This window comes from Nocardiopsis deserti, from assembly GCF_008638355.1.
Classification (GTDB): Bacteria; Actinomycetota; Actinomycetes; order Streptosporangiales; family Streptosporangiaceae; genus Nocardiopsis; species Nocardiopsis alborubida.
Map to the genome: position 1 here is coordinate 1 of NZ_VWVS01000017.1, position 57,126 is coordinate 57,126.

At 72.8% G+C, this 57,126-nt stretch carries 49 protein-coding genes and 1 pseudogene (1 of these 50 only partly in view); 27 read left to right on the plus strand and 23 right to left on the minus strand.

Translation table 11 applies throughout. The features are described from left to right. From FYW99_RS22825 to FYW99_RS22850, 6 genes are all read left to right on the plus strand, one after another. The coding region (locus FYW99_RS22825; protein WP_190394766.1) for a glycoside hydrolase family 6 protein at positions 1 to 897 on the plus strand (897 nt) is incomplete at its 5' end. A 434-nt stretch (positions 898 to 1,331) separates the two neighbouring features. Next, entirely contained in the window at positions 1,332 to 4,016 is a 2,685-nt protein-coding gene (locus FYW99_RS22830; protein WP_150254086.1) for a glycoside hydrolase family 48 protein, read from the plus strand. A gap of 74 nt (positions 4,017 to 4,090) precedes the next feature. Continuing rightward, the gene (locus tag FYW99_RS22835; RefSeq protein WP_150254087.1) at positions 4,091 to 5,524 is read left to right on the plus strand and encodes an endo-1,4-beta-xylanase; all 1,434 of its coding nucleotides are present in this window, start codon (positions 4,091 to 4,093) and stop codon (positions 5,522 to 5,524) included. Positions 5,525 to 5,724: 200 nt separating this feature from the next. Next, complete coding sequence (locus FYW99_RS22840; RefSeq protein WP_150254088.1) at positions 5,725 to 7,065, plus strand: cellulase family glycosylhydrolase; 1,341 nt, start codon at positions 5,725 to 5,727, stop codon at positions 7,063 to 7,065. A gap of 208 nt (positions 7,066 to 7,273) precedes the next feature. Continuing rightward, positions 7,274 to 8,338, plus strand: a complete 1,065-nt coding sequence (locus FYW99_RS22845; protein WP_150254089.1) for a lytic polysaccharide monooxygenase auxiliary activity family 9 protein — start codon at positions 7,274 to 7,276, stop codon at positions 8,336 to 8,338. 101 nt (positions 8,339 to 8,439) lie between these two features. Next, positions 8,440 to 9,108 (plus strand): maleylpyruvate isomerase family mycothiol-dependent enzyme, encoded by a 669-nt coding sequence (locus FYW99_RS22850; RefSeq protein WP_150254090.1) that lies wholly within the window; start codon positions 8,440 to 8,442, stop codon positions 9,106 to 9,108. Positions 9,109 to 9,255: 147 nt separating this feature from the next. On the opposite strand, the gene FYW99_RS22855 is transcribed toward FYW99_RS22850, so the two are convergent. The 4 genes from FYW99_RS22855 to FYW99_RS22870 form a co-directional block, all read right to left on the minus strand. Beyond that, the gene (locus FYW99_RS22855; RefSeq protein WP_150254091.1) at positions 9,256 to 9,849 is read right to left on the minus strand and encodes a flavin reductase family protein; all 594 of its coding nucleotides are present in this window, start codon (positions 9,847 to 9,849) and stop codon (positions 9,256 to 9,258) included. A 206-nt stretch (positions 9,850 to 10,055) separates the two neighbouring features. After that, the gene (locus tag FYW99_RS22860) at positions 10,056 to 11,078 is read right to left on the minus strand and encodes a pyridoxal-phosphate dependent enzyme (protein WP_150254092.1); all 1,023 of its coding nucleotides are present in this window, start codon (positions 11,076 to 11,078) and stop codon (positions 10,056 to 10,058) included. Between the two features lie 73 nt (positions 11,079 to 11,151). Next, complete coding sequence (locus FYW99_RS22865) at positions 11,152 to 11,943, minus strand: Rossmann-like domain-containing protein (RefSeq protein WP_150254093.1); 792 nt, start codon at positions 11,941 to 11,943, stop codon at positions 11,152 to 11,154. After that, positions 11,940 to 12,662 (minus strand): class I SAM-dependent methyltransferase, encoded by a 723-nt coding sequence (locus FYW99_RS22870; RefSeq protein ID WP_150254094.1) that lies wholly within the window; start codon positions 12,660 to 12,662, stop codon positions 11,940 to 11,942. Before FYW99_RS22870 ends, FYW99_RS22865 begins: the two co-directional genes overlap by 4 nt. Positions 12,663 to 12,919: 257 nt before the next feature. On the opposite strand from FYW99_RS22870, the gene FYW99_RS22875 reads away from it, so the two are divergent. Next, the gene (locus tag FYW99_RS22875) at positions 12,920 to 14,206 is read left to right on the plus strand and encodes an MFS transporter (RefSeq protein WP_150254095.1); all 1,287 of its coding nucleotides are present in this window, start codon (positions 12,920 to 12,922) and stop codon (positions 14,204 to 14,206) included. Between the two features lie 132 nt (positions 14,207 to 14,338). Here the strand turns inward: FYW99_RS22875 and FYW99_RS22880 are convergent, their stop codons facing one another. Next, positions 14,339 to 14,812 carry an RrF2 family transcriptional regulator gene (locus FYW99_RS22880; protein WP_150254096.1) on the minus strand — a complete coding sequence of 158 codons (474 nt, stop codon included), beginning with the start codon at positions 14,810 to 14,812 and terminating at the stop codon, positions 14,339 to 14,341. An 86-nt stretch (positions 14,813 to 14,898) separates the two neighbouring features. Between FYW99_RS22880 and FYW99_RS22885 the strand changes: the two genes are divergently transcribed. Continuing rightward, positions 14,899 to 15,642 (plus strand): SDR family oxidoreductase, encoded by a 744-nt coding sequence (locus tag FYW99_RS22885; RefSeq protein WP_150254097.1) that lies wholly within the window; start codon positions 14,899 to 14,901, stop codon positions 15,640 to 15,642. A 59-nt stretch (positions 15,643 to 15,701) separates the two neighbouring features. Next, positions 15,702 to 16,661 (plus strand): threonine ammonia-lyase, encoded by a 960-nt coding sequence (locus tag FYW99_RS22890; protein ID WP_150254098.1) that lies wholly within the window; start codon positions 15,702 to 15,704, stop codon positions 16,659 to 16,661. 102 nt (positions 16,662 to 16,763) lie between these two features. Here FYW99_RS22890 and FYW99_RS22895 read toward each other — a convergent pair whose 3' ends face one another. After that, the gene (locus FYW99_RS22895) at positions 16,764 to 16,991 is read right to left on the minus strand and encodes a histidine kinase (protein WP_150254099.1); all 228 of its coding nucleotides are present in this window, start codon (positions 16,989 to 16,991) and stop codon (positions 16,764 to 16,766) included. A gap of 198 nt (positions 16,992 to 17,189) precedes the next feature. Then, a complete protein-coding gene (gene purB, locus FYW99_RS22900; RefSeq protein WP_150254100.1) occupies positions 17,190 to 18,620 on the minus strand; it encodes an adenylosuccinate lyase in 1,431 nt (476 codons plus the stop codon). Positions 18,621 to 18,802: 182 nt separating this feature from the next. Here purB and FYW99_RS22905 point away from each other — a divergent pair, with 182 nt between their 5' ends. Both FYW99_RS22905 and FYW99_RS22910 read left to right on the plus strand, forming a co-directional pair. Further along, a complete protein-coding gene (locus FYW99_RS22905; RefSeq protein WP_150254101.1) occupies positions 18,803 to 20,191 on the plus strand; it encodes a sensor histidine kinase in 1,389 nt (462 codons plus the stop codon). After that, positions 20,158 to 20,859: a response regulator gene (locus FYW99_RS22910; RefSeq protein WP_150254102.1), complete on the plus strand. Its 702-nt coding sequence runs from the start codon at positions 20,158 to 20,160 to the stop codon at positions 20,857 to 20,859. Before FYW99_RS22905 ends, FYW99_RS22910 begins: the two co-directional genes overlap by 34 nt. 81 nt (positions 20,860 to 20,940) lie before the next feature. On the opposite strand, the gene FYW99_RS22915 is transcribed toward FYW99_RS22910, so the two are convergent. Next, the gene (locus tag FYW99_RS22915; protein WP_150254103.1) at positions 20,941 to 21,663 is read right to left on the minus strand and encodes a nuclear transport factor 2 family protein; all 723 of its coding nucleotides are present in this window, start codon (positions 21,661 to 21,663) and stop codon (positions 20,941 to 20,943) included. A gap of 208 nt (positions 21,664 to 21,871) precedes the next feature. Here FYW99_RS22915 and FYW99_RS22920 point away from each other — a divergent pair, with 208 nt between their 5' ends. From FYW99_RS22920 to FYW99_RS22950, 6 genes and pseudogenes are all read left to right on the plus strand, one after another. Continuing rightward, positions 21,872 to 22,798, plus strand: a complete 927-nt coding sequence (locus FYW99_RS22920; RefSeq protein ID WP_150254104.1) for an oxygenase MpaB family protein — start codon at positions 21,872 to 21,874, stop codon at positions 22,796 to 22,798. 698 nt (positions 22,799 to 23,496) lie between these two features. Further along, positions 23,497 to 24,813, plus strand: a complete 1,317-nt coding sequence (locus FYW99_RS22930; RefSeq protein ID WP_150254276.1) for an HNH endonuclease signature motif containing protein — start codon at positions 23,497 to 23,499, stop codon at positions 24,811 to 24,813. A gap of 487 nt (positions 24,814 to 25,300) precedes the next feature. After that, positions 25,301 to 25,525: pseudogene (locus FYW99_RS22935) on the plus strand (hypothetical protein); the annotation flags it as partial. A gap of 151 nt (positions 25,526 to 25,676) precedes the next feature. Continuing rightward, the gene (locus tag FYW99_RS22940; RefSeq protein WP_150254107.1) at positions 25,677 to 26,213 is read left to right on the plus strand and encodes a GNAT family N-acetyltransferase; all 537 of its coding nucleotides are present in this window, start codon (positions 25,677 to 25,679) and stop codon (positions 26,211 to 26,213) included. A 252-nt stretch (positions 26,214 to 26,465) separates the two neighbouring features. Beyond that, positions 26,466 to 27,956, plus strand: a complete 1,491-nt coding sequence (locus tag FYW99_RS22945) for an aminopeptidase P family protein (protein WP_150254108.1) — start codon at positions 26,466 to 26,468, stop codon at positions 27,954 to 27,956. A gap of 225 nt (positions 27,957 to 28,181) precedes the next feature. After that, positions 28,182 to 29,339, plus strand: a complete 1,158-nt coding sequence (locus FYW99_RS22950) for a glycerol dehydrogenase (RefSeq protein ID WP_150254109.1) — start codon at positions 28,182 to 28,184, stop codon at positions 29,337 to 29,339. A gap of 17 nt (positions 29,340 to 29,356) precedes the next feature. Here the strand turns inward: FYW99_RS22950 and FYW99_RS22955 are convergent, their stop codons facing one another. Beyond that, a complete protein-coding gene (locus FYW99_RS22955) occupies positions 29,357 to 30,382 on the minus strand; it encodes a phosphotransferase family protein (RefSeq protein ID WP_150254110.1) in 1,026 nt (341 codons plus the stop codon). 481 nt (positions 30,383 to 30,863) lie between these two features. Between FYW99_RS22955 and FYW99_RS22960 the strand changes: the two genes are divergently transcribed. Further along, positions 30,864 to 31,313 (plus strand): hypothetical protein, encoded by a 450-nt coding sequence (locus FYW99_RS22960; RefSeq protein ID WP_150254111.1) that lies wholly within the window; start codon positions 30,864 to 30,866, stop codon positions 31,311 to 31,313. Between the two features lie 337 nt (positions 31,314 to 31,650). After that, positions 31,651 to 33,138, plus strand: a complete 1,488-nt coding sequence (locus FYW99_RS22965; protein WP_150254112.1) for an MDR family MFS transporter — start codon at positions 31,651 to 31,653, stop codon at positions 33,136 to 33,138. A gap of 122 nt (positions 33,139 to 33,260) precedes the next feature. On the opposite strand, the gene FYW99_RS22970 is transcribed toward FYW99_RS22965, so the two are convergent. Then, a complete protein-coding gene (locus FYW99_RS22970) occupies positions 33,261 to 34,097 on the minus strand; it encodes a helix-turn-helix transcriptional regulator (protein ID WP_150254113.1) in 837 nt (278 codons plus the stop codon). A gap of 130 nt (positions 34,098 to 34,227) precedes the next feature. Here FYW99_RS22970 and FYW99_RS22975 point away from each other — a divergent pair, with 130 nt between their 5' ends. Further along, the gene (locus tag FYW99_RS22975; RefSeq protein WP_150254114.1) at positions 34,228 to 34,995 is read left to right on the plus strand and encodes an SDR family oxidoreductase; all 768 of its coding nucleotides are present in this window, start codon (positions 34,228 to 34,230) and stop codon (positions 34,993 to 34,995) included. 27 nt (positions 34,996 to 35,022) lie between these two features. Here FYW99_RS22975 and FYW99_RS22980 read toward each other — a convergent pair whose 3' ends face one another. Beyond that, positions 35,023 to 35,454 (minus strand): winged helix-turn-helix transcriptional regulator, encoded by a 432-nt coding sequence (locus FYW99_RS22980; RefSeq protein WP_150254115.1) that lies wholly within the window; start codon positions 35,452 to 35,454, stop codon positions 35,023 to 35,025. Positions 35,455 to 35,565: 111 nt separating this feature from the next. On the opposite strand from FYW99_RS22980, the gene FYW99_RS22985 reads away from it, so the two are divergent. After that, positions 35,566 to 36,423 (plus strand): SDR family oxidoreductase, encoded by an 858-nt coding sequence (locus tag FYW99_RS22985; RefSeq protein ID WP_150254116.1) that lies wholly within the window; start codon positions 35,566 to 35,568, stop codon positions 36,421 to 36,423. 40 nt (positions 36,424 to 36,463) lie between these two features. On the opposite strand, the gene FYW99_RS22990 is transcribed toward FYW99_RS22985, so the two are convergent. From FYW99_RS22990 to FYW99_RS23020, 7 genes are all read right to left on the minus strand, one after another. Next, complete coding sequence (locus FYW99_RS22990) at positions 36,464 to 37,996, minus strand: AfsR/SARP family transcriptional regulator (RefSeq protein ID WP_150254117.1); 1,533 nt, start codon at positions 37,994 to 37,996, stop codon at positions 36,464 to 36,466. A 285-nt stretch (positions 37,997 to 38,281) separates the two neighbouring features. Further along, positions 38,282 to 38,698: a spore-associated protein A gene (locus FYW99_RS22995; protein WP_150254277.1), complete on the minus strand. Its 417-nt coding sequence runs from the start codon at positions 38,696 to 38,698 to the stop codon at positions 38,282 to 38,284. Between the two features lie 65 nt (positions 38,699 to 38,763). Beyond that, positions 38,764 to 39,177 (minus strand): hypothetical protein, encoded by a 414-nt coding sequence (locus FYW99_RS23000; protein ID WP_061081085.1) that lies wholly within the window; start codon positions 39,175 to 39,177, stop codon positions 38,764 to 38,766. Positions 39,178 to 39,227: 50 nt separating this feature from the next. Beyond that, positions 39,228 to 39,647 carry a spore-associated protein A gene (locus FYW99_RS23005; protein ID WP_150254118.1) on the minus strand — a complete coding sequence of 140 codons (420 nt, stop codon included), beginning with the start codon at positions 39,645 to 39,647 and terminating at the stop codon, positions 39,228 to 39,230. 133 nt (positions 39,648 to 39,780) lie between these two features. Beyond that, complete coding sequence (locus FYW99_RS23010; RefSeq protein WP_150254119.1) at positions 39,781 to 41,220, minus strand: FG-GAP repeat domain-containing protein; 1,440 nt, start codon at positions 41,218 to 41,220, stop codon at positions 39,781 to 39,783. Between the two features lie 114 nt (positions 41,221 to 41,334). Then, positions 41,335 to 42,255 carry a ketopantoate reductase family protein gene (locus FYW99_RS23015; protein WP_150254120.1) on the minus strand — a complete coding sequence of 307 codons (921 nt, stop codon included), beginning with the start codon at positions 42,253 to 42,255 and terminating at the stop codon, positions 41,335 to 41,337. 247 nt (positions 42,256 to 42,502) lie between these two features. Then, on the minus strand, positions 42,503 to 43,033 hold the full coding sequence (locus FYW99_RS23020; protein WP_263364087.1) for a transposase: 531 nt from the start codon (positions 43,031 to 43,033) through the stop codon (positions 42,503 to 42,505). Positions 43,034 to 43,493: 460 nt separating this feature from the next. On the opposite strand from FYW99_RS23020, the gene FYW99_RS23025 reads away from it, so the two are divergent. Beyond that, a complete protein-coding gene (locus FYW99_RS23025) occupies positions 43,494 to 45,023 on the plus strand; it encodes an acyl-CoA synthetase (protein ID WP_150254121.1) in 1,530 nt (509 codons plus the stop codon). 224 nt (positions 45,024 to 45,247) lie between these two features. Here FYW99_RS23025 and FYW99_RS23030 read toward each other — a convergent pair whose 3' ends face one another. After that, positions 45,248 to 47,152 (minus strand): CPBP family glutamic-type intramembrane protease, encoded by a 1,905-nt coding sequence (locus FYW99_RS23030; protein WP_150254122.1) that lies wholly within the window; start codon positions 47,150 to 47,152, stop codon positions 45,248 to 45,250. Positions 47,153 to 47,233: 81 nt separating this feature from the next. Between FYW99_RS23030 and FYW99_RS23035 the strand changes: the two genes are divergently transcribed. The 4 genes from FYW99_RS23035 (at position 47,234) to FYW99_RS23050 (ending at position 51,386) form a co-directional block, all read left to right on the plus strand. After that, positions 47,234 to 47,977, plus strand: coding sequence for a TetR/AcrR family transcriptional regulator (locus FYW99_RS23035; RefSeq protein ID WP_150254123.1), 744 nt, complete (start codon positions 47,234 to 47,236; stop codon positions 47,975 to 47,977). A 187-nt stretch (positions 47,978 to 48,164) separates the two neighbouring features. Then, a complete protein-coding gene (locus FYW99_RS23040; RefSeq protein WP_150254124.1) occupies positions 48,165 to 49,091 on the plus strand; it encodes a cation diffusion facilitator family transporter in 927 nt (308 codons plus the stop codon). Positions 49,092 to 49,718: 627 nt separating this feature from the next. Continuing rightward, positions 49,719 to 50,576, plus strand: a complete 858-nt coding sequence (locus tag FYW99_RS23045; RefSeq protein WP_150254125.1) for a SigB/SigF/SigG family RNA polymerase sigma factor — start codon at positions 49,719 to 49,721, stop codon at positions 50,574 to 50,576. Between the two features lie 90 nt (positions 50,577 to 50,666). Then, positions 50,667 to 51,386, plus strand: a complete 720-nt coding sequence (locus tag FYW99_RS23050; protein WP_150254126.1) for a DNA alkylation repair protein — start codon at positions 50,667 to 50,669, stop codon at positions 51,384 to 51,386. Positions 51,387 to 51,546: 160 nt separating this feature from the next. Here the strand turns inward: FYW99_RS23050 and FYW99_RS23055 are convergent, their stop codons facing one another. The 3 genes from FYW99_RS23055 to FYW99_RS23065 all read right to left on the minus strand — a co-directional run bounded on the left by FYW99_RS23055 (position 51,547) and on the right by FYW99_RS23065 (position 53,842). Further along, positions 51,547 to 51,756 carry a hypothetical protein gene (locus tag FYW99_RS23055; protein ID WP_017567061.1) on the minus strand — a complete coding sequence of 70 codons (210 nt, stop codon included), beginning with the start codon at positions 51,754 to 51,756 and terminating at the stop codon, positions 51,547 to 51,549. Positions 51,757 to 51,896: 140 nt separating this feature from the next. Next, positions 51,897 to 52,409, minus strand: coding sequence for a pyridoxamine 5'-phosphate oxidase family protein (locus tag FYW99_RS23060; RefSeq protein WP_150254127.1), 513 nt, complete (start codon positions 52,407 to 52,409; stop codon positions 51,897 to 51,899). A gap of 59 nt (positions 52,410 to 52,468) precedes the next feature. After that, on the minus strand, positions 52,469 to 53,842 hold the full coding sequence (locus FYW99_RS23065; RefSeq protein ID WP_150254128.1) for a multidrug effflux MFS transporter: 1,374 nt from the start codon (positions 53,840 to 53,842) through the stop codon (positions 52,469 to 52,471). Positions 53,843 to 54,674: 832 nt separating this feature from the next. Here FYW99_RS23065 and FYW99_RS23070 point away from each other — a divergent pair. Further along, complete coding sequence (locus FYW99_RS23070; RefSeq protein ID WP_150254129.1) at positions 54,675 to 55,292, plus strand: YHS domain protein; 618 nt, start codon at positions 54,675 to 54,677, stop codon at positions 55,290 to 55,292. Positions 55,293 to 55,353: 61 nt separating this feature from the next. Here FYW99_RS23070 and FYW99_RS23075 read toward each other — a convergent pair whose 3' ends face one another. Then, a protein-coding gene (locus tag FYW99_RS23075; protein WP_150254130.1) for an AfsR/SARP family transcriptional regulator crosses the window boundary here: on the minus strand, positions 55,354 to 57,126 show its 3' portion. Its footprint extends 1,488 nt past the window's final position; only the last 1,773 of its 3,261 coding nucleotides appear in the window; its start codon lies off the right edge, out of view; it ends in the stop codon at positions 55,354 to 55,356.

Sequence of the window (57,126 nt, forward strand, 5' to 3'; positions counted from 1 at the left end):
ACCGAGCTCAGGATCGTGACCACGGTCGAGATCGACTCGCTGCCCAACCTGGTCACCAACGTCTCCCCCCGTGAGACCGCCACCCCCGAGTGCGACGAGATGCTGGCCAACGGCAACTATGTCGAGGGTGTGGGCTACGCCCTGGCCACCCTGGGCGACATCGACAACGTCTACAACTACGTGGACGCCGGTCACCACGGATGGATCGGTTGGGAGGACAACTTCACCGCCTCGGCCGCGCTGTTCTACGAGGCGGCCAACGCCGCCGGTGCCACCCCGGCCGACGTGCACGGGTTCATCGCCAACACCGCGAACTACTCGGCGCTGGTGGAGGACAACTTCGCCATCGGCGAGACCGTCGCGGGCACGCCGGTGCGCCAGTCGGAGTGGGTGGACTGGAACCAGTTCACCGACGAGCTCTCCTATGCCCAGGCGCTGCGCGAGGAGCTGGTGGGCCAGGGCTTCGACTCCGGTATCGGCATGCTCATCGACACCTCCCGTAACGGGTGGGGCGGGCCGGACCGCCCGGACGGGCCGGGGCCGTCCACGGACGTGAACGCCTACGTGGACGGGGGCCGCTACGACCGCCGCCTGCAGGCCGGGAACTGGTGCAACCAGTCCGGTGCGGGTCTGGGTGAGCGTCCCCAGACCGAGCCGGAGCCGGGTATCGACGCCTATGTGTGGATGAAGCCGCCGGGTGAGTCCGACGGGTCGAGCGAGTTCATCCCCAACGACGAGGGCAAGGGCTTGGACGGGATGTGCGACCCGACCTATGAGGGCAACCCGCGCAACAACTACAACATGAGCGGCGCGCTGCCCGACGCTCCGCTGTCGGGGCACTGGTTCTCCGCGCAGTTCCAGGAGCTGCTGGCCAACGCCCACCCGCCCATCCAGTAGGACCGACCACCGCCAGGCGGTGCGGTGGGTACGAGGGGTGCCCGTCCGACACGGGCGGGTACCTCCGCTCCGCACTGCGCCCCAGAATCCCCCGGGGCGGTCCGGCCCGCCCCGGGCCCCGGGAACTTAACGAGTAGTCACCACGGTTGCACCCGTTGTCTGCGTGTGTCATGGGTGTTAACTTCGCCCCACGATGCCTGGGAGCGCTCCCGCAAGGCGTGCGCAAATCAGGCGTCCGAATTCCGGAAAACCACCGGACGCGCACCGGCCCGACCCCGGGCAACGAGCCGCAGGTCACAGCGTCGTACCCGGCTCCCTCCCCCCACACCCGCACTCCGGCCCGCCGCCTCCCCCTCGGAGAGCTCCGCCCCGACGCCGTCCTCCGGCGCGCGGCGCCCGCGGTGGGGAACGGAGAACCTGTCCGAGGAGGACACGTGACCACCCCCCGCCCCGGCCCGCGCCGCACGGCGCGCTGGCGCAGACCCGCGCCCGCGCTCCTCGGTGCGGTGCTCCTAGCCGCCCTCCTTCCGGCCTCGCCCGCGCAGGCCGCACCGATTTGCTCCGTCGACTACCAGCTCAACGACTGGGGCTCGGGCTTCACCGCCGAGGTCTCGGTCACCAACGAGGCCGAGTCCGTCTCCAACTGGACGCTGGGCTGGGAGTTCTCCGGCAACCAGAGCATCAGCAACAGCTGGAACGCGCAGGTCTCCCAGAACGGCAGCTCCGTGACGGCCAGCGGCCCCTCCTGGGCGCCCGGCCTCGCCTCCGGACAGACCGCGACGTTCGGCTTCCAGGCCACCTACAGCGGCGCCAACGAGGTACCCACGGAGTTCACCCTCAACGGCCTGGACTGCGCGGGTGAGGACGAGGAGCCCGAGCCGGAGGACCCGACCCTGGTCGTGGACCCCGACTCGGTCACCCTGGAGCCCGGCGGCGAGGCCGCCTTCGACGTGGCCCTGTCCGAGGCGCCCGCCGAGGACGTCGCCGTCAGCGTGGAGCGCACCTCCGGCAGCGAGACCCTGTCGGTGGCCTCGGGAGCCTCGCTGACCTTCGGCGACGCCGACTGGAGCACCGCCCAGGAGGTGACGGTCGCCTCCTCCGGCGACGGCTCGGGCGAGCCCGCCCAGGCCGAGTTCACCGTCTCCGCCGAGGGCTACGACCCCGTGGTGGTCACCGCGCGTGAGCTCTCCGGCGCCGCCAACGCCTACGAGGAGGAGTTCCTCACCCAGTACGACAAGATCAAGGACCCCGACAGCGGCTACTTCCGCGAGTTCGACGGCCTCCTCGTGCCGTACCACTCGGTGGAGACCCTGATCGTGGAGGCGCCCGACCACGGCCACGCCACCACCTCCGAGGCCTACAGCTACTACCTGTGGCTGGAGGCGACCTACGGCAGGATCACCGGTGACTGGGAGCCCTTCAACTCCGCGTGGGAGTCCATGGAGGCCTTCATCATCCCGGGCACGGCCGACCAGCCCACCAACGGCTCCTACGACCCGTCGGCCCCGGCGACCTACATCCCCGAGTCGCTCGACCCGAGTGACTACCCGATGGCGCTGGACGACTCGGTCGAGGCGGGGCAGGACCCGCTCGCCCAGGAGCTGAGCAGCACCTACGGCACCGACGAGGTCTACGGCATGCACTGGCTGCTGGACGTGGACAACACCTACGGCTACGGGTTCTGCGGCGACGGCACCGACGACGCCCCCGCCTACATCAACACCTTCCAGCGCGGCTCCAACGAGTCGGTCTGGGAGACCGTGCCGCACCCGTCCTGCGAGACCTTCGAGCACGGCGGCGAGAACGGGTTCCTCGACCTGTTCACCGACGACGACAACTACTCCGAGCAGTGGCGCTACACCAACGCCCCCGACGCTGACGCGCGAGCCGTGCAGGTGGCCTACCTGGCGCACCAGTGGGCCTCGGAGCAGGGCAACGAGGGCGCGATCGCCGAGAACGTCTCCAACGCGGCGATGATGGGCGACTACCTGCGCTACGCCATGTTCGACAAGTACTTCAAGGAGATCGGCGACTGCGTCGACCCCCAGTCCTGCCCGCCCGGATCGGGCAAGGACTCCGCGCACTACCTCATGGCCTGGTACTACTCCTGGGGCGGCGCGCTGGAGAGCGCCGAGTACCCCTGGGCCTGGCGCATCGGCGGATCCTCCGCCCACCAGGGCTACCAGAACGTGATGGCGGCCTACGCGCTCTCGGAGGTGTCCGCGCTCCAGCCGGAGTCGGCCACCGGAACCGAGGACTGGGGCACCAGCCTCGACCGTCAGCTGGAGTTCCTGGAGTGGCTCCAGTCCTCCGACGGCGGCATCGCGGGCGGCGCGACCAACAGCTGGGAGGGCACCTACGCCCAGCCGCCCTCGGGCACGCCCACCTTCCACGGCATGTTCTACGACGAGAAGCCCGTCTGGCACGACCCGCCGTCCAACCGCTGGTTCGGCTTCCAGGTCTGGGACATGGAGCGGGTGGCCGAGTACTACCGCATCACCGGCGACGAGCGCGCCGGGGGCATCCTGGACGACTGGATCCCCTGGGCGATCGCCAACACCACCGTCGGCGAGAACGGCGAGTTCGCCATCCCCGCCGACATGGAGTGGAGCGGCCAGCCCGACACCTGGACGGGCGAGTCCACGGGCAACCCCGACCTGAGCGTCGAGGTCGTCTCGCACGGACAGGACGTCGGCATCGCCGCGGGCCTGGCCAAGACCCTCATGCACTACGCCGCCGCCACCGGTGACGCCGAGTCCCGCGCGACGGCCGAGGGCCTGCTCGACGCCCTCCTGGCCAACCAGGACGACCTGGGCGTCGCCGTTCCCGAGACGCGGGCCGACTACGCCCGCTTCGACGACGAGTTCGGCGCCCCCGACGGCGGCCTCTACATCCCCGAGGGATGGACCGGCCAGATGCCCAACGGGGACACGGTCGACTCCGACTCCACGTTCCTGTCCATCCGGTCCTTCTACGAGGACGACCCGAACTGGCCCCAGGTCGAGGAGTACCTCAACGGGGGGCCGGTGCCCGAGTTCACCTACCACCGCTTCTGGGCGCAGGTGGACGTGGCCACAGCCCTCGCCACCCACGGCGAGTTGTTCGGCGACGGCGCCTGACCGGCCGTAGCCGCACGGGGGCGGGCGCCGACGGCGCCCGCCCCCACCCCACCCCCACCGAAGAAAGGAACACCATGTCGGTCACCAAGGGGCGAAGACGGCTCCGGGGAGGGGCCGCGGCCGCGGCCGCCCTCGCCCTCAGCCTCGTCACGGGCGGCCTGGCCGCCGCCGCGCACGCCGAGAACACCCCGCTCCCGGCGGAGGAGGCGGCCCGGGCGCAGCAGGCCACCCTGCGCGAACTCGCCGACCAGCGCGGGCTGCGCATGGGCACCGCGGTCGGTTCGCAGTACCTGAACCAGGCGGACTACGCGCGGACCGCCGCGAGCGAGTTCAACTCCGTCACCCACGAGAACGACCTCAAGTGGGAGACGGTCCAGCCCCAGCCGGGGCAGTTCAACTGGACCAACGCCGACCGCATCGTGGACTTCGCCCAGCAGAACGACCAGCTGGTCCACGGCCACACGCTGGTGTGGCACAGCCAGCTGCCCCCATGGGTGAGGGACGGCAGCTTCAGCGAGGACCAGCTGCTGGACGTCATGGACACCCACATCAGCACCACCGTGGGGCGCTACCGCGACGACATCGCCACCTGGGACGTGGTCAACGAGCCCATCGGGGACGACGCCCGGTTCCGCGACTCGGTCTTCTACCGGACGCTGGGGGAGGACTTCATCGCGGAGGCCTTCCGGATGGCCGACCGGGCTGACCCCGACGCCCGCCTGTTCATCAACGACTACAACATCGACGGGATCAACGCCAAGAGCGACGCCTACTACGACCTGGTCCGGGACCTGCTGGCGCAGGGCGTGCCGATCGACGGCATCGGCTTCCAGGGCCACCTCATCGCGGGACAGGTCCCCTCCAGCATCCAGCAGAACATCCAGCGCTTCGTGGACCTGGGCCTGGAGGTGATGATCACCGAGCTGGACATCCGCATCCAGATGCCCGCCACCCAGCAGAAGCTGGAGCAGCAGGCCAGGGACTACGACCAGGTGGTCAACGCCTGCTACGCGGTCGACGGGTGCTCCGGCGTGATCGTGTGGGGCGTCACCGACGCCTACTCCTGGGTCCCCGACACCTTCGAGGGCCAGGGCGCGGCGCTGCCCATCGACGGGAACTACCAGCCCAAACCCTCCTACTGGTCGATCCACGAGGCGCTCGGCGGCGACTCCGGCCCCGGTCCCGACCCGGATCCGACCGATCCGCCGTCGGGTGAGTGTGAGGCGGTGTACTCGGTGACCAACCAGTGGCAGGGGGGTTTCCAGGCGCAGGTGACGGTGACGGCGGGTGCTGCTCTGTCGGGGTGGACCGTGGAGTGGACCTTCGGTAGCGGTGAGAGTGTCTCGCACGCCTGGAACGCGTCGGTGTCCGGTAGCGGTGGGAGTGTGGTCGCGACGGACGCGGGTTACAACGGCACGCTTGCGGCGGGGCAGTCGACCTCCTTCGGGTTCGTCGGCAATTCCAGCGGCGGTGTCTCCACGCCCGAGCTGACATGCAGCGGCTCCTGACCGGCGGCTGACCCCGTCCGCGGGGAGGACCGGAACCGAACGACGCTGACGCGACCGCCCCGGAACAGGCCGCGCCTGTGTCAGGACCGGGCGCCGGGGGACCGCAGCCGCCAACCCCCGGCGCCCACCCGGTCCCCGCCCGCGAAGGCGGGAGCCCCGCAACACGACAACGTTGTCCGCCCCTCTACCTGGAGCCCCCCATGGTCAAACGCCTGCTGATCGCCCTCGGGTCGGTCATCACCCTGGTGGCCGCACTGCTCGTGCACTCGCTGCCCGCGCACGCCGACACCGGCTTCCGCGTCAGTGACGGCCGCCTCGTCGACGCCGCCGGAAACGACTTCGTCATCCGCGGCGTCAGCCACGCCCACACCTGGTACACCCAGGAGACCCAGTCGTTCGCCGACATCAAGTCCCTGGGCGCCAACGCCGTCCGCGTCGTGCTCAGCAGCGGCCAGCGCTGGACGGAGAACACCGCCGCCGACGTGGCCAACGTCGTCGACGAGTGCAAGACCAACCGGCTGATCTGCGTCCTGGAGGTGCACGACACCACCGGCTACGGTGACCAGGCCGGGGCCGCCACGCTCGACCAGGCCGTCGACTACTGGCTGCGCGTCCAGGAGGCCGTCGAGGGCGAGGAGGACCACATCCTCGTCAACATCGGCAACGAGCCCTACGGCAACGACGCCGCGATCAACCAGAACTGGGCCGCCGACACCAGCGACGCCATCAACCGCCTGCGCGACGCGGGCTTCGACCACACCCTGGTCGTGGACGCGCCGAACTGGGGCCAGGACTGGGCGGGCGTCATGCGCGACAACGCCCAGTCGGTCTTCGACTCCGACCCCGACGCCAACACGGTCTTCTCCGTGCACATGTACGGCGTCTACCAGCAGGAGTCGACGATCGTCTCCTACCTGGAGCACTTCGTCGACGCGGGCCTGCCGCTGATCGTCGGCGAGTTCGGCCACGACCACTCCGACGGCAACCCCGACGAGGACGCCATCATGTCCCACGCCGAGCGCCTGGGGCTGGGGTACATCGGCTGGTCCTGGAGCGGCAACGGCAGCCCCGTGGAGTACCTGGACATGGTGGAGGGCTTCGACGTCAACAGCCTGACCCCCTGGGGCGAGCGCATCTTCACCGGCCCCGACGGCATCGCCGCCACCGCCGAGGAGGCCCCGGTCTACGGCGGCGCCCCCGAACCGACCGACCCGCCCACCGAGGAGCCCACGGACCCTCCGTCGGGTGAGTGTGAGGCGGTGTACTCGGTGACCAACCAGTGGCAGGGGGGTTTCCAGGCGCAGGTGACGGTGACGGCGGGTGCTGCTCTGTCGGGGTGGACCGTGGAGTGGACCTTCGGTAGCGGTGAGAGTGTCTCGCACGCCTGGAACGCGTCGGTGTCCGGTAGCGGTGGGAGTGTGGTCGCGACGGACGCGGGTTACAACGGCACGCTTGCGGCGGGGCAGTCGACCTCCTTCGGGTTCGTCGGCAATTCCAGCGGCGGTGTCTCCACGCCCGAGCTCACGTGCAGCGGCTCCTGACCTGTCCGCGTCCTCCGTAACCCGATGACCCTGCGACCCAGTACCCCCGTAACCCAGTACCCCCGTAACCCAGTGATCCCGCAACCCGGTGACCCCGTAACCCGGTGACCCACCGCACCCGCTGATCCCGCTGAGGGAACAGACGACCCACCCCCGGCCGCACCGCCCCGGTGCGGCCGGGCACCCCCCACAGAGATTGGAGTGGCCCATGCGGTCACGCAGCACCCTCGCCATGGCCGTGGCGCTCGGCGGCCTCGCCGTCGGCACCACCGTCGTCGCGCTGCCCGACGCGGCCCAGGCCCACGGCGCGTTCACCTACCCGGCCAGCCGCACCTACGCCTGCTTCCAGGACGCCACCGGCGGCAGCAGCGGCGGCGCGCTCCAGCCGACCAACGACGCCTGCGCCGACGCGCTGGCCGAGGGCGGCAACTACCCGTTCTGGAACTGGTTCGGCAACCTCATCAGCAACTCCGACGGACGCCACCAGGAGTTCGTGGCCGACGGCGAGCTGTGCGGCCCCACCGACAGCTTCTCGTCCTTCAACGCGGTCCGCGCCGACTGGCCGACCACCGAGCTGCCCGCCAACACGACGGTGGAGTTCCACCACAACGCCTGGGCCGCGCACCCGGGCACCTTCTACACCTACGTCACCGAGGACGGGTTCGACCCCGCGACCGACGCGCTGACCTGGGACTCCCTGGAGCTCATCGACGAGGTCACCGACCCGCCGCTGCGCAGCGGCGGCGTCGCCGGAGCCGAGTACTACTGGGACGTGGACCTGCCCGACAAGGAGGGCCAGCACATCATCTACGTGGTGTGGGAGCGCTCCGACAGCCCCGAGGCGTTCTACAACTGCTCCGACGTGGTCTTCGAGGGGGGTTCGGGCGGCAACCCGGACCCGGACCCCGAGCCCGAGCCGGAACCCGAGCCGGAGCCGGAGCCGGAGCCCGAGCCCACGGACCCGCCGCAGGGCGAGTACTGCACGGCCGAGTACACCGTCCTCAACGAGTGGCAGGGCGGCTTCCAGGCCGAGGTCGAGGTCACCGCGGGAGAGAACGGGACCGACGGCTGGATGGTGGACTGGGTGTACGCCAACGGCCAGGCGGTCAGCAGCGCCTGGAACGCCTCGCTCGTCAACCACGGCGCCCACTTCGAGGCCACGAACGCCGCGCACAACGGCGCGCTCGCGGCCGGGGAGAGCGCCAGCTTCGGGTTCACCGCCACCTCGGGGAACGTGAACATCGAGCCCCAGGTGTCCTGCCAGGAGCCGTGACCTGACCATCCCGGAGGGACCGTTGCCCCCCACGTGAGGGCCGCAGAGGCCCGCGCGGTCCCGGCGCCACGGTACCGAACGCTGTTCGGTACCGTGGCGCCATGAACACCGCGAAGATCTACACCTCCTGCCAGGAGCGCATGCTCGCGCTCGCCGACGACCTGACCGCGGAACAGCTCGCCACCCCCGTGCCCGCCCTGCCCGCGTGGACCGTCCAGCAGACCTACGCCCACCTGGCGGGACTCTGCGCCGACGTGCCCGCGGAACGGGTCACGCCCCCGGCCGACGACGCCGTCACTGCCCGCCAGGTGGTCGAGCGCGAGCACCTGGACATCGCCGGGCTCTGCGCGGCCTGGCGCGAGGACACCCCGGCGCTGCTGGAGGTCTTCGCCACCCGGACCAGGGCCCGCTACTCCCTGCCCGCGGTCGACGTGTGGCACCACGAGAACGACGTCCGGGGCGCCCTGGGGATGCCCGCCCAGCCCGAACACGCCGACGAACTGGCCGCCTTCGTCCTGGGCGCGACGGCCCGCGCGTGGTCCCCGGACCTGCCCGGGGTGCGCGTGACGGCGACGGACACCGGCCAGGAGTGGGCCTTCGGCGAGCGGGCCGACCTGGAGTGGTCGGCCACGGCCTTCGAGTTGCTGCGCGCCGTCACCGGCCGCCGCAGCGCCGCCCAGACGCGCGCCATGGACTGGAGCGGCGACCCCTCGGGCGTCCTGTACCGCTTGTCGGCCTTCCCCTTCCCGAAGGTGGACCTGCGGGTCTGACGGGGGAGGGGCGGGTCCGGTCCCCGCCGGGCGGGGGAGCGGTCCGCAGCCGGCCGGGGAGGTTCCGTGCCGGTCAGGGCGGGATTTCCCGCTGCGCTCGGCCCCGCCGCTCAGGAGCGGCCCCCACCGGCCGGATCCGTCGGTCGGTCAGGGCCGGTACGGGATCCGGTCGACGGCCCGTACCTCGCCCAGCGTGGACCACTCGTTGCGGCCCAGCCGCGCCAGCGGGCGCAGCAGGGTCGCCTCGGGGTGCCCGTCCACCAGCACCGACTCGTCCACGGCCGCCCGCACCACCCGGCCGAACACCACCGTCGAGTCGCCCAGGCCCACCGTCGAGTGCAGCACGCACTCCAGCGCCACCGGGGAGCCCGCCACCCGGGGCGGGCGCACCGACGCGCTGGGCTCGCGCCCGATCCCCAGCGCGTCGAACTCGCTCACCTCCGGCGGGTAGGAGGTGCCGCTGGCGTTGACCTGTTCCTGCATCGGCTCCGGGGCCAGGTTGACCACGAACTCGCCGGTCTCCTCCGCGTTGCGCAGCGAGTCCTTGCGCCGCACCGAGGTGAACTGCACGATCGGCGGCTGGGTGCACGCGACGGTGAAGAAGGAGTGCGGCGCCAGGTTGTCCACGCCCGCCGCGGACGTGGTGGAGACCCACGCGATCGGGCGTGGCAGGATCACGGCCGTCATCAGCTGGTAGAACGCTCGTCCGGGCAGATCATCCGGTGTCCATTCGGTACGCATCGGCATCGATTATCCCGCCCCGCGCCGAGCGGGGCGCACCATCCGGACCGCGCGGCGGGGCGGACCGCGCTCCGGGGGCGAACCCGACGCGGCGCCCCCGCCGCGCGGGCGCGGACTCCCGGGCCGGGCCCGCTTCCCCAAGTCCGGGGATCGGTGCCCCGCCGCGCGGTCGCGGCCCGCCACCGGTCCGCGCCCGCGCGTCCGGCTCACGCCGTGCGGTCGAACTCCGCCTGTCGCGGCGCCCCGGCCCGGCGCCACTCCATGCGCGCCCAGGGCAGGCGCAGCTCGGAGGTGCCGGTGACGTCCAGCGGCTTGAGGTCCTCCACCGCCTCGGCCTCCCTGTGGCGGGAGAACACCGACTCGGTGTAGCGGTGGCCGGTGTCGGCCGCGACGAACACCACCGTCCGGCCGGGGGAGAGGCCCAGCTCCCACCGGGCGGCCAGGTAGGCGGCGCCGCTGGAGAGCCCCGCGAACACGGCGTGCCGCCGGAGCAGGTCGACCGTCCCGGCCAGGGCCGCCGTGAAACCCGTCCAGTGCACGGTGTCGTAGAGGGTGTGGTCGACGTTGCCGAAGGGGATGGCGCTGCCGATCCCCGCGATGATGATGTCCCGGTCGGGCACGCCGTCGCTGGCGAAGGTGACGCTTCCGAACGGCTGCACCCCCACCAGGCGGGTTTCCGGGTCGGCCTCGCGCAGGTAGGTGACCAGCGCGCCGGTGGACACGCCGGTTCCCACACCCCCCACGAGCGTGAGGTCCGCGCCCGCCGTCTCCCGGCGGATCATCTCGGCGACCTCGCGGTAGCCCAGGTAGTGGACGGGGTCGTGGTACTGGCGCATCCAGTGGTGGTCCGGGTGGGCGGCCAGGACCTCCCGGACGCGGCGTACCCGGCGGCTCTGGTCCAGGCGAAGGTCGTCGCTGGGCTCCATCTGCTCCAGGCGCACGCCCAGGACCTCCAGCTGTACGCGCAGCGTGCGGTCCACGGTGGTGGAACCGATGATGTGACAGCGCAGTCCGTACCGGTGGCAGGCCAGCGCCAGCGCGTGCGCGTAGACGCCGCTGGAGCTGTCCACCACGGTGTCGCCGGGGCGGACGGCGCCGGTCTCGACGAGGTGGCGGACCGCGGCCACGGCCGAGAGGGCCTTGAGGGTCTCGAACCGCAGGCACAGCAGTCCGCCGCCCAGGTCGATGAGGTCGGGGCGGCCGATCGCGTCGGAGGCGTGCTCGTCCACGGTCGTTCTCCTTACTGGTGGCTGGGGGGGGGGGGGGGCCCCCCCCCGCCCGGGGAGGAGGTGTCGTGGGTGTTCAGGCCGCCGGGGTCGCCCGGTAGCGGTAGAGCCTCGTGGGGTCGGCGCTGAACTGGGAGAAGGGGAAGGGCTCGGCGGAGACTCCGTCGACTCCGCGGCCGAGGAAGGCGCGTGCCACCGCGCTCGCGCTCTGGGCGTAGACGTACAGGGGGACGCCGCGCTCCCGGCACCGTGCCAGGAGCGGGTCGAAGGTGCCGTTGCCGAGGGTCATGCCGGTGGCCACGACGGCGTCGGCCGCGTCGACCACCTCCTCCATGGACTCCGAGACGGGGTCGCCCCACCGGGTGGTACGCAGGTTGAGGTCGCAGGGCAGGCATTCGCCGCCGCGTTCGCGGATGGCGGCCACGAGGGGGTTGACGACGCCGATCAGCGCGATCCGCGCGCCCTCGGCGATGGGGACGAGGGAGGCGACGGCGGCGTCCCGTGCCTCCGCGCGCTGTTCGGGCGTCCCGGCCGGCAGGGTGACCGGCTCGGCCCGGGGGTCCTCGCGGTGCGGCGCGGTGTGGGCGAGGTGGGCGTCCAGGGCGGCCACCCGCAGGGGGAGGGGGCCCCGCGTGAGCAGTTCGGCCAGGGGGGCTCCCGAGGCCTCGCGGCACAGGTCCGGCGCGATCTGCCCGTCCTCGAAGGCGCAGGCCCCGAAGGCCCCGCCGACGCGGACGGCGACGTAGTGGTTGAGGTAGGTGGTGTCGCCCCCGGCCAGGCGGGTGCCGTGGTGGAGCCAGAAGACGCTGGTGGCCACGGTGTCGCCGACCCGGTCGGCGGCGTCGCGGAGGAGGTCGTCGAGGGTCATCTCCCGGTCTCCTCCCGGAAGCGGAACAGGTAGGTCAGGACCCCGTCGCCCCAGTCGTGCCGGTGGTGCACCTCTGCCCGGAAGCCGGTGGCCTCCGCGTGCCCGACGATGCGGCGCAGGTCGGCGGTGTTGGAGGCGATGAGGAAGACCTCCGCGCCGGGGGCCAGGAGCGGGCGCTCGGCCAGCTGCGTGAAGAACTTCTCCGTGACCGGCGCGCCCACGCACACGTTGCGCACGACGTCGGGGTCGGTGCTGACCGCCTGGCTGACCGCGGGCGGGTTGAAGGTGACCACGTCGACCGTGGTCCCGTCCGGGAAGCCCTCGAACATGTCACCGGTCACCGGGACGAGTTCGGTGGCGGTGCGCCCCTGGAGCAGACGGGCGAAGTTGCGGGCGGCGGCCCCGACGCTGGGGCCGTGGACGTCGGCGGCGTGGACCCGGCTGGCACCGCGGGCTCCGGCGGCGACGGCCTCCACGCCCAGGCCCACGCCCATGGCGGCGTAGCGCCGTCCGCGCACGTCGATGTCGTCCGCCAGGATGCGCTGGTGGACCATCCTGCTGGTGCCGCCGGGGAGGAAGACGCCGGGCGGTACCTCGAACTCCCATCCGTTCCACGTGTAGGAGCGGGTGGTGTGCAGGTCCTTTCTTGGCGGGTTGACGGCGAGGATCTGTTCGGCGGGCAGCGGTGGGGGCAGTTGGTCCACGAGGGAGCGGTCCACGGTCGTCCTTCCAAGGGGGTCGGGAGTAACACGGGACACCAACGGGGAGCGCCGGACGTTCTGAGTACCGGAGTCCGCGCGCTATTGTAGATAAAACGATAACCATTGTCATTAGCGGGGTCGGAGTTCGCGCCCCGGGGTGTGTCCGGTGGACACCGCCCGCCGCGAGAGGGGCGGGCCCTCCGGCGGACGCGCCCGGGCGGGGGCGGCGTCAGCGCCCCGCCGGTGACCACCTGTGGAGAGGACGTGGAGAGACCGTGGCCCACACCCAGCAGACCGGCGCCGGGCCCACGGCCCCACCGCGCGCGCACGTGCTCTCGGACCCCGCCTTCCTGCGCCTGTGGTCGGGAAGCACCGCCTCGGGGCTGGCCACGTGGGCCATGCCGTTCATCCTCGGCCTGGCCGTCCTGGACGGATCGCTCACCGCCATGGGGCTCGGCCTCCTCCTGGCCACCCGTACCGGCGGGTTCCTCCTCGCGCTGCCGCTCGGCGGCCTGCTGGCCGACCGGCTCTCCCGCCGCGCGGTGGTGCTGTGGGCCGGGATCCTCGCGGCGGCGGCCACGCCGCTGGTCGCCGCGGGGGTGGCGACCGGCGCCCTCGCGCTCGCGGCCGTCGCCGCGGCGGCCGTGGGCGCGGGCCAGGGAGCCTGTAGACCCGCCTTCCAGGCGCTGACGGCCGAGGTCGTGGACGAGCCGCGGCGCCAGCGCGCCAACGCGGCGCTCACCATCTCCGTGCGGGTCACCACCCTGGTCGCCCCGGGGGCGACGGCGCTGCTCTCCACGGTCCTGGGCGTGGACGCCCTCCTCCTGGTCACCGCCGCGCTGTGGGCGGTCGCCGCCCTGGCGCCGCCCAGGGGCCGGGCCGCGCCTGCGCCGCACGGAGGCGACGCCGCGCGCACCGCGCCCGCCCGCGGCCCCTCACTGGTCGCCGACTTCCGCGAGGGGCTGCGCGAGGCCCGGCGCCACACGTGGTTCCTCGCGGGGCTGGGCGCCCTGACGGCGGTGATCGCCACCGGGTACTCCGCCACGGGCGTCCTGCTCCCCGTGGTCAGCCGCGACACGTACGGCACCGAGGCGGTGCTGGCGGGCGCGCTGACCGCCTACACCGGCGGCGCGCTGGCCGGGGCGCTGCTGATCGGGCGCTGGCGCCCCGCCTCCCAGGGGTGGGTCGCGCTGGCGGGCCTGGCCCTGTACGGCCTCGCGCCGCTGAGCCTGCTCCTCCCCGTGGGCCCGTGGACGGTGTTCGCCGCCTACGCCCTGGCGGGGGTCGGGATCGAACTGTTCAACGTTCCCTGGTTCACCGCCGCCCAGCGCGAGGTCGCGCCCGACAAGCTCGCCCGCGTCTCCTCCCTGGACTTCCTCTTCTCCTACGGCCTGGCCCCGGTCGGGCTCGCGCTGATCGCCCCGGCGACCCAGGCCTTCGGCGCGGAGGCGGTCCTCACCGTGTGCGCCGCCCTCTGCTTCCTGGCCCCGGGAGCCGCGGCGCTCGCCCCCGGCGCGCGCCACTTCGCCATGGGAGACCGGAGGGTTCCGCGGGCGGCCTGACCGGAAGGGGCCCGGGGGCGGGACCGGTCCCCTGGGGTTCTGGCGTGCGACGGACAGGGCGCGGTGTCCGACCGGTGCGCGCGGTGGCGGACGCGGTCCGCGGACGGCGGCGAGTCGCGGCCCTCACCGAGGTCAACGGACGTCGGCCATGAGGGCACGGGTGCGGGCCGGAGCGGAGGCGGGCAGAGTCGCGACGAGGTCGGCGAGGGAGACCGCGTCGAGGCTGCTTCGCCACGCCTCGTGGGCCTCGGCCATCTTCGCGGCGAGCACACAGGTGTGCCGGCAGTCCTCTGGCGGCAGCGCGCCCCGGCCCCGGCGACGGATCTCGCGGCACTCGTAGGGCGAGGACGCGCCGTCGACCGCCTCGACGATCTGGAGCATCGTCGTCTCGGCCGCCGGACGGGCGAGCCGGAACCCTCCCCGAGGCCCGGTCGTCGCGGTGAGCACGCCCGCCTTGACCAGCGGTTGCAACTGCTTGGCGAGATAGGGCGCCGGGAGGTCGAAGTAGGCCGCGAACTGGGCGGCCGAGGCGGTGGCCCCCGGTTCGAGCTGTGCCAGCGTCGTGGCGCAGTGCAGGATCCATTCGGTGCTCACGGGCAACTTCATGGGTCGATCCTATCGAAGCTATTGCGGACCCGTGAAGTCCGAGATAGTGTCCGTCGTCATCGGAACAGCGGACAGAGGAGAGCACCATGCGCATCGCCGTCGCCGGAGCGACCGGGAACATCGGTTCCCTGACCGCCGCGGCCCTGGAACGGGACGGGCACGAGGTCGTCCGCGTCAGCCGCTCGCTCGGCACGGACCTGGAGAGCGGCCGGGGGCTCGACGAGGCCCTCAGCGGGGTGGAGGCGGTCGTCGACGCCGTCAACCACGCCGGCACCGACCGGTCCGAGGCGGTGGCCTTCTTCGGCACCACCACGCGCAACCTGCTGAGCGCGGAGGAAAGAGCCGGCGTCCGCCACCACGTCCTGTTGTCGATCGTCGGAATCGACAGGGTCCAGGGCAACCCCCACTACGCGGGCAAACGCGAACAGGAGCGCCTGGTCGCGGAGGGGCCCGTGCCGTGGACCATCGTGCGGGCCACGCAGTTCCACGACTTCGCCGCCATGGTGGCCGGCTGGACCGAACGGGACGGTGCCGCCGCCATCGCTCCGCTGCTCGTCCAGCCGATCGCCCCGGCCGACGTCGCCGACGTCCTGGCCGAGACGGCGGTGGGCCGGCCCCGGGGGCGCTACCCCGATGTCGCCGGGCCCGAGACGCAGGACCTCGTCGACATGGCCCGGCGCACCCATGAGGCACGCGGCCGGAAGGTGCGGCTCGTCCCGACCTGGTCGGGGCCGTTCGGCCCGGAGATGGCCGGCGACGTGCTGCTGCCGGGTGAGGGCGCGCGCCTCACAGCGACCACCTTCGACGAGTGGCTCGCCCGACAGGGATAGGCGGCGTGCGCGCTCCGGCCCGGACGAGTGGCCGGACCGGAACCGGGCATAGAGGGCGCATGGAACTGATCACGGTGGAGGACGTCCGTGCCGCGCGGGAGCGCCTACACGGGGAGGTGGTGCTCACCCCGCTGACGGCGGGCCCCGCCGGAGGGCCGCCGTTCCTGCTCAAGCCCGAGAGCCTCCAGCCCACCGGGGCCTTCAAGCTCCGCGGCGCCACCAACGCCGTCGCCCTGCTCGACCCCGCCCAGCGCCGGAGCGGCGTGGTGACCCACTCCTCGGGCAACCACGGCCAGGCGCTCGCCCACGCCGCCGCCCGGCACGGGGTGCCCTGCACCGTCGTCGTCCCCGAGGGCGCGCCCGGGGTGAAGGTCGACCGCATGCGCGCCCTCGGCGCCCGCATCGTCATGGTCGCCCCCCAGCGGCGGGAGGCCACCGCCCGGCGGCTCCGGGACGAGGAGGCGCTCGCCCTCGTCCCGCCCTTCGACGACCCGCACGTCATCGCGGGACAGGGCACCGTCGGCTTGGAGATCCTGGAGCAGTCGCCCGAGGTCGCGACCGTCGTCGTGCCCGTCGGCGGAGGTGGACTGGCCTCGGGGGTGGCCACCGCCGCGCTGGCCGCCGGAGGTTCGCGCCGCGTCCGCGTCGTGGGGGTGGAGCCCGAACTGGCCGCCGACGCCGCCGAGAGCCTGCGCGCCGGGAGCCTGGTCACCTGGTCGCCCGAGCGCACCCACCGCACCATGGCCGACGGGGTGCGCGTGTGCCTGTCCGAGCTGACCTTCGCCCACCTGCGCGCCCGCCTGGACGAGGTCGTCACCGTGACGGAGGAGGAGATCGCCCGCGCCGTCGCGGCCCTCGCCCACGGGGCGCGCCTGGTCGCCGAGCCCAGTGGGGCCCTGGCCGCGGCCGCGGTCCTGGCGGGCCGTGTGCCCACCGCGCCCGGCTGCCCGCAGGAGACGGTCGCGGTCGTCTCGGGGGGCAACGCCGACCCGGAGCTCTTCGCTCGCCTGGTCGCGTGAGCGGCGTGAGTGGCGTGAGCGGACCGGGTGGACCGGGCGGACGTCGTCACCGGAGGCCGGGCGGGGCCGGGGGCACCGCCCTCCGCGCGAGCGGAGCCGGTCTCAGGCGCGGGAGCCCCCGCCTCCGGCGGGCCCGCTCCCGTTCACCCGGTCCCGCTCGCCCGTGCGCGCCGTGACGGGGGTGCCGCGCACGGCGGCGGAGCGCGCGGCACGGTCCTCGCGGCGGCGCATGGCCATGTCCGACAGGGCGGCCAACCCGAAGGCGATGACGACCGCGGCGACGATCAGCACGGTCCACAGCGCGGTACCGAAGGATTCGGGGTCGATCATGGGTGCTCCGAGGGGATCGGGGGTTGGGCGTGCCGACAGCACAACCGTAATAGGGGTTAACTTTCAGGCCGATTGCCAGCGGCAGTGAACTGCGTCATACACGCGTCGCCGCACGTCCGCACGCACGCGCACACGACGAGGGGCTCGGAACGGCGCCGCGGCACCGTCCCGAGCCCCTGCCGCACAGGCCCGAAGCCCCTACAGGATCGAACCGGGGGAGTAGGCGGCCGCCTCCGGGTGCGCGGCCACGATCTGGTCGATCCGCCCCACCACGGCGGCCACCTGGTCGGCGGCGGCGCCGGTGAAGGTGATCCGGTCGGCCAGCAGCGCGTCCAGCTCCGCGCGGTCCAGCGGGAAGCGCCCGTCCCCGGCCAGGCGGTCCAGCAGCCGGTTGCCCACGCCCTCCTGGCGCATGGCCAGGGCCGAGCCCACGGCGTGCTCCTTGATCAGCTCGTGGGCGGTCTCGCGGCCCACCCCGGCGCGCACCGCGGCCATGAGCATCTTGGTCGTGGCCAGGAACGGCAGGTAGCGGTCGAGCTCGGCGGAGACCACCGCGGGGAAGGCGCCGAACTCGTCCAGCACCGTCAGCATCGTCTCGACCAGCCCGTCGAAGGCGAAGAACGCGTCCGGCAGGGCCACCCGGCGCACCACCGAGCAGGACACGTCGCCCTCGTTCCACTGGTCCCCGGCCAGCTCACCGGCCATGGACGCGTATCCGCGCAGGACCACGGTCAGCCCGTTGACCCGCTCGCAGGAGCGCGTGTTCATCTTGTGCGGCATGGCCGAGGAACCCACCTGGCCCTCGGCGAACCCCTCGGTGACCAGCTCGTGCCCGGCCATCAGGCGGATGGTCTTGGCCAGCGACGAGGGACCGGCGGCCAGCTGCACCAGCGCGGTCAGCACCTCGAAGTCCAGCGAACGCGGGTAGACCTGGCCCACGCTGGTGAACCGCTGCTCGAACCCGAGGTGGGAGGCCACCTCGTCCTCCAGCGCGGTGAGCGCGGCGCGGTCCCCGCCCAGCAGGTCCAGCATGTCCTGCGCGGTGCCCACCGGGCCCTTGATCCCGCGCAGCGGGTAGCGGGAGATGAGCTCCTCCAGCCGCCCGTGGGCGACCAGCACCTCGTCGGCGATCGACGCGAACCGCTTGCCGAGCGTCGTGGCCTGCGCCGCCACGTTGTGGGAGCGGCCCGCCATCACCGTCCCGCCGTACTCGGCCGACAGCCTCCCCAGCCGGGCCAGCAGCGCCACCACCCGGTCGCGCGCCAGCAGCAGGCTGTCGCGCACCTGGAGCTGCTCGACGTTCTCGGTCAGGTCGCGCGAGGTCATGCCCTTGTGCACGTGCTCGTGCCCGGCGAGGGCGTTGAACTCCTCGATACGGGCCTTCACGTCGTGGCGGGTGACCCGCTCGCGCTCGGCGATGGAGGCCAGGTCCACCTGCTCCAGGACCTTCTCGTAGTCCTCGACCACACCGGCGGGGACGTCCACGCCCAGACGCGCCTGGGCGCGCAGCACGGCCAGCCACAGCCGCCGCTCGGCGACCACCTTGTACTCGGGGGACCACAGCCGGGTCAGCTCCGCGGACGCGTAGCGGGCAGCCAGGACATCAGGGATCAGCGGTTTCGCACTCACGTCGTCCGACCCTATCGTCCTGAGCTGCGGCGCACGCGCGGCCACTCCCCCCGAAGGCCCGGGCCCCCTCCCAGGACCCTCCGCGCCGGGGCCCCGGTTGCCCGGGGGGTAGGGCCAGCCCCACCCCCGACCCGGTGGCACAGCTGATTCCCGCCTGGGCCGGGTCTGCCTAACGTTGGGCCATGACCACTTCCGTGGAGTCCCCAAGCGCGCCGCGCACCCTGTTCCAGGCACTCGGGACACGGCGTTTCCTGCTCACCTCCTGGCCCTGGCGGGGCCTCGCCTACAGCGGCAGCACCGCCCTGGTGGCCTTCGCCCTGTTCTTCGCCGCCTCTCCCGTCCTGGCCCCCTGGGTGGCGCTGTTCATGGCGTGGACCGGAGGGATCCAGGTCTCCGCCGACTACGCCGGGATCGTGCTGGTGCTGGCCCTGGGCCTGGTGTTCACGTTCCTGTTCGGCCCGCTGGTCGCCATCCCCCTGGGCACGCTGGAGCGCTGGCGCCTGGGCCTGGTCGGGGACGGCCCCCGGGGGAGCGGACACCGCGAGCCGGTCCCCGGGCTGTGGGGGTGGGCGCGCACCCGCTACACCGAGGCCGCCACCTGGCGGGAGGTGGTCTACGCGGGGCTGATGCTCCCCCTGGCCGGGGTCACCGGCATGCTCACGGGCTTCCTCCTGATGCTCGTGATCATCCTGGTGTCCGGACCGTTCCTCCTCGACGACGTCCCCGGCTCCGTCGTCGACCTCGGCCCCGTGACGCTCACCTCCAGCGCCGAGGCGGCGCCCTACACCCTCCTGGCCCCGCCGCTGCTGGTCGCCCTGCTCTACGTGTCCGCGGCACTGGCGTGCCTGCACTCCCTGCTGGCCCGCACCCTGCTGGTCGGCCCGCCCAAGGGGGTCCTGCACGCCGAACTCAACCAGGTCACCGAATCGCGGGCCCGCCTGGTCAACGCCTTCGAGTACGAGCGCCGCCGCATCGAGCGCGACCTGCACGACGGCGCCCAGCAGCGGCTCGTCGCCCTGTCCATGGACCTGGGCGTGGCCCGCCTGGACCTGGAGGAGGGCAGCGAGGCCGACCAGCGCGTGGTCGCCGCCCAGACCAAGGCCGACGAACTCATCACCGAGCTGCGCGAGCTGGTGCGCGGCATCCACCCCCGGGTCCTCACCGACCGGGGCCTGTCCGCCGCCCTGGAGGAGCTGGCCGACCGCTGCCCCGTGCCCGTGACGGTGCACGCGCGGCTCGGCGGACGCCTGCCCGCCCACGTGGAGGGCACCGCCTACTTCGTGGTCGCTGAGGCCCTCACCAACGTCTGCAAGCACACCGAGGCCAACGCCGCCACCGTGCACGCCAGCACGGCCCCCGGTGCACCGGGCCGCGCCGACACCCTGGTGGTCGAGGTCACGGACTACGGCGCGGGCGGCGCCGACCCCGCCCGCGGGTCCGGGCTCACCGGCCTCAAGGACCGCGTCGCCGTCATGGGCGGCACAATGGAGCTGTCCAGCCCCGAGGGTGGACCTACCCGAATCCGAGTGGAGCTTCCGTGCGGCCCCGTTCCCCCGACACCGCTGGTGTGATCCCCGACACGCCCCCGGTCCCCACCGTCCTGGCCGAGGACGGCGTCCTGCTCAGAGAGGGCCTGCTCGGAATCCTGGAGCGCTTCGGCTTCCCCGTCGTGGCCTCGGTCGGTGACGCCGAGGCGCTGGTGTCGGCCGTCGCCGAGCACGAGCCCGGCCTCGTGGTCACCGACATCCGCATGCCGCCCGACTTCACCGACGAGGGGCTGCGGGCCGCCGTCCGGCTGCGCCGCGAGCGCCCCGGTCTGGCGGTGGTCGCGCTGAGCCAGTACGTGGAGCTGAGTTACGCCACCGACCTGCTCGACTCCGGGAACGGCCAGGGCGTGGGCTACCTGCTCAAGCAGAGGGTGGGCGACGTCCGCGAGTTCGCCTCCGTGCTGCGCCGGGTGGTGGACGGTGCGACCTTCGTCGACCCCGAGGTGGTCCGCCAGCTGCTGCGCCGCCGCGCCGACCCGCTGGAGCGCCTGACCCCGCGCGAGCGCGAGGTCCTCGCCCTGATGGCCGAGGGCCGCTCCAACGGGGCGATCGCCCGCCAGCTGGTGGTCAGCGACGCCGCCGTAGGCAAGCACGTGGGCAACATCCTGGCCAAGCTCGACCTGCCCCAGGACGACGGGGTGCACCGCCGCGTCCAGGCGGTCCTGGCCTACCTGCGCGGCCGCCCCGCCTGAGCCGGGGCCGTTCCCCGCACGGCGGGGACGGCACCGCCGGTGACCGCTCCGACCGGCACGGTCACCGACGGTGCTGGGTGCTCAGTCGGACTCGGCCGCGCACCAGTCGATCATGACGGCGGTCTCCTCGCCCACGACCCAGCCGTCGTGCCCGGGAGGGATGAAGACGACGTCGCCCCGCCCGAACTCGCGCTCGGTTCCGTCGTCCATGCGGCAGGCCAGGGTGCCCGAGACCACGTAGCCGCAGTGGGTCCTCATGCAGCTGTCCGTGCCCTGGAGGGGCCGCAGGTGCTCGGACCAGCGCCAGCCGGGCCTCAGGGTCAGGCGCGTGACCGCCCGTCCGCCGACGCGGACGACGTCCATACGCCCCCGCTCGAACTCCTGGGTCTGCTCGGCCCCGTCGAACCGGGCCCCCTGGAGGGTGTCCACGGACCCCTCGTCCCAGGCCTGGACCACGGACTCGTGCACGATGCGCCCGTCCCGCAGGTCCAGCATGGCCATGCTCATGACCTTGCCGCCGTCGGGGTAGGTGCACCGCTCGGTGACGGCGACGTGCTCGCCGTCGGACACGCACCGGAGCACCTCATGGGTCATCTCGCTCGAACAGACGTCCCGCAGGGCCTGCCCGATCTCCTCCCTGCCGCGCAGGACCGTCGGGGCGCTGGGAGGGGTCCGCCGGTCGATCATCTCCATCCGGGCGTCGTCGCTGTACTGGGCCGCCATCGCCTCGGCGTCGGCCGACTCCACGGCACGGACGTACCGGTCGGTGTCGAAGGACGGGTGGGCCTGGGGTGGGGCGGACATGGCTCGCCTCCTCGGCTCCCGGTGACCGCCCGCGGATCGGGCGGTCCCACCACCCAGACTGCTCCTGGGTCGTCCCCCGGTTCGCCCAAGGCCCGGTCACGAGTCGGCCGAGTCGCGGACCCGCCGGGAGGCGGGGGAGCACCGGACCTATCGTGGAGGTGCAGAACCGTCACGGTGCGAACTCCCCCCGCAGCCCGCAGGAGACCGGATGCAGCCGACCGTCGCCGCCCCCGAGAGCGTCACCTGGAAGATCCACCTGGACCGGTCGATGTGGGTGGCGGGCGTGCGCGCCCTCATGCTCCAGGCCCTGCACCCCGTGGCCATGCAGGGGGTGTGGCAGCGCTCGGACTTTCGCTCCGACCCCACCGGCCGCCTGATGCGCACCGCCCACTTCGTGGCCGTCACCACCTACGGCAGCCCCGCCGAGGCGGACGCGCTCGGCGAGCGAATCCGCCGGGTGCACCGCGCGCTGTCCTTCACCGACCCGGCCAGCGGCCGCCTCCACCGGGTCGACCAGCACGACCTGCTGGTGTGGGTGCACTGCGCGGAGGTCTCCTCCTACCTGGAGAACGCCGTGCGCGCGGGCGTCGCGCTGACCGCCCGCGACGCGGACCGCTACCTCGACGAGCAGTCGCACACCGCCGCCTACGTGGGCCTGTCGCGCGAGGACGTGCCGCGCTCGGTCGCCGACCTGCGCCGCTACCTGGCCTCGGTCCGGCCCGTTCTGCGCGCCACCCCCGAGGCCCGGCAGGCGGTGCGCTTCCTGCTGTGGCCCAAGGTGCCCGAGCGCCTGTCCTGGCTGGCCCCGCTCAAGCCCCTGTGGTTCCCGGTCGGAGCCCTGTCCTACGCCACCCTGCCCGCGTGGGCGCGCCGCGCCTACGGGGTCCTGCCCGAGATGCCCGGCGGGGACGCGGCGGCCACCGCGTCGCTGCGGGCCCTGCGCGCGGTACTCAACCGGGTGCCCGAGCGCTACTACAACCTCGTCTTCGACGAGTCCACCGTGCGCAGCGCTGAGGAGGCCAGGCAGCGGCTGCTGGAGGCCGGGTACGAGGTCGAGAACGGGTTCCGGGCGATGCGCGCCCGCACCCTCTTCCGGGCGCCCGCATCCGCTTCCGTGCAACCTGTAGACCGTTGATGGGATGACATGTCCTGAGTCAGTGGTCGTAGGCGTTGTTTGCTGCGGGCGGCCACGTTTTCCACAGGTGGTGGTTGGGGGTGTTCCGGGATGGGGCGGGGGTGGTTTCCTGGAAATAGGGGGGATCCCACCCACGTGCGTTTCGGCATGCCCTCAACCGGCCGACAACAGGAAAAGAATCCCTCAACCGGCCAACGGCGGAAAAGAACAAGGAATTGAGGGGTAGGGAGGGGCCGCCAACAGGGCCCCTCCCTACGCCATTCCTGCCAGGGGTTGTTGGCGGCAACGAAAGCGCGCCTGCTGCCGCGCAAGGGCGCGGGGATGCGGAGAAACGGTCAGCGTCCGGCGGGGGCGGGGGTGTCCGACGAACAGCGGCACCAACGGCGGGAGCCACTGACGGAGGGCGACCAACGCCCAGCGTTCGGGGGGTTGGGCTCTGCTGCGTCGGCACCAACGACAGGCGAACCCTCCAGCCTCGGATAGCGCTCTTGGCTCCTGTGGTCGAGGCGGGCGACGGTGGCACCAGCGGCGAGCGATCGTTTCGGCCGCGCATTTTTGGGTGCCTTTTGGTCCTCCCTAATTGTGGATTTCCAGTCAGGGGCGGACCTCGGGAAAGAAAGACGAAAAGGCGGGGAATTCGAGGCTGTGAATAGTGGAACAATGGCGGGCACTGGCTTATAATAAGAGGTATGGAGATGATGCTTGCAGCGCCCGACGTGGCCCCCGGGGAGTGCTCCCCGGTCGTGGCCGCGCTGGCCGGTGCGCGCGAGATCATCGACCAGGCGTGGAGCGGGGAACTGCCGCCGGGGGCGGACGAGAGTGCGGCTGAGGAAGTCGCCGCCCTGTGGGCGCAGCTGGACCAGCTCCGCTACCAGGCGCTGGCGCGGATGGCGGGTTTGTACGCGCGGGGTGAGGTGGCCCGCTACAGCGGTTACTCCACGTTGGACAAGTGGCTGGTTCACCACGGCAAGATGCCTACCGGTCAGGCGAAGGATTTGGCGCGTTTGGCCCAGCACGTGCATGAGGAGACGCTGCCTGCCACCACTCAAGCGGTGGCTGAGGGCACGGTGGCGTTGGGTGAGGCGGTGGCGATTGCCAAGGCCACCGACACAGCCGTCCAGACCCGCGACGCCCAGCATTTCCCCGACGAGGCGGAATACCGCCAAGGATTTGAGTCCGCTCTGGTGGCCGCCAAGAGGGAGCGGCCTGCGTTGTCGGTGAACCAGCTTCGGTCGGTGGCCCGTCAGGTCGCCTACCGTATGGACCCGCACCGCCTGGACCGCGACCACGAGGCCGCTCACGCTGGGCGTGGCCTGAGCGTGCACGACACGTTTCAGGGCAGCTACCAGTTGCAGGCCTGGGGCGGGGTCGGGGACGCGTTGATCGTGCGCGCGGCCATCGACACCTTCACCACCCCACCGAGTGAGGACGACACCCGTACCCGGTCCCAGCGTGAGCATGACGCGCTCATCGCGGCACTGCGCTTTGCCACCACCCACACCGGATGCGACAACGCCCCTGCCCCGTTGGTACAGATCCGCATCGTCGTACCGGTGCAGACCTACCTGGACGCTCAGGGCCAGGAGAGGCCCGCTCTGGACGAGCGCGGCCGGGTGGTTCCGGCCGGGGTGGTGCACGAACTCGCGGGGGACGCTGAGGTGGTGCGGATGCTCACCGCACCGCCCACCGGCCAGGTGCTGGATGTGGGTCACAGCCGACGGTTGGCCTCAGCCCGACAGCGCACGGCGGCCTTCCACGGGCATGCCACGTGTGCGCACCCGGGCGGGTGCGAGGTGCCGGTCTCGTTCTGCCAGGCCGACCACGTCACCTCGTTCTCCCGGGGCGGGCGCACGGTGGTGGCGAACCTGCAACCGTTGTGCGGGCCGCACAACCGGGCCAAGTACCAACGCGAACTGCGCACACACCAGCAACACCACCAAGCCCGTGCCGGAACGCGAGGACGGGAGCGAGGGCACCCGCCCGACGGGGACCCGGACCCACCGCCCCGGGAATGACCCCCGGCCGTGCCGAGCCCTGGCATGCCCGCGCCCGACACGCAGCCCGCGCCCCACACCCACCGTCGTCGCTGCCACCGTCGCCCACCCCCACCACCGGGGGTCGGCACCGCTGCCCGAGGCCGGAGGGACCGCTCGCCTTTGGTGCCAACGCAGCAAAGCCCCACCACCCCCGAACGCCAAGCGTTGACCGCCCTCCCGCACCACCACGCGGCAGCTGGTGCCGCTGCCTCGGCCATCATCAGCGGGTGGGGCGTTGGGCGGAGTCCCCAGATACCCGCTGCCTTCGCTGCCACCGCAGCACACCTCCACCACCCCCGAACCCCGGGCGTTGATCGCGCGCTCCGGTACCGCACACTCTGGTACCGCGCACTCCGGTACCGCAGACCTCGGCACTGGGCACTTGGGTGACCGCGTTGGGTCCCCTGGGCCCATACGAGAACACCGCGCCTGAGTAACGTGGAGGCAGTTCCCGAAGGGAAGGGAGCCAGCCGTGAAGCGCCGCGTACGCCAGTACAGCCTCGTCATGGGAGTGTGTCTGCTCCTGTTCGCCGGAGCGCTGCCCGTCTACTACCTGTTCGGCACCGGGTGGGCGGTGGCCATGTGCGCGGTGGCGTCGGTCCTGCCGCCGGTGGCCGCGGCCCTGGGCAGCATCGCCGACCCCGACGACCCGGCGGACCGCGACAACAGGTACGGGCCCAACGCCGACTGACCGCCCGCGCCGACCTGGCAGGGCGCACGGCCCGTGTCACGGGTCCGGTGATCCCGCACGTAGTATTTCGGCGAAACCGGGTATTCCGGCGAAACCGGGCACCGTACGCCGCTACGGCGTCGGGAGGCCCCGTCCGCCACGGGAGGAACGCGTGACCCACACCAGTGCCGAAGGCGTCGCGGCGGATTCGCGGACCAGTGCGGTCCGCATGCTGCGCGTGCGCCACGACGACCCGCGGGTGCGGGGACTGCTCGCCGGGCTGCTGGAGGAGTACACCGAGCGCTACGGCGCCGAGGGCGCGGCCAGTGAGCTCGCGCGCTATCCGGTGACCGAGTTCGCCGCTCCCCACGGCCGCCTGGTGCTGGCCGAGCTGGACGGGGAGATCGTCGCCGGAGGGGCCGTGCGCCCCTACAAGAAGGACCGGGCGGCCATGGCCGACACCGCCGAGTTCAAGCGCGTCTGGACCTCGGGGCGCCACCGCCGCCTCGGACTGGCCAGCCGGGTGATGACCGCCCTGGAGGAGGCCGCCCGCGACCTCGGCTACACCCGGGTCCTGTTGTTCACCGGTCCCGCCCAGCCCGAGGCGGTCGCCTTCTACACGCGGATCGGCTACCGGCCGGTGGACCCGGCCGACATCGACGAGCTGCCCCACCGCACGGCCATCCCCTTCGCCCAGGACCTCGTCTGAGGCGGCGGACGCCCGGCCCTCGGAAGGGGCTCCCCTCGGGGGGCTCCCCTCGGGAGTGACTCCCACGGCCGGTGCACGGCCGTGCCCGGCGGGCGCCGGTGCGGCCCGCCGTGCCGCCGTCGGAACGGCCGGGCGCGTTATGGCTTCCGGTATGTCCGCGCAACGGCCGCGCCTCGGAGCCTCCCCGTACGATGGGTGGCCAGGGCCGCCACAGGCGGCCGCTACGCCGAATCCGACGAGGAGACGCACGACGTGAGCGAGCAGCAGCGCCCCCAGGACGAGACGAACGCCCCCGTGTTCAGTCCCCGCAAGAACGGGCAGGCGCAGTCGGTCTCCGACGAGCTCGCCGCGTGGATGAGCACCGGGTGGGCCGACACCGAGCGGCGCGACCTGGAGCCGGTGGAGCAGGCCGGGCACACCGCCCGCCGTCGCGCCGCGCTCAGCGCGGCCTTCCCCGGTGACCGCCTGGTCGTCCCGGCCGGGCAGCTGCTCACCCGCTCCAACGACACCGAGTACCCGTTCCGGGCGGCCACCGACTACGCCTACCTCACCGGCGACACCTCCGACGGCGGCTGCCTGGTGTTCACGCCCCGCGCCGAGGGCGGGCACGACGTGGTCCTCTACCTCAAGCCCCGTTCCAACCGTGACAACGGCGAGTTCTGGCTGGGCGGCTACGGCGAGCTGTGGACCGGCCGCCGCAACAGCCTCTCCGAGGCCGCCGACCTGCTGGGCGTGGCCACCGCCGACGTGACCACGCTGTCCGGCGTGCTGCGCGCGGGCGGTGCGACCACCCGCATCGTGCGCGGCCACGACGCCGAGCTCGACGCGATCGTCGACGGGCTGCGCGCCGACGCCGACGAGGAGGCCCGCGCCAAGTACGCCCAGCTCGACGAGGACCTCTCCGTCACGCTGGCCGACCACCGCCTGGTCAAGGACGAGTGGGAGGTCGCCCAGCTCCAGCTGGCCGTGGACGCCACGGTGCGCGGCTTCGGCGACGTCGTCAAGGCGCTGCCGCAGGCCAAGGACACCTCCGAGCGCTTCATCGAGGGCACGTTCTTCCTCCGCGCCCGGGTGGAGGGCAACGACGTCGGCTACGGCACCATCGCGGCCTCCGGCGCCAACGCCACCACCCTGCACTGGACCCGCAACGACGGCCCGGTGCGCGAGGGCGACCTGCTGCTGCTGGACGCGGGCGTGGAGACCACCACGCTGTACACCGCCGACGTCACCCGCACCATGCCGGTGTCGGGCACCTTCACCGACGTGCAGCGCCGCGTCTACGACCTGGTGTACGCCGCCCAGGAGGCCGGGATCGCCGCCGTCGCCCCGGGCAGGCCGTTCGTGGCCTTCCACGAGGCGTCCCAGCGGGTGCTGGCCGAGGGCCTCGTCGAGTGGGGCCTGCTGGAGGGCCCGGTCGAGCGCGTCCTGGAGCTGGGCCTGCAGCGCCGGTACACCCTGCACGGCACCGGCCACATGCTGGGCATGGACGTGCACGACTGCGCGGTCTCGCGCCAGGAGGTCCACCTGTACGGGGACCTGGAGCCGGGCATGGTGCTCACCGTCGAGCCGGGCCTGTACTTCCAGCCCGACGACCTGACCGTCCCCGAGGAGCTGCGCGGCATCGGCGTGCGCATCGAGGACGACGTGCTGGTCACCGAGGAGGGCCGCACGGTCATGTCGGCCGGTCTGCCGCGCTCCTCCGCCGAGGTGGAGGCCTGGCTGGCCGAGCGCCTGCCGCGCTGACCCTCCCCGAACACACGACGGGACCGCCTCCTCGGAGACGGTCCCGTTCCTGCTGTGCCGGGCAACGGGGGAGGGCGTCCACGCGTTGCGCGCGCCTGTGAGGGCGGAGCCCGCCCCTTCCCGCGCCCAAGAGTGGCCCATGCCTCGCCACAGCACGTTTGGGCAGGTCGGTGCACGGCCAGCGGGAAGGGGAAGGGAAATCCACCAACCAGGAGGTTCCACCCCATGGCAGAGCACACCCACGGGACCCGGCCGCGCGTCTTCGCCTCGCCGGGGCGCTACGTCCAGGGTCGGGGCGCCCTGGCCCGGCTGGGCCCGCTCGTCTCCGACCACGGCTCCCGCCCGCTCGTCCTGGTCGACGAGGTCGTCCGCGGACTGACCGAGGACGTCCTCACCGCCTCCTTCCGCGAGGCGGACCTGCCCCTGGTCTTCGAGAGCTTCGGCGGCGTTCCGACCAGGGCCGAGGCCGAACGCGTCTCCGGGACGATCCGGGACGGGGGCCACGACGTGGTCATCGGCCTGGGCGGCGGGGCCGCGATCGACACCGCCAAGGCCGCGGGGGACAACACGGGGGTCCCGTGGGTCAGCGCGGCCACGGTGGCCTCCACGGACGCGCCCACGTCGGCGCTGTCGGTGGTCTACACCGAGTCCGGGGCGTTCGAGTCCTACCGCTTCTACGACCGCAACCCGGCGCTGGTGGTGGTCGACACGCAGTTCGTGGCCGAGGCGCCCACCCGGTTCCTGGCCGCCGGGGTCGGCGACGCCCTCGCCACCTGGATCGAGGCGCGCGCGGTGGAGCGGGCGCACAGCACGAACATGGTGGAGGGTCTGCCGACCCGTGCGGGCACGACCCTGGCGCGCCTGTCCTGGGACATCCTGTGGGAGTCGTCCCTGCCCGCGCTGGAGGCGGTGGACCGCGGCCTGGTGACCCCGGATGTGGAGGCCGTCGTGGAGGCCACCACGCTGCTGTCCGGCCTGGGCTTCGAGTCCGGCGGGCTGGCCGCCGCGCACGCGGTGCACGACGGGCTGACGGCGGTGGACGAGACGCACCACCTCGCCCACGGGGAGAAGGTCAACATCGGCTCGCTCACCCAGCTGCTGCTGGAGGGCGCCCCGGCCTCGGAGGTGGACGAGTTCGCGCGGTTCACGGCCCGCGTGGGCCTGCCGACCACCCTGACCGAGGCGGGATTGGGCGACGCGGACGACGAGGTGCTCGACCGGGTCGTGGCCGCGGCGACCGCGCCGGAGGAGACCATCCACAACCTGGCGTTCACGCCCTCGGCCCGGGACGTGCGCGACGCTCTGCGCGCGGTGGAGGCGGTGGGCCGTCGCGCCCGCCGCGAGGCCGGGCTCGGGGAGCCGCAGGCGCCCGGGGCCCACTGACCGCCCCGGAGGCCGTTTCAGTCCACCGGCTCTGCCAGCCGGGCCAGGTCGGCCTCCAGGTGCCCGGTCAGGAACGCGCGGGTCCGGGACGCCGCCTCAGGGGCGTGCCCGCGTGGGGTGAGCTCGGTGAACATGACCAGGTACAGGTAGACCCGGTACAGGGCGAGCCTGCGCAGCAGGCCGGGGGTGAGGTCGACGCGGCCCCCGGCCTCGCGGTAGCCCGCCAGGAGCGCGGTGTCCTCGCGGACGTCTCCGAAGAGCGCCAGGGACACCAACTCGGCCGCCGGGTCGCCCCAGAAGGCGCGCTCGGCGTCGATGATCCCGCTGAGGCGGGGCGCGCCCCCGTCGTCGCCGGTCCCGGTGAGCAGGACGTTGCCGTCCCACAGGTCGAAGTGGACGAGCACCGGCGTGCGCACCGGGGCCAGGTGCGCGAGGTTGGCCGAGACCAGCCGCAGGATCCGCTCGCCGCCGCCGGGCAGCGCGACCGCGAACCGGTCGGCGTCGGCCACCACCGCCTCCACCATCGCCCCGAAGGCCTCCGGCCAGGTGGGTGCGCGCAGTCCGTCCCGCCCCGGGTAGCCGAACCCGCTCCCGGTGACGGTGTGCAGCGCCGCCACGGCCCGTCCCAGCTCCCGGCGGACACGGGCGGTCCGCTCCGGCGCCAGGCTGGAGCGGACCCCGTCCAGGGGGACTCCGGGCAGGTGGCTGAGGAACAGGTACGCGCGGTGCGGGTCCCCGGGAACGGTGCCCAGGTGCAGCACCTCGGGCACGAGCGGGCCGCACACGGGCCGGGTCCGCGCGTAGGCCATGGCCTCGGTGGCCGTGATGCCGTGTTCATAGGTGAGCCGGGGCCGGTCGGAGGGGGGTGCGAGCTTGAGCACCGACCGGCGGCCGTCGGCCAGGACCACGCGGTGTACGGAGTTGTAGGTGCCGCCGGTGAGCACCGCGCGTTCGCGCACGCGGGCGCCGTCGCCGAACGCCGCGCGCACGAGCGCGTCCAGGAGGGCGTCGTCGGGGTCGGTCGATGGGGAGGGGAGGGGCATGCCCACACCCTAGGTCCCCTCGGCCTGAAGCCGTCGGCTGACGACTGTCGGCAGACGGACGCGGACAGTCGTCAGCGGTCAGCGGCCAGCGGGCGGCGAACCGTGGGACTGCTCGGGGACGGCCGCCGTGGGAGGTGGCCGCGAGGCCCACCGGGCGCGCGCCCACCGGGACGGTCCGGCTGACCTGGGCGCCGCCCCGCGCCGAAACCACCGCCGAGGACCGGAAGACCACCGGAGCGGGAACCCCGCACGTCACACCGTCAACGTTTCCGGTCAGCTTTCCCGGAGGGGTTCCAGGAGAAGGCGCACGCGTCCGCGCGGCCGTCGTCCGAGGTCACCCCGGAGACCCGGCCGGTCCGACGGTCCCGGAAGCCGTGAGCGCCCGCTGGCCCCGCCTCCGCGAGGTTTCGCGGGGGCCGAACGGGATAGCCGGGATAGCACCCGGCCGCGTGCGGCGGCCGACGTACGAAGGGACACGGACATGGGCGCATCGTCGGGCGCGGCCCGCGCGCTGCTGCTGGGGCTGGCCGCGGGGTCGCGGAGCACGCTCGGGGGCGCACCGCTGTGGCACTCCGCGGGGAAGGGCCGGCGCGCGCTCATGGCGCTGGCCGCGCTCGGGGAGTTCTCCGGGGACAAGATCCCCGGCATCCCCAGCCGCACCGCCGCGCCGAGCCTGACGGCCAGGGTGGTGAGCGCGGGAACCGGCGGCGCCCTGCTGGCCCGGGGAGCGGGCACGTCGCCCGTGCTCGCCGTCGTCCTCGCCGCCGCGGCCGCGCCGGTCGGCACCCTGGCGGGGGTGGGGTGGCGGCAGTACTGGAGCGGTACGGGCCGCCCGGCCTGGATCGGCGGTGTCGTGGAGGACGCCTGCGCGCTCGCGCTCGCGCGCACCGCCTGCCGGGGCCTGTCCGCGGACGGCTCCGCGCGAGACTGAGGGGCGGCCCGTTCCGGTCACAGCCCTCCTGAGGCCGGACAGGGCCCGGCGCCCGCTCCAGTCACACCCCGTTTCCGATCACATTCTGTTTTCGGTCACACTCTGTTTCCGGTCGGGTTGAATCCGTCGTTCGCACCGGTCACACCCCGCCTGCCGCGAACCCGGAACCGGCACGGGGGCGCCCGCACCGGGTTTGCTGCGCGGATGTCGCGGTTATGGTCCAGAACACACCGCTGTTCCGGGAACGGGCGCATGGTCTGGAGCGTTGGGGTAGCTCTGGGGAGGTTCCGTGAACCCCCGGACGAACCCTGTCGAACACCACAACCTGAGGACATCTGTGACCGGGCAGCCCACTCCATCCACGGCCGAGACCGCTTCGGCCCCACCGCAGGACGACAAGAGCGCGCGGGCGGGGCGCCTCATCATCCCCTTGCTCCTGGTCTCGGCGTTCGTGGTGATCCTGAACGAGACGATCATGGGCGTGGCGCTGCCCGCGCTCAACCGTGACCTCGGCATCTCCGTCTCCACCGGACAGTGGCTGACCTCGGCCTTCATGCTCGTGATGGCCGTGGTGATCCCTGCGACCGGGTTCCTGCTCCAGCGCTTCCACGTGCGCCAGGTGTTCATCACCGCGATGACGCTGTTCAGCGTCGGCACGCTGCTGTGCTTCCTCGCCCCCGGCTTCGGCTTCCTGCTCGTGGGCCGCGTGGTCCAGGCGGCGGGAACGGCGATCATGATGCCGCTGCTCATGACCACCGTGCTGAACCTGGTCCCGTCGGACCGCCGCGGCCGCACCATGGGCAACATCTCCATCGTCATGTCGGTCGCGCCCGCCGTCGGCCCGACCCTGGCGGGCCTCATCCTCAGCGTGCTCGACTGGCGGTGGATGTTCGGGCTCGTCCTGCCCATCGCGGTCCTGGGCCTGATCCTGGGCGCCCTCTTCATCCGCAACGTCACCGAGCCGCGCCCCGCCAGCATCGACGTCCTCTCGCTCCTGGTGTCGGCGGTGGCCTTCGGCGGGCTCGTCTACGGCTTCTCCGGCCTGGGTGAGGGAGAGGCCACCGCCGTGGTCCCGCCCGTCGCCTCGATCGGGGTCGGCGCCGTCGCGCTGGTGCTGTTCGTGTGGCGCCAGCTGCGCCTCCAGCGCCACGACCGCGCCCTGCTGGACCTGCGGGTGTTCCGCTCCAGGCAGTTCTGCGTCTCGATCGGCCTGGTGCTGATCAGCTTCATGGCCCTGTTCGGCACCCTCATCCTGCTGCCGGTCTACATGCAGAACGTCCTGGGCCACGACACGCTCGTCACCGGCCTGGCCCTGCTGCCCGGCGGTCTGGTCATGGGTCTGCTCGCCCCGGTGGTCGGCCGCCTCTACGACCGCGTCGGTCCGCGCCCCCTGGTCATCCCGGGCTCGGCGCTGGTGTCCCTGGTGCTGTGGGGCATGACCCTGCTCGACGCCCAGACGCCGGTCGGCTTCGTCATCGCCGCCCACGTGACGCTCAGCATCGGCCTCGGCTTCATGTTCACCCCGCTGCTCACCGGCGCGCTGGGTTCTCTGCGGCCCGAGCTGTACTCGCACGGCAGCGCCGTGGTCGGCACCGTGCAGCAGGTCGCGGGCGCGGCCGGTACGGCGATCTTCATCGCGATCATGTCCGCCACGTCGGCGGGCCTGCTCAGCGACGGGCTCACCGGGGTCAACGCCCAGGCGGGCGGCGTCCACGCGGCCTTCCTGGTCGGCGCGGTGGTCTCCGTCGTGGCCTTCGCGCTGACCTTCCTGGTGCGGCGCTCGCAGGCCGCCGCTCCGCAGGACGCGCCCGCCGCCGTCCACTAGGACGTCGCGGGGCGCGGACACGGGAGAGGGGCGTCGGGGACCGGTCTTCACGGACCGGCGCCCCGGCGCCCCTCTCGGCGTGGCGCCTCCCCGCGCGATCGGCTGCCCGTCCCGGCCCCCGACTACGACGTGCGGGGCCGTACCGCGTCGGCCGCCAGCGTGCCCAGCAGGGACAGCGACTGCGCGCTGGGCGAGCCCGGTTCGGCGTGGTAGACCACCAGCTCCTGACCCGGCGCCGACCTCACGTCGAAGGCGTGCAGGCTCAGCTCCAGCGGGCCCACCTCCGGGTGGGCGAAGCGCTTGGTCTCCAGCCTCTTGCCGCGCACGCCGTTGCGCCGCCACAGCCGGGCGAAGTCGGGGCTCTGCGCCTCCAGTTCCCCGACGACCTCGCGGACGCGGGGGTGGTCGGGCCAGGCGCCCTCGGCCAGGCGCAGGCCCTCCACCGTGTTCGCGGCGACGGCCGGCCAGTCGGGGTAGAACGCGCGGGACCCGGGGTCCAGGAACACCGCCCTCGCCAGGTTCCGGGAGAAGGGGAAGCCCCGGAGGAGCCGCTCGGCCAGGGGGTTGCAGGCCAGCACGTCGTAGGCGCGGCCCAGGACCAGCGCCGGGGTGTCGTGCCAGGAGTCCATGAGGCCGAGGAGCGAGGGGTCGGCGCGCTCCGCGGGGGCGGGCGCCTCCGGCCGCGGGACCAGCCCGGCGAGCCGGTACAGGTGCAGGCGGCCGTCGCCGTCCAGGTGCAGGGCCTGTCCGAGCGCGTCCAGGATCTGCGGTGAGGGCCGGGTCTCGCGGCCCTGTTCCAGCCGTGTGTAGTAGTCGGCGCTCATTCCGGCCAGCAGGGCCACCTCCTCGCGCCGCAGCCCGGCGACGCGGCGGTGTCCGTGGACGGGCAGGCCCACCGCACGCGGCGTGAGCCGCGCGCGTGCGCTCCGGAGGTAGTCGCCCAGTGATGGGGAGTCCATGACGACCAGGGTAGGGCTTCGCGGCCCGGTGTTCCTGGGTGCGCTCCACCCAGGAACACCGCGGTCTTCCTGGCCTGCGGCGGCCCGCCCAGACTGGGGTGAGTCCAGTCGACCCAGGAGGAGGACGGCCATGAACGACCAGATGACGGCCACGAGCGACCAGGAGCGGGAGACGGCCCGCAAGGTGATCGTCGTGACGGGGGCCAGCAGCGGGATCGGCGAGGCCGCGGCGCTGCGCCTCTCCGCCGAGGGGCACCACGTGGTGCTCGGGGCGAGGCGGGAGGAGCGCCTGCGCTCACTCGTCCGGGACATCCGCGACTCCGGTGGCAGCGCCGAGCACCGGAGCCTCGACGTCACGGACCCCGACAGCGTCCGGGAGGCGCTCGACGCCACCGTGCGCGAACAGGGGCGCGTGGACGCCCTCGTCAACAACGCCGGGGTCATGCCGCTGTCCCGGATGGACGCGCTGCTGGTGGACGAGTGGGACCGCATGGTCGACGTCAACGTCAAGGGGCTGCTGCACGGTGTGGCCGCGGCGCTCCCGCACTTCCAGCGCCAGGGCTCGGGGCACTTCGTGACCGTCGCCTCGATCGGCGCGCACGAGGTCGTGCCCACGTCGGCGGTGTACTCGGGGACCAAGTTCGCCGCGTGGGCGATCACCGAGGGGCTGCGGCTCGAACTCGACCCGGGCATCAGGGTGACCACGGTCTCCCCGGGCGTGGTCGAGAGCGAACTGGCGGACCACATCACCGACCCGGGCGCGCGGGAGGCGATGCGCACCTACCGCAGGAACGCGCTGTCCGCCGACGCGATCGCCCGGGCGATCGCGTTCGCCCTCGGCCAGCCCGCGGACGTGGACGTCAACGAGATCATCGTGCGGCCCGCCGCCCAGCGCTGAGCGGGGCCCGAACGCGGGCGGACCTGACTACGGGCGCGGCTTCGCGGGGTCCCCGACCCGAAAGGGGCCGTGCCCGTCGCCTCCGTCCCGTTCGGCGGACGGGGTCTGCCCGTCGCCGACGTGGTCCTGCACCCACTCCACCATCGGCAGCAGCAGGTCGGTGACCTCGCGGCCGTCCCCGGTGAGGCGGTACTCCACGTAGGGCGGCACCACCGGCCTGGCGTCGCGCAGCACCAGGCCGTCGGCCTCGAAGGTGCGCAGGGTCTGGGCGAGCATCTTCTCGCTGATCCCGCCGATCGTGCGCAGCAGCTCGCTCCAGCGCAGCGGCCCGCGGGACAGGGAGACCAGCACGAGGACCCCCCACTTGCTGGTGATACCGGCCAGCAGCCGCCGGGAGGGGCAGTCGGCGGACAGGACCTGCCCGCGGGGAGGGGCAGGGGAACCGGATGGCACGCTCATGGCACCAACTTACCAAAAGGTGGGTACCCGACTTTTGGAATGTGTCAGTGAGCGGGAGGGTTGGGACGCGTGGACGGCCGGAACGCCCGGCCGCAGCGAAAGGAAGTCCCCATGTCCGTCGTCATCACCGGTGCCACCGGCCACCTCGGCCGCCTCGTCGTCGAGGACCTCCTGGACAGGGGCGTCCCGGCGGAGCGGATCACCGCCACCGCGCGCGACACCGCCGGACTGGCCGACCTCGCCGGCCGGGGCGTGCGCACCGCCCGCGCGGACTTCGACGACCCCGCCTCGCTCGGGGAGGCCTTCAAGGGAGCCGACACCCTCCTGCTGGTCTCGGGCACCGCGATCGGCGAGCGGGTGCGCCAGCACGGCGCCGTGATCGAGGCCGCCGCGGAGGCCGGCGTCGGACACCTCGTCTACACCAGCGCGCCCAGGGCCACCGACACCACGCTGGTCCTGGCACCCGAGCACAGGGCCACCGAGGAGCTCCTCACCGCCTCCGGCCTGGCGTACACGATCCTGCGCAACGGCTGGTACAACGAGAACTTCACGCAGCAGCTGGAGCAGGCGCGCGCCACCGGCGCCTTCGTCGGCAGCGCCGGGCGGGGACGCACCGCCAGCGCCTCGCGCCGGGACCTGGCCGAGGCCGCCTCCGTCGTGCTGCGCGACCCGGCGGCGCACGCGGGCGCCGTCCACGAGCTCGCCGGCGACACCGCGTGGACCTACGACGACCTCGCCGCGACCCTGGGCGAACTGCTCGGCCGCGAGGTCGTCTACCGCGACCTGACCACGGAGGAGCACGTGGCTGCCCTGACCGGGGCCGGACTGGACGAGGACACCGCGCGCTTCGTGGCCGCGCTGGACACCAACACGCGCGACGGGGAGCTGTCCGACACCACCGGCGAGCTCTCCCGCCTCATCGGACGCCCGACCACCCCGGTCGGCGAGACCCTGCGCACTCTGCTCTGACCCGCGACCCGTCCCCTCCGCCCGGGAGGGGACGGGGCCCTCAGCCGGAGGCCGGGTCCGAGGGGGTCAGCGCCAGAGGCGGACCGGCGGACGGCCCCGGGACGGGGTCGGCCACGATGTCGGACCAGGGCAGGTCCACCGCGGAGGTCCCGGCGGCGAGGGCGGCCGCGGCCAGCCTCAGCGTCAGCGGCAGCCGCCCGCAGCGGTCGGCGATCCGGGCGACCAGGGCCAGCTCCGCGGCCCGGGCCCACATCCCGGCCACGGACAGGAACAACTCGACCGAGGACTCCTCCGAGAGCACGTCGAGCGGCAGGGGACGGGCGCCGAACAGCGCGACCAGCCCCGTCAACGGGTGCCGACTGGTGACCAGCACCACGCTGCCCCGGCCGGTGGGCAGCAGGGGAACGAGCTGTTCGGCCGAGGCGGCGTCGTCGAACAGGAACAGCAGGCACTGGTCGGCCGTCACCGACCGGAAGAGCTTGGCGAGCTCGCCGGCGCCGGTCGGCAGGCCCCGGGGGTCCGCGCCCAGGCCGCGCAGCAGCTGGCGCAGCGCGTCGTCGGGCCGGGTGGGCTCCTCCCCGGAGGCGGACCCGCGCAGGTCCACGTAGAGCTGGCCGTCGTGGAAGTGGTCCCGGACGGTGTGGCTCCAGTGCAGGGCCAGCGCGGTCTTGCCGACGCCGGAGACCCCGGTGAGCAGGAAGACCGCGGGCCAGCGGTCGGCCTTCCGGTCGTCGTCCAGCGCCCGGTCGAGCACGGACAGCTCCGCTGAGCGGCCGACGAACTCACCGACCCCGTAGGGCAGTTCGGCGGGGCGGACCCGGCGGACGCCGTGCGCACCGCCGCGCGTGCGTCCGCCGTCCGGCTCGGCCGTGAGCAGGTCCAGGTGCAGCTGCCGGAGCCGGGCGCCGGGGTCGGTACCCAGTTCGTCGGCCAGCCTCTCGCGCAGCGCCGCGTAGACCTCCAGTGCCTCCCCGGTGCGTCCGCAGGCGTGCAGGGCCGACATCAGCAGGCCGGTGAAGCGTTCGTGGGTCGGGTGCTCCGCGCACAGCGAGAGCAGTTCGGGGACGGCGGCGGCCCCGCGGCCGAGGTCGATCTCGGCGCCGTACAGCTCCACCAGGGCGTGCAGCCGCCTCTCCTCCAGGGCCGGGCGCGCGTGGGCGGCGAGCGCCGGTGTGACGCCGCCCAGTGCGGGGCCCGTCCACAGCGACAGCGCGGTGCGCAGGGTCCGGACCGCGTCGGCGGGGCGGTCGGCGGCCCGCTCGGAGTGCGCGCGCACCAGGAGCCGCTCGAACACGCCGCTGTCCGTGGCCTCGGCCGCCACGGTCATCCGGTAGCCGCAGGTGCTCCGGACGATCGTGTCCGCGTCCAGGATCTTACGGAGTCCGTGCACGTGCACCTGAAGCTGGGAGCGTGCGCTGCGCGGCGGGTGTTCGCCCCAGACCAGGTCGATGAGCCGGTTGTCGGGGACGACGGTGTCGGGTTGCAGGAGGAGGGCGGCCAGGACGGTACGCCTTTTGGGCCCTCCCGTGCTGACCGGACGACCTTCGGAGTGCACCTCGACAGAACCGAGCATTCGGTACCGAATCCCTGACAGATCGGTCTCCACTCATGAACTCCCTGACGCACGATGAATACTCCGCTGCGCAACGTCGCGGAGCATACGACACTCGTCGGCGCACCGTCCACCTGCGTGGGGGGGAGAGTGCGGAGAGTGCCCGGGCGGCTCTGAGATGACCTGGGGCTTTGGTTTTCGGTCCATTGAGGACTTGTTTCGCTAATGGTCGCAAACCATGCGAAGAAGGGCAGAGGTCGGGCGGCCCCGGCGAGAACCGGCCGGGGCCGCCCGTAAGCGGGCCGGTCAGCCGCAGTTGGTGCCCTCGTCGCCGCCCTGGGTGCCGCTGATGCGGCCCATCCAGTCCACGCACCTGCCTGCCGCGTTCAGGTAGATCGGACCGGCGTAGGTGGTGAAGTAGCCGCCGTCGTAGACGTCCCAGTGGTTTCCGGCCGGGCTGATCGACAGACCCGCCTCCACCAGCACGGCCGAGCCGGGGTTGTTGCGCTTGGCCACGACGCAGTTGTAGCCGTTGGAGCTGTTGTAGGTCAGGAAGACCGTGCCCGTGCTGCCGATGTTGTCCTGGTTGACGATGCCGTACCCGGAGCCGCACTCGCCGCCGTAGGTGGCCGCCGCGGCGGGGGAGGCGCTGACGAGCAGGCCGCCCAGGCCGATACCGGCGGCGGCGGCGACGGCCGCGGCCCTCTTCGCGAGCTTGTTCATGTCATGTCCGATCACGGGTCGAGAGGATGTGGAGCAGGGAGGGAGCGGGACGTGGAACGGGGGCCTCAGCCGCAGTTGGTGCGGGGGACGGTCTTCGTGATCGTGCCGATCGTGCCGCCCCAGTCGACGCACTGGCCCGCCGCCGACAGGTAGACGGGACCGGCGTAGGTCGTGTAGTTGCCGCTGTCCCGCTTCCACGACGAGGTGCCCGAGACCCGGACGAACGCCTCCATCGGCGCGGCCGCGCCCGGGTTCGTGCGCACGGTGACCACGCAGTTGTAGCCGTTGGAGTTGTTGTAGGTCAGGAAGGTCGTTCCGCGGTTGTCGGGGAACTCGACCTTGTTGACGACGCCGTAGCCGGACCCGCACGCCCCGTTGTAGGAGGCGGCGGAGGCGGGCGCGGCGGTGGCCATCAGACCGGCCGCGGCGATCCCGGTGGCCGCGGCGAGGGTGGCGGCCTTCTTCAGGAGGTTTCTCATGGTGCTCCCAGTCGTGCTTCGACGCGCCGCCCGTCGCGGCGCGAGGGGGGTCAGCCGCAGTTGGTCTCGTTGTTGTTCACGTTGGTGCCGCTGATGTTGCCGAACCAGTCCACGCACGCACCGGCCGCGCTGCGGTAGACCGGCCCGGCGTAGGTCGTGTAGTGGCCGCTGTCCACCTGGGCCTGACTGGCGGGGTCGCTGGTGCGCTTGAGGCCGACCGTCATCTCCACGGCCGCGCCGGGGTTGGCCCGCACGGTCACCGCGCAGTTGTAGCCGTTGGAGTTGTTGTAGGTCAGGAAGAGGGTGCCCTTGGAGCCGATGTTGGTGTGGCCGACGACGCCGTAGCCGCTGCCGCAGACGCCGTTGTACTCCGCCACGGGAGCCGCCGCCGACGCCGGTGACGCCAGTGCCAGCGAGCCGGTGGCCAGGGCCGCCGTGAGCAGGGCGGCGGTCCGGAACTTCTTGAACATGGGGGAGTCTTCCGTCCTAGGTACCGGCACCCGCTCCGTGCGGACGCCGGGAAGGACTGTGACACGGTCCGCTTCGAACCGGCTTCGGTTCCGCTTCGCACCGGGTTCGTGCGCCGCTCCCGGGCCCGGAACCCTAGAACGCGGCGCTGTCGAAGGAGGCCTCGTCCTCGCCCCGGCCGTTGGTGATCCACCAGCGCACGGGCGTGTCCCGGGTGCCTTCGAGGTCGTGGGCCAAGGCGAGTTCGTCGGCGCCGTCCGCGTCGTAGTCCGCGCAGGAGAAGAGACCGGCCACCCGCCCGGCCGCGTCTCCGGCGGCGAGGGGGCCGTTCTCGGGGCCCCGGCGGACCAGCGGCTCCGCGCCGTCCACCTCGATCCCGTCGCCGGTGTGGCGCAGCAGGTCGACGCCGTGGACGTCGCGGCTGACCGCGAGGACGTCGGTGCCGTCGCCGTCCAGGTCGCACACGGCCATGGCGCGACTGGTGGTGGAGGAGACGGGCTCGCCCCTGGCCAGGTACACCGCGAGGGGAGTGGAGGCCTCTGTGGTGAGGGGACCGAGGTAGACGTTCACCCGTTGGTCGACCTCGGGCGGCTCCGTCCTGTACCCCGGTTCGTCGTTGCGGCTGCCGCTGTCACCCAGGGCGAGGTCGCCCTCCCCGTCGCCGTTCAGGTCGCCGAAGGCGGCCAGCGAACCGGAGACCAGCTCCACCGACTCCCACCGCGCGGGATCGCCGGGGCCGGTCAGCAGCAGTGTGTTCTCGGACTGCCCTCCGTCGTTGCCGTGCTGGAACAGCAGCCGTGACGTGCCGCCCTCGAGGGCGGGGGGTTCGGCGACGAGGCCGCCGACCTGTGCGTTCACCGTCCGCTGTGCGCTGCGCGCCGGAGCGCCGTCCCGGTCGAAGGGACCGTACATGACCCTGAGGCGCGAGGCCTCACCGTTCGCCGACGCCTTGGCGACGGCCAGGTCGGGGGCGCCGTCGCCGTCGAAGTCACCGTTCGCCAGGGCCGTGAAGGTGTCCTGCCAGCCCTCCCCGGTGAGGAGCGTGATCGGGGTGGGAGGGGTGTCGGGATCGGGGCCCGAGGGGCCGCCCCACACGATCGCCCTGGGTCCCCGCCCGCTGGCGGCCATACCGAGCCCCAGTTCGTCGTCGGCGTGGACCAGGACCGGGATGTCGGCGAAGCCGTCGCCGTCCAGGTCGGCCGTGCCGGGCCGGGTGCCTTCTCCTCCGGTCCCGGGGGAGGTGACGGGGAGCACCGTGTACGGGCTCCAGACGGTGCGGGCGGCCGGATCCGGGCCCTCGGGTGAGCCGTTGACGGTCATCAGGCGCTGGGAGAGGAACCCCGCCTCGGAGTCCGGGTCGTAGCGGGTCGTGAAGAGGAGGTCGGGGAAGCCGTCGCCGTTGACGTCGTCGGGCACGGCACTGCCCTCCCCCTCGGGCACGGGCGCCGTCTCGTACTCCCGGACCTCCTCGGGGGCGGACGTTTCCGTCTCCGCCCCCGTCCCCGGATCCGGGTCGCCTCCGCACGCGGACAACAGCAGCACACAGGGGAGCAGGGCGAGACGACGGGGAACCATGGGCCTCCGATCCTGGCGGCGCGCCGGACCGCCCGTGCGGCGGAGCGTGCTGCGAGGGTAGCCGCACCGGAGGCGGGCCGCGACCGGACCGCCGAGACCGCCGCGCTACCAGAACTACGTGCGTCCCTGCTCGTAGACGTTCAGGTGCGTGTACGCCAGGGAGAACAGCGGCGTGGGCACGCCCAGCTCCCTTCCCCGGGAGACCAGGTCACCGATGATGTGGTCGGCCTCCACCGGGTTGCCGTGGGTCAGGTCCCAGTACATCGAGGTCGTGGTCGAGGCCGTGGTGTTGGCGATGATCGCGTCGGCCCTCTCGCGGGCCGCCTCGCCCGGCGGGTGGCCGGAGGCGGTGGCCACGGCGATGGCCTCGGCGAACACCGCGGCGGTGAACTCCTGACCGCCGGGCGCGCTGTTGACCCGGCCGATGGGGCCGCGCATCAGGCAGGTGCACGCGCCCAGGGTCGCCAGGAACACCCACTTGTCCCACAGCTCCTGGCGGATGTCCGCTGCGGAGGTGGCGGTGTGGTCCCCGGTGTCCAGCGCGGCGTGCACGTCCTGTGGTGCGACGACGGGGTGCTCGCCCAGCGGCCCGTAGACCAGCTGGCCCATGGTGCCGACCTGGACGATCTCCCCCAGGTCACCCAGGCGCGTCATCACCATGGCGACGCCGCCGTAGACCCGGTCGGCGCCGAAGCGCTCGACCAGGGCGTCGACGTGGCGCATGCCGTTGAGGAAGGGCAGCACCGCCGTCCGCGGGCCCACGGCGGGGGACAGGTCCTTGAGGGCCTCGTCGAACCCGTACGACTTGACGGCCACGACCACCAGGTCGTAGTCGGGGCCCACCTGGTCCGCGGTGACCGCGCGGACCGGCACCGCCTCCACCCGTCCCTGCACGTCGCGCACGCGCAGGCCGTGCTCGCGCAGGAGCGCGGCACGGGCGGGGCGGACGAGGAAGTCCACGTCCCGGCCCGCCCGGACCAGATGCGCTCCGAAGTAGCCGCCGACCGCTCCGGCTCCTACGACAAGAATCCTCATGCTGCTCCCGCCCGGTGGTTGTACGACAACGGACAACTTGACATCCTCCTCCGCCTGAAGACGGAAGGATCCAGCTAACAGAACCTATCCGCCGCTGGTGGTCTACGCTTCACAGCCCGCCTGACAGCGAGGGCTCCACGTCCTGGCACCCACCATGTCCTGGGGCGCTTGCTGCTTGGTCAGGTGCTCGATAGTGCGTGCGGCGTTGGTGTCGGCGTGCGCGGCATTGTCCCCGCACCCGGGGGCCTTACAGGCGAACCGGTCCCGTGACTCGCGGCTGCCCTCGGTGATGGCCTGGCATGCCGAGCGGCGCCGCGAGGTGTGTGTGGGCGGGCGCCCGCACCAGGTGCCCGCCCCGGTCGGCGAGCTTGTACTCCAACAACGCGACGGTGCGCCCCCACGCCTGGCCTGCGATGGCACGGTTCACCCCGGCCTTCTGCCTGACGTTGGTGCCCGGGGCCTCCACCGTCCCCCGGGCCGAGCGGACCATGCTGGTGATGTGCAGGTCCTCGACCCCCACCACACCGAACTCCTCGGCCAGGGCGTACGTGACCTTGTGCTGCCAGTCCAGGACGCGGCGCTTGGCTTTCGCGCGCACCCCGGCGATCTGGTCATAGGTCCGACGCAACCGGTTCGAAGACGGCTGTCCGGATGTGCGGTGACGCCGTTGGCGTGCGGCTCTGCGCTCCAACCGGCGCAGACGCTCGGCCTCACCCATGGTCATCCACGGCCCGTGCTCACGGAAGGTGCCATCGGACAGGGCGAGCGGCTTGGCCACACCCCGGTCGATGCCCACCCCCCGGGCTGACAGGGGGTGCGGGCTCCTTGGCCTCGGTGCGCACCCGTAACACCACGTGCCAGCCATGGGTCTCCCGTACCAACCGGGCACCGGTGACGCGGTTGGCGGCGTCGGCGTGCTTGCCCACGGGTAGGTCCTTGGCGGGGTGGAGGCGGGCTTTGTGGCCGCGTTCGCGCTTGATGTGTCACCTCCTGCCTGGTGTGGGTCGACCCTAGCGCGGGGGCGTGACGTTTCGTGACGGGCGGTTCACCCTCCGGCTGAAGCCGGTGGCGCTCTCGTGAAGGAGAGGTAGGGCCGTGGGATCCGCAGCGGCAAGGGTTCAGCCGTACAGACGCACCGCCCCGTCCTCCGCCGGGGTGTTGCCAGCGCGGCCCGGTGCGCCACAGGATGGGTGCTGCCGACGGCCCCAGGGGCCGTACCGACGGGCGGGAGGCAGGACATGACCGGTTCGACGACATCCAGCACCGTGGACGACATCCTCCGGCGCAGCGCGGCACGCACCCCCGGGCGTACCGCGCTGGTCTTCGGCGGGCGCACCTGGACCTACGCCGACCTGGACGCCGCGGTCACCCGCGCCGCCGCACGCCTGCTCGGTCTCGGCGCGGTCCGGGGCGACCGGGTCGCGGCCTACGGCAGGAACTCCGACGCCTACCTCGTCGGGTTCCTGGCCTGCGCCCGGGCGGGACTGGTCCACGTGCCGGTCAACTTCGCCCTCCAGGGGGAGGAACTGGCCTACCTGCTGGAGCAGTCGGGCAGCACCATCGTCCTGGCCGACCCCGCCCTGCGCCCGGCCGTGGACGCGCTGCGCGCCGAGACCGGTGTGGAACAGGTGCTGGAGCTGCGCGAGGGTCCCGGCTCGCTGCTCGCCGACAGCCTGGAGGGGCCGGTGCCCGACCTGGACGCCGATGTCCGCGACACCGACCTGGTGCAGCTGCTGTACACGTCCGGCACCACCTCCCGCCCCAAGGGCGCGATGATGACCCACCGGGCGCTCGTGCACGAGTACCTGTCCTGCGTGGCGGGCCTGGACCTGTCCGCCGACGACGAGCCCCTGCACGCCATGCCGCTCTACCACAGCGCGCAGATGCACGTCTTCCTCATGCCGTGGCTGGCGGTCGGGGCGCGCAACACCCTGGTGGAGTCCCCCGACCCCGCCGACCTGCTGGAGCGGATCGAGACGGCGGGGCACGGGGCCTTCTTCGCCGCGCCCACGCTGTGGGTGGCGATGGCGGGCCACCCCGACTTCGCCCGGCGCGACCTGTCGAGCCTGCGCAAGGCCTACTACGGGGCCTCGGTCATGCCCGGCCCGGTGCTGGACAGGCTGCGCTCGGCCCTGCCCGGGCTGGGCTTCTACAACTGCTTCGGACAGAGCGAGATCGGCCCGCTGGCCACCGTCCTGCGCCCCGAGGAGCACGACGCGCGCCCCGCCTCCGCGGGCCGCTCCGCCCTGTTCGTGGAGCTGCGGGTGGTGGACGACCAGGGGCGCGACGTCGCACCGGGGGAGCTGGGCGAGGTGGTGTACCGGTCGCCGCAGCTGTGCCGGGGCTACTGGGACAAGCCCGAGGAGACCGAGGCGGCCTTCCGGGACGGCTGGTTCCACTCCGGCGACCTGGTGCGCGTCGACGCCGAGGGCTACATCGAGGTGGTGGACCGGATCAAGGACGTCATCAACACCGGCGGCGTGCTGGTGGCCTCCCGCGAGGTGGAGGACGCCTTGTACACCCACCCCGGGGTGGCCGAGGCCGCGGTGGTCGGTGCACCCGACGAGAGGTGGATCGAGGCGGTGACCGCGTTCGTGGTGCCCACCGGGGAGGCCGACCCCGAGACCCTGCCCGACGACCTGGTGAAGCACGTGCGCGCCCGCCTGGCGGCGTTCAAGGCGCCCAAGGAGGTGCGGGTGGTGGCCGGGCTGCCGCGCAACGCCTCCGGCAAGATCCTCAAACGCGAGCTGCGCGAACGCATGGCCTGACGGACATCGCACCGGGGCCGTGCCTGGGGCCGCGCCGCCGTGCGCGCGGCCCACCGGCTCAGAGGCCGTGCCGCCCCGGGCCCCGCGGTCGCTCCGCGCGGTGCCGGGACAGCAGTTCGGGGTCCAGCAGATGCTCCAGGCGTGCCCGCTCCAGCCGGGTGACGGCGTCGGCACGGTCGTCCCCAGCGCCCGGGCCGCCCCGTCCAGGACCCGCAGCCGGCGGCTCAGACCGCGTGGTCGGGCGCATCCCCGGCGTAGCGGGCGGCCAGGGTGTGGAAGGCCAGCTTGGGTTCCCAGTGGCCGTCGTCGGGGGACAGTCCCGACTCCAGCGGAGGCGGGCGCACGATCCCGAAACTGGCCATGTCCTGGTCGCGGGTGGGGTCGGGGGAGTAACGGCAGTCCCCCTCGATGAACATGCACACGAACGCCCCGTGCACCTCCTCGGTCTCGAACACGTCCAACAGGTCGCCGATGAGGTCGGCCTGCACCCGCTCGTCGCGGACGTGCCCGCCCCTGATCCTGCGGTCCTCCGGGTCGCTCCAGTCCATGATGTCCGAGCCCGAGCCGCCCTTGTCCCGGGCACCCGCGTAGGAACAGCAGCCGAACTCGGTGACGACCACCGGCTTGCCGTGGGCGCGCAGCCGGCGCAGCCCCTGCCGGTAGGTGCGGCGGGTGAGTTCGTCCAGGTAGTAGTCGACGCCGACCACGTCGAACGGTGTCCAGTCCACGGTCTCCCAGACACCGGAACCGTAGGTGAGCGGCCCCCGGAACCTCGCGCGCGCGGTGCCCGCCAGCTCGCGCAGCAGCCGGTTGAGCCTGCGGTCGAACCACGGCAGCAGGGGGAAGAGCAGACCCAGCGCGCGCGTGCGTCGGTCGAAGTCGCGGCCCGGCAGCACTCCGGTGGCGAACACGCTGATCTCGCAGCCCACGTTGAGGCCGACCCGCCCGGGGTGGTCGCGGCGCAGCCGTTCGGCCGCCTCCGCGGTCCGGCCCAGGTGGGTCGCGAGCTCCCGGGGCGCCGCGTCGACCAGGCGGGGCTGGATCCACACGTACAGCCCCCGGTCCAGCGCCAGGCCCGCCGCCTCCTCCAGCCGTCCGGGGTCCTCGCCGAACACGGTGACCGCCGTGCAGCGCAGGTCCTCGCGGATCACCCGCATCTCCCGGTCCACCACCTCCGGGCGCCACCGTTGCCGGGAGCTCTGGCCGGGCAGGTAGCTGGAGCCGACGTCGTACAGGATCCCCTTCTGGACCAGGGGGCTGCGCGGTCGGCCCGCATCCGGGAAGGGGTCGTCCACCCGGCCGCGGACGCGGCCGCGCAGCAGGTGGACGGCCCAGAAGGCGATCAGGGCCGGGCCGAAGGAGAACAGCGCCTGCCACAGTTCCGGAGCGGAGAGCAGGCGCGGGCCCAGGTCGTCGGAGAGCACACCGACGGCGGTCAGGGCCGTTCGCGCGGCCAGTGGTGTCCACACCTCCCCGGTGGTCGTTCTCAGGGCTCCGAGGAACAGACCCAGGAGGAACACCTCGCCGGAGCGTTCCGGTGTACCGGTGACCGCGGCGACGAAGAGCGTGTACAGGACGGCCTGGCCCAGAAGGGCCGCCCAGGGGGAGAACCGGTGGCCCAGGTGGTGCTGTGCGTAGCCGCGGAAGACCAGTTCCTCGGGCAGGATCTGGGCCGCCAGGAGCAGGGGGAGGAGGACGACCAGGGTCAGGACGGCGTCCCCGACCGCACCGGTGTCCGGGGAGGCCGCGCCCAGGGCCGACGCCGCGCCCAGGAGCACGGCCGAGGCGAGGAGGACGGCGAGCGCACCGGTCGGCGGGACGAACCATCTCCCGGGTGCGAGGCCGAACGCGGGAGTCGGCGAGCGGTCCAGGAAGCGGCGGGCGGCCCACAGCAGCGGCGGGACCAGCGCCGTGCAGAGGACGGCCCGCACGGCCAGGGCGGCGAGGGAGTCGGGGTCCCCGGCCGAACCCGGAGCCAGCGTCGAGGCGGCCGCGGCGAGCACACCGACCAGGGTGGCGGCACCGAACACCAGGAGGGCCAGGGCCACGGGGCCCGCCCGTGGGCGTGCGGCCCTGGAGGAGGGGGATCCGGTGTCGGATGGGGGCGTGGAGTGGGGCTTGTCCGGCATGGCCGCCTTCCCGGGGGCTAAACTCCGTACGGTGTTCGACCTTCTTCGAACAGTGTACGGAGTTTTTTCGAGGAGGCAAGAGTGGCGTACGTCCACGACCCCACGGCCACGCTCGAACTGCTGTGGGACGGCCCTCAGCGGCCCCGGCGCGGCCCCCGGCACAACCTCACCGTGGAGCGCGTCGTCGAGGCCGCCATGGAGGTCGCGGAGCAGGAGGGCGTCGACGCGTTGTCCATGCGCAGGGTCGCCGCCCGGCTCGGTGTGGGCGCCGCCACGCTCTACACCTACGTTCCCGACAAGTCGGCCCTGATCGCCCTGATGGTGGACACGATGGTCGGCCAGGCGGTCCTGCCCCACACCCGCATCGGCACCTGGAGGGAGAAGGTCTGGTCCTGGGCCCACGAGGACCTGCGCTCCTACCGCGAGCACCCCTGGCTCGTCGAACTCACGGGCACGGGACAGCCGGTCGGCCCGCACGCCTTCGCCTGGGCCGACTCCGCCGTGCGGGTCTTCGACGGCACCGGGCTGAGCGGCCACGAGGCGCTCACCGTCGTGGAGGCCGTGGACGGCTACGTCCGCGGGCACGTCGCCCTGGTGGTCCAGGCGGACCGGGCCGAGGCCTGGACCACCCCCGACGGGCGCACCTGGGACACGGTCCAGGAGGCCTTCCTGGCCGCCCGCGCGGGCGGAGAGGGGCGCTATCCGGCCATCGAACGCGTGACCACCGCGGGCCCGACCCCGGAGGAGGCCTTCTCACAGGGGCTGGACTGGCTCCTGGACGGAGTCGAGATGCGCGTGCGCTCCCGCGCCGCCGGGCAGTCCTGACGCTCCGTCCGGGTTCCCGCGGCCCGACACGGCGGCGGGGGTGCTTGCGCGTGCACCGGCCTCCCCGGAACCTGGGACGGTTCGGGGCGAGACCCTGGCCGCCGCAGGTGACCAGGGTCGGCACGGCCGCGCGGACCACCCCGGGTCTCCGGGCAGGGCGGTCCGCGGCTGACGAGGGGGCGACGCCGTGAGTGGTGAGGACAGCACGAGGGCCGTGGTCATGGCGTTGGCGGCCAATCTCGGGATCGCCGTGACCAAGTTCGTCGCCTACCTGCTGACCGCCTCGTCGGCGATGCTCGCCGAGTCGGTGCACTCCGTGGCCGACTCCGGCAACCAGATCCTGCTGCTGGTCGGCGGGCGGCGGGCCAGGCGCACGGCCACACGGGAACACCCCTTCGGCTTCGGCCACGAGCGCTACGTCTACGCCTTCCTGGTGGCGATCGTGCTGTTCACCCTCGGCGGCCTGTTCGCCCTGTACGAGGCCTGGGAGAAGATCCGCGACCCGCACCCGATCACCTCCTGGCAGTGGGTCCCCGTCGTGGTGCTGCTGGTGGCCGCCGTCCTGGAGTCGACGGCGCTGCGCACCGCGATGCGCCAGACCAGGACGGCACGCGCCCGGGTGGGGTGGTTCGGCTTCATCCGCCGCACCAAGGCCCCGGAGCTGCCGGTGATCCTGCTGGAGGACACCGGCGCCCTCATCGGCCTGGCCTTCGCCCTGGCCGGGGTCAGCCTCACCCTGATCACCGGCAACGGAGTCTGGGACGGGCTCGGCTCGGGGGCCATCGGCCTGTTGCTCATGGTGTTCGCGGTGGTCCTGGCGGTGGAGATGAAGAGCCTGCTCATCGGTGAGTCGGCCAGCGAGGAGCACGTCCGCCGCATCCGGGGGGCCATCCTGGACTGCGCGGACATCGACGCCGTCATCCACATGCGCACGATGCACCTGGGTCCGGAGGAGCTGCTGGTCGCGGCCAAGGTGGCCGTGGACGCCGAGGACGACGCCCGCCGCGTCACCGCCGCCATCGACGAGGCGGAGCGGCGTATCCGCGAGGCGGTGCCCATCGCCACGATCATCTACATCGAGCCTGACCTGCTGCGCCCGCAGCCAGCGGACTGAGGCGTACCGGGACCGTACGGGCCGTGCCCTCGCCGCGGGAGCGTTCCTGCCGTCCCCGGCGGGGGTCCCGGGGACCGGACCGGGGGCGGCGGGCGGGCCCCGGTGGGGAACACGCCCGCTCCCCGGGCGGCTCGTCGCGGGCTCCGCCCCCCGAGACCGGAGAGTCTTTTTGAGGGACGTTCGCCCCGACCTCTGTTTTTTAGCCAGGTTTTATTTTTCTTGAAATTATTTTCGAACGCGTGTTTGGGTAAAATAAAAATTGCCCGGAAAATTATGGTCGGCGCACGGGATGTGAGGTCGCGCTGCTCGCGTGTACCACCTTTGGTCAGGAAAAACAGACCGCCGTGTCCTGTGCGGGCATGAGGTGCCCCGTGGGGGTGCGGAGCTTTTTGCGCGCGTTTTTCGGTCGCCGGGGGCAAGTATGTCCCTCATTTCCACTGCGTGGCGAAAAATTTTATCTCTTCCGCTTTTGGGTTCATTTCTGAGGGAATGTACTTCTCATACGACGATCATTCCCCGCCGGATCCCAGCCTCCTACTTCGACTGACAGCGTGGCCGCGCCGTCGGCTCACCGCCGTTCAGGCAGACACCAGGCATCACACAGGACACGACACCGGGGGCTTCCTCTTGTCCATCAACGTTCCCCACACATCACGCCAGACCTCCGAGCACACGCCCGCCATCCCCAGACCGCGCAGACCGGGCTGGGGCGAGGACTCCTCCGCCGAGGAGATGCTCTGCGAACTCCACGGCCTGGACGAGGACGACCCGCGGGCCGACGACCTGTGCGAGCGGGTCGTGGTCCTCTACCAGCCGCTGGTCAACAAGCTCGCGCGCCGCTACGGGGGTCGCGGCGAACCGTTGGACGACCTCCAGCAGACCGCCATGCTCGGGCTGGTCAAGGCCATCCACGGCTTCAATCCCGACCACGGAAAGCCGTTCATCTCCTACCTGATGCCCACGGTCACCGGTGAGATCAAGCGGCACTTCCGCGACCACACCTGGGCCGTGCGCGTGTCGCGGCGCCACCAGGAGAACCGGATCAGGCTGCGCCAGGCGCTCAACGACTTCCAGCAGGCACACGCGCGCACGCCCACGATCCACGAACTCTCCGAGGAGATGGGGCTGCCCGAGGCCGAGGTCGGCGAACTCATCCAGGTCTCGGAGTCCTACCGCTCCCTGTCGCTGGACGCCCCGGACGCCTCCGACTCCGACGGGCAGGAGGGCGCCCGGTTGGAGGACCACCTGGGCAGCGAGGACAAGGGCATGGAACTGGTGGTCCAGCGCGAGTCGCTCAAACCCGCCCTGGCCCGCCTGCCCGCACGCGAGCGCGAGATCCTCAGGCTGCGCTTCTTCGGCGACCACACCCAGTCCGAGATCGCCGACTGCCTCGGCTACTCCCAGATGCACGTGTCCCGGCTCCTCAACGGAGTCCTGGGGCAGCTGCGCGAGGAGATGGGACAGGACAGGCGCCCTCGCGAGTGAGAGGCGCACGGTGCCGCGGGGAGGACGCCACGGGGGCCGTCCTCCCCGCGGCACCGGCCGAATGTCGGCGGGATCGTCTATCGTGCCGCCATGGCCACCGCACCGCTGACCGCCCGCGCCTTCCTGGCCCGCCTCGACGAGCACCGCAGCGACGAGGAACTCCACAAGTACCAGCGCTACTTCCGCTTCGAGGCCGGACGCCAGCCCGAGGACGACTACTTCGTCGGCGTGCGCATGGGCACGGTGTTCGCCCTGGCCAAGGAGTTCGTGGACATGCCCCTCGACCAGATCGAGGAGCTGATGGACAGTCCCGTGCACGAGGCCCGGGCCGGGGCGATGAGCATCATGGAGAAGAAGGCCCGCCACCGGCGCAGCACGCCCGACCAGGTCGCCGCGCTCGCCGAGCTGTACCTGCGCCGCCACGACCGCGTCAACAACTGGGACCTGGTGGACCTGGCCGCGCACCACGTCCTGGGCCGCCACCTGCGGGACCGCCCACGCGAGGTCCTGTACACCCTGGCGCGCTCGGAGGACCCGTGGGAGCGGCGCACCGCGATCGTGGCGACGGCGCACTTCATCGCCCACGACGACCTCGACGACGCCTTCGCCCTGTCCGAGGTCCTCCTGGGCGACGACCACGAACTGGTGCAGAAGGCGGTGGGGTGGATGCTCCGGGCAGCCGGTGACAAGGACCGGGAACGGCTGCTGGCCTTCCTCGACGTCCACGCCGCGCGAGCCCCGCGCCCCCTGCTGCGCGCCGCGATCGAGAAGCTCGAACCCGGCCGGCGCGCCCACTACCGTTCCCTGTGAGCGCGCGCCGACGAACGGGTGGGGAACGCCGCCGATCACCGAGGCCGCGCGGGTCCGGCCGGAACCGGCGGACGCGCCGGGGCCCGAACCCGGACGCGCCGCCTCGGTCGGCGGGCGCTGAACGGCGCCGCGCCCCGGCGGGGGCACGGCGCCGGATCCGCTACTCGGAGGGTTCGGGCAGGGGCGGGCACTCGATGGTCGGATTGACCCCCATGTAGTTCAACGGTCCGACGAAGATGGTGCCGACGGTGTGGCCCAGCGTCGAGCACGAGGTCTCGTCGTCGCTGAACAGACCGCGCTGGAACGCGGCGATCAGTCCGATGAGCAGCCACAGGACGACGAGGGTCGAAAGAACGATGCGTACTCGCACTCTCTGCCTCCAGGGGATCGGGGGTGGGAGGTCGTGTTGTCTTCGCCAGAGACCTACCCGCGAGACGCGACGTTTCACCCGGTCCCGTCTCCCGCTTCTCTGGAGACCCGTCCCTTCGCCGGGTCCGCGCCGTCCCCGGTTCACGGCCACACGTCGAACCGCCACCTGGTGGGGCCGTGCGGCAGCTCCGAGACCGGGAAGGCGAACACCGTCGACGGGGGGATCGTGAACACCCGGTAGGGTGGCGGCCCCGCGGTCGGCGCCCCCTCCGGGCCGGTCAGTCCGCCGTCCCCGGCGACCGGAGCCCACCCGTGGCGTTCGGCGTAGGCCGCGGCCACCCGGCCCAGCAGGCCGGGGTCCTGCACCCACTCGGCGGTGCCCTCCACCACCACGTCCATGAGACCGGTGGTGAAGGCCAGGCTCACCTGCGGGGAGGCGGCCAGCAGCCGGGACTTGGCGGTGCCCTCGCCCGACGCGAAGAAGGGCTGTCCGTCCACCCACACCGCCAGCAGCGGCCGGGTGTGCGGGTGGTCGTCCGCGCGCGTCACGGTCAGCCAGCACGTCGCGGCCGACTCCGTCAGGTGGGGGAGCACCTCCTCCCACACACCGGGTGCCTCGTTGGTCAGGGACTGCGCCTGGGGGCTGGGGAACACGTCGCGCTCCTCGGGTCTGGCCTGAACGAGCGGACCACACTAGCCGTGCGCACCGACACTCAGGCGGCGGCCAGCGCGGTGTGTCGCGTGCGCACCGCGAAAGCGGTGAACACCACCGCGGCGGCCACGGCCGTGGCGAGCATGACCGTGGTCATGCTGGCCAGACTCACCGGGCCGGTCAGTCCGGCGGTCGAGGCCAGGCCGGAGCCGATGCCGAACTGGAGCGTGCCCAGCAGGGCCGAGCCGCTTCCGGCGATCTTCGGCGGCTGCCCGTCCAGGGCCAGCGCGGTGGCGTTGGGCGACACCAGTCCGGTGAACACCATCATCACGAACAGCGCGGCGGTCACCGTCGTCAGGCTCGCTCCGCCCGAGCCCCCCAGGGCCGCCAGCGCGGTCACCGAGGCGATCGACCCGGCCAGGCCCAGGAACAGGCGGCGGTGGATCTCGACCCGGCGGATCAGGTAGGCGTTCAGCTGGTTGCCGATGATCATCCCGAGCGTGGTCACCGCGAACACCAGGCTGAACTCCTGGGCGCTGGCCCCGAAGCGGGAGTGGGCCACGAACGAGAACGTCGAGATGTAGGTGAAGCTCATCCCGAAGCTCAACGCGAGCGTGAGCGTGGGAGCGGTGAAGCGGACGTCGCGCAGCAGACGGCCGAACACGCGCAGCTGCGCCCGCGGGCTGACCCGCTCGCGCTGCTCGGGCGGCAGGCTCTCGGGCAGACCGAACAGCACCAGGGCGAAGGTCGCCAGCCCGGTCGCGCCGAGCACGGCGAAGAGCAGCTGCCAGGGTCCGAAGAAGAGCAGCTGCCCGCCCAGGATCGGACCGAGCATGGGCGCCAGTCCGGAGAGCAGCACCAGCCGGGAGAAGAAGGTGGCGGCGGCGTCGCCGTCGAACACGTCCCGCACGATCGCGCGGGAGATCACCAGTCCGGCCGCGGCCGACAGCCCCTGGCCGAAGCGCAGCAGGCTGAACATCTCCACGCTGCTCACCGTCGCGATGGCGAGGGTGGTGGCGGTGAACACGCCGATGCCGACCAGCAGCGGTGCGCGGCGCCCCCACCGGTCGCTGAGCGGTCCGATGACGAGCTGGCCCAGGGCCAGACCGGCCATCACCGAGGTCAGGGTGAGCTTGACGCTGGCCTCGCTGGTGCCCAGGTCGGAGGCGATCTGGGGCAGTGCGGGCAGGTACAGGTCGGTGGCGAGCGGGCCGATCGCGGACAGCACGCCGAGGACGATGACGAGCAGCAGCGTGCGGCGGCGCGTCCGGGCCGTGGCGGCGGTGGTGTCCTGGCGGGCCGGTCCGGCCTGCGCCGGCACGTCGTGGTGGTTCAGGGGGTCGTGGGTGGACGGGACGTTCTGGGTGTCCGGGACGACCTGGACGTCCGTGGTGATCGGGGCACGACGATTCGGACGTGCGGAAGCAAGGGTCACCGAGGCTCCAACGCGGGGAGAGGTATCGACAGGCGGTGCGCGGTACGCGGGGGCGCCGTGAACCGCCTTCGGGCGGGGCGCCAGCAGAAGTCCCATGAGCGGACCAGAGGGTCCCGGGATCACTTCCGCCTCCAACACAAGGCTAGGAGCAGGCAATCCCCGCTTTACCCAACACGTCGAGTGATCCGAATTACGGTGCTGGAACGCCCTGCTGGTAAAGGGATTCGGTCCGCTGTGACGCCGCCCATGCGGGGAGGGGGGCGCTGTCGGGGCGCTGGTCTCCGCCCATCCTCCCGGTCGCGCGGTACGCGATGCGCAATGGTCACCCGGTGGTATTTCCGATGGGCGGAACGCGCTTTTCGGTGTCGCGCCTCCTGTGAAGAAAAGGGCGGCCGCGGAGGGTGCGTCCCAGGAGCTCACAGGCTTCCGTGCGCGGGGACCCGCTCCCCGGTGCCGCCCTCGTGCGACGGGCGTGTGTGGACCGGAAGGCCGACCGGTATTTCGGGGCGGTGCGGTCCGGGCTGTGTGGAACGCTCCGTCGAGGAAGGCTTTTCTCGGCCAGGAGATGCCTTCGGTATTTCCTTCTCGGCGGCCTTTTGCGGGAGGGGGAGTTCTCGTGGGCGGAGAGTGTTTCCATACCGCCGGTTCGCATGGGTGGCGCCGGACGCGGGGAGGCGGTTCCCGTGTCCCGCTTCGGGGCTCTTACAGGGTCGTGCGCCGTGCACGGAGAACCGCCGAGCGGACCGTCCCGTCCGGCGCGTCCCGGCCTGACAGCCGGTTGGCAGCCTCCTGGCAGAGCGGTCCGGCACGTTCGTCCTGGAGGTGTTTTGCGATGATGTTCATCGAGTTGTTCGTCCCCAAGGGCTCCCTCGCACCGGAACGGCTCCGCCGACTGGCCGAGCGCCTGGGCACCGTGACCGAGCTGACGGAGGGAGAGGAGATCCAGCCCGGATGGGACCGGGTCCTGGGCTCCCTGATGCAGGTGGTGGTGCACGAGCCCGAGGTGTGGGTGGTCGGCCAACGCGTCCTCGGCACTGACACCGCACCCCGGTACGCGGTGCGCTTCCATGTGCCGGGCCCGTGGCGCAAGGCCATGAGCGACGCCCTGGTCGCCTACGCCACCAGGGTCATCGCCGAGGTCGGGGCCGACGCCGAGCGACCCTACCGGGAGCCCGTGGTCCAGGTGCAGGTCGTCGGGGTGACCGAGGGCAGCATGGGCGTGTTCGGCAGGGCGGTCGACTCCGAGGCGCTCGTGGAGCTGATCAGCGAGCCCTACGCGGAGGACCTCGCCCGGGGGCGGGCGGTGCGCGACCCGTTGTGCGGGGTGGTCGTCCCCCTCAACGACACCGCCGTCACCCTGGAGTGGGAGGGGACGCTGCACGGGTTCTGCTGCTCCGACTGCCGCGAGGAGTTCCTGCGCAAGCAGCGCAGGGAGGCCGCACCGGCGTAGGGCGCGACCGGCACAGCAGGGGGCGGGGCCGACCTGTGGCCACGGGGGCGGGCGCCCGGCCCTACCGGGCTCCGGGCGGGGGCCGGGGGCCGCGGGCGGCCAGGCCGTCGAGTTCGACGCGGAACGCCGCCAGGGCCTCCTCCGGCGTCAGGCGGCTGGCACGGTCGTAGTCGGCGCGGTGGGCGCGCAGGTCGCGGGTCAGCCGGGCGACGTCGGGGTGGTACGGGTTGGGGCCGCCGCGCAGCGCGTGGGCGGCCCCCAGGACGCGCGCCGCCCGCGCGGGCTCGTCCCCGCGCAGGAACAGGTCCGCCGTGGCCACGGCCACCTGGGCGAGCATCGGCAGGTCCGGCAGGGTGTCGGCCAGGACGAAGGCCCCGACCAGGTGGCGGACGGCCGCGCCGAGGTCGCCGGTGACCGCGGCCAGGTGTCCGGCCGCGGCCCGGTACAGGGCCCGGTCCGGCGGCTCGCCGTCCCCGAGCGCCCCGCGCGCGAGGTCGAGCAGCCGCCCGGCCCGTGCCGGATCCCCCTCGTGGCGGGCCAGGTCGGCCAGGCAGACCCGGGCCAGGGCCACCTGGCGGGTGGAGGCGGCCTCGGCGACCACCTCCTCCAACCGGGCGCGTGCGCGGTCGGTGTTCCCGGTGTCGACGTAGGCCATCGCCAGCCACACCCGCTGCCCGTGCTGGTCGCCCAGCTCGCGGGTCAGGGCCAGAGCCTCCTCCAGCACGGCGGTGGCCCCGCCGGTGTCGCCGGTCGCGGCGCGGGAGTAGGCCAGGGACATCAGCAGCAGCGACAGCCCCCACCGCTCACCGGCCTCGCGGAAGGCGGACATGGCCTGCTCGACGTCCTCCCGGCCCCGGGCGGTGTCACCGGAGGCACCGCCCAGGAAGGAGCGGGCCAGCCAGAGCATCGCCCGCGTCCAGGGGTCGGGGTGCGCCAGGTGCGGTTCCAGGGCGGCGGTTCCGTCGGCGGTCCGGCCCTCGGCCAGGGCCAGCAGCGCCGTCACGAACGCGCTGACGGGGCCGGCCGTGCCCGGCGGCGGCCCGACCACCTCACCGGCGCCGGTGAGCTCACCCGTGAACACGGCGTTGAGCAGGTAGGCGGCGGACGCGCGCAGCCGGGCGTCCCGCTCCGGTCCCCGATCCCGCTCCCGCGTCTTCGGGACCGCCCCGTGCAGCCGGTGATCCTGCTCCGGTTCCCGTTCCCGCGCCTCCGGGGCCGACCCGCGCAGGACCGCTCCGAGCTGGACGACCGCGTTGGCGTGGTCGCCGCGCACGGCCCAGAACAGGCCCAGCGCCGATCCCAGCCGCACGGCGGTCCCGGCGTCGCCGCTGTCGCGGGCGTGTCCCAGCGCGGCGAGCAGGTTGTCGTGGTCGTCCGCCAGCCTGGCCAGCCACTCCGTCTGCTTCGGCCCCCGCAGACGCGGTTCGGCGCGCTCGGCCAGGTCCAGGAAGCACGCGGTGTGGGCGGACCGGGCATCGTCCAGCCGGCCGGTCGCGGCCAGGCGCTCCCTCCCGTACTCGCGGATGGTGTCCAGCATCCGGTACCGGTCCCCGTCCGTCTCCAGGAGCGACCTGTCCACCAGGGAGTACAGGGTCTCGGCGGCCACGCCGACGCGCTCGGCCGCCGCGGTGGTGAGGGTCCGGAAGACGGACAGCCTCTCGGCCGCGTCGCGTTCGGCGGGAGTGAGCAGGTCCCAGCTCCACGCGACCACCCCGCGCAGCGTGCGGTGGCGGGCCGGGGCCGTGCGGCTGCCGACGCCCAGGATCCGGAACCGGTCGTCCAGACCGGCGGCGAGCGCTTCGACGGACATCGAGCGCAGGCGCGCGGCGGCCAG

What these genes read in the sequence shown, in the direction of transcription:
- FYW99_RS22835 (WP_150254087.1), top strand. Translation starts at nt 4,091, where the DNA reads ATGTCGGTCACCAAGGGGCGAAGACGGCTCCGGGGAGGGGCCGCGGCC.
- FYW99_RS22840 (WP_150254088.1), top strand. Translation starts at nt 5,725, where the DNA reads ATGGTCAAACGCCTGCTGATCGCCCTCGGGTCGGTCATCACCCTGGTG.
- FYW99_RS22845 (WP_150254089.1), top strand. Translation starts at nt 7,274, where the DNA reads ATGCGGTCACGCAGCACCCTCGCCATGGCCGTGGCGCTCGGCGGCCTC.
- FYW99_RS22850 (WP_150254090.1), top strand. Translation starts at nt 8,440, where the DNA reads ATGAACACCGCGAAGATCTACACCTCCTGCCAGGAGCGCATGCTCGCG.
- FYW99_RS22855 (WP_150254091.1), bottom strand. Translation starts at nt 9,849, where the DNA reads ATGCGTACCGAATGGACACCGGATGATCTGCCCGGACGAGCGTTCTAC.
- FYW99_RS22865 (WP_150254093.1), bottom strand. Translation starts at nt 11,943, where the DNA reads ATGACCCTCGACGACCTCCTCCGCGACGCCGCCGACCGGGTCGGCGAC.
- FYW99_RS22880 (WP_150254096.1), bottom strand. Translation starts at nt 14,812, where the DNA reads ATGAAGTTGCCCGTGAGCACCGAATGGATCCTGCACTGCGCCACGACG.
- FYW99_RS22885 (WP_150254097.1), top strand. Translation starts at nt 14,899, where the DNA reads ATGCGCATCGCCGTCGCCGGAGCGACCGGGAACATCGGTTCCCTGACC.
- FYW99_RS22890 (WP_150254098.1), top strand. Translation starts at nt 15,702, where the DNA reads ATGGAACTGATCACGGTGGAGGACGTCCGTGCCGCGCGGGAGCGCCTA.
- FYW99_RS22895 (WP_150254099.1), bottom strand. Translation starts at nt 16,991, where the DNA reads ATGATCGACCCCGAATCCTTCGGTACCGCGCTGTGGACCGTGCTGATC.
- FYW99_RS22905 (WP_150254101.1), top strand. Translation starts at nt 18,803, where the DNA reads ATGACCACTTCCGTGGAGTCCCCAAGCGCGCCGCGCACCCTGTTCCAG.
- FYW99_RS22915 (WP_150254103.1), bottom strand. Translation starts at nt 21,663, where the DNA reads ATGTCCGCCCCACCCCAGGCCCACCCGTCCTTCGACACCGACCGGTAC.
- FYW99_RS22920 (WP_150254104.1), top strand. Translation starts at nt 21,872, where the DNA reads ATGCAGCCGACCGTCGCCGCCCCCGAGAGCGTCACCTGGAAGATCCAC.
- FYW99_RS22930 (WP_150254276.1), top strand. Translation starts at nt 23,497, where the DNA reads ATGCTTGCAGCGCCCGACGTGGCCCCCGGGGAGTGCTCCCCGGTCGTG.
- FYW99_RS22950 (WP_150254109.1), top strand. Translation starts at nt 28,182, where the DNA reads ATGGCAGAGCACACCCACGGGACCCGGCCGCGCGTCTTCGCCTCGCCG.
- FYW99_RS22955 (WP_150254110.1), bottom strand. Translation starts at nt 30,382, where the DNA reads ATGCCCCTCCCCTCCCCATCGACCGACCCCGACGACGCCCTCCTGGAC.
- FYW99_RS22960 (WP_150254111.1), top strand. Translation starts at nt 30,864, where the DNA reads ATGGGCGCATCGTCGGGCGCGGCCCGCGCGCTGCTGCTGGGGCTGGCC.
- FYW99_RS22970 (WP_150254113.1), bottom strand. Translation starts at nt 34,097, where the DNA reads ATGGACTCCCCATCACTGGGCGACTACCTCCGGAGCGCACGCGCGCGG.
- FYW99_RS22975 (WP_150254114.1), top strand. Translation starts at nt 34,228, where the DNA reads ATGAACGACCAGATGACGGCCACGAGCGACCAGGAGCGGGAGACGGCC.
- FYW99_RS22980 (WP_150254115.1), bottom strand. Translation starts at nt 35,454, where the DNA reads ATGAGCGTGCCATCCGGTTCCCCTGCCCCTCCCCGCGGGCAGGTCCTG.
- FYW99_RS22985 (WP_150254116.1), top strand. Translation starts at nt 35,566, where the DNA reads ATGTCCGTCGTCATCACCGGTGCCACCGGCCACCTCGGCCGCCTCGTC.
- FYW99_RS22990 (WP_150254117.1), bottom strand. Translation starts at nt 37,996, where the DNA reads ATGCTCGGTTCTGTCGAGGTGCACTCCGAAGGTCGTCCGGTCAGCACG.
- FYW99_RS22995 (WP_150254277.1), bottom strand. Translation starts at nt 38,698, where the DNA reads ATGAACAAGCTCGCGAAGAGGGCCGCGGCCGTCGCCGCCGCCGCCGGT.
- FYW99_RS23000 (WP_061081085.1), bottom strand. Translation starts at nt 39,177, where the DNA reads ATGAGAAACCTCCTGAAGAAGGCCGCCACCCTCGCCGCGGCCACCGGG.
- FYW99_RS23005 (WP_150254118.1), bottom strand. Translation starts at nt 39,647, where the DNA reads ATGTTCAAGAAGTTCCGGACCGCCGCCCTGCTCACGGCGGCCCTGGCC.
- FYW99_RS23010 (WP_150254119.1), bottom strand. Translation starts at nt 41,220, where the DNA reads ATGGTTCCCCGTCGTCTCGCCCTGCTCCCCTGTGTGCTGCTGTTGTCC.
- FYW99_RS23015 (WP_150254120.1), bottom strand. Translation starts at nt 42,255, where the DNA reads ATGAGGATTCTTGTCGTAGGAGCCGGAGCGGTCGGCGGCTACTTCGGA.
- FYW99_RS23025 (WP_150254121.1), top strand. Translation starts at nt 43,494, where the DNA reads ATGACCGGTTCGACGACATCCAGCACCGTGGACGACATCCTCCGGCGC.
- FYW99_RS23030 (WP_150254122.1), bottom strand. Translation starts at nt 47,152, where the DNA reads ATGCCGGACAAGCCCCACTCCACGCCCCCATCCGACACCGGATCCCCC.
- FYW99_RS23050 (WP_150254126.1), top strand. Translation starts at nt 50,667, where the DNA reads ATGGCCACCGCACCGCTGACCGCCCGCGCCTTCCTGGCCCGCCTCGAC.
- FYW99_RS23070 (WP_150254129.1), top strand. Translation starts at nt 54,675, where the DNA reads ATGATGTTCATCGAGTTGTTCGTCCCCAAGGGCTCCCTCGCACCGGAA.